The organism is Streptomyces sp. NPDC025721 (assembly GCF_055558595.1).
Map to the genome: position 1 here is coordinate 1 of NZ_JBVHMF010000028.1, position 57,354 is coordinate 57,354.

Here is a 57,354-nt window from a genome sequence, read left to right on the forward strand (position 1 = left end):
TCTGCCCCGTCTACGAACGCGCCGGCGGCCACGCCTACGGCTCCCCCTACCCCGGCCCCATCGGCGCCATCCTCACCCCCCAACTCCGCACCACCGCCACCGAACTCGACGCCTCCCTCCCCTACGCCTCCACCCTCTGCGGCGCCTGCTACGACGTCTGCCCCGTCGCCATCAACATCCCCGAAGTCCTCGTCCACCTCCGCGAACGCGTCGCCCAAGGCGCCACCACCACCCACAACGGCCAACGCGTCACCATCAAACCCGCCAAAGGCCACGCCGCCGAACGCGCCACCATGCGCGCCGCCCGCTGGACACTCGACCACCCCGCCCTCATGCGCCAGGGCCAGCGCCTCGCCACCCGCACCCGACACCTCCACCCCCAACGACTCCCCGGACCCGCCAAAGCCTGGACCGCCACCCGCGACCTCCCCACCCTCCCCCCACAGACCTTCCGCGACTGGTGGCAACACAACAAACACAACCACCCCCAGACCGAGGAGAACGGCCAGTGACCTCCCGCGACACCGTCCTCACCCGCATCCGCAACGCCCTCGCGGACGTCCCCCGCGACGACCGCCCGCACGACACCCCCCTCACCAGGGACTACCTGCACACCCACGCCGACCGCACCCCGCAGGAGACCGCGACCCTCCTCGCGGAGAACCTCACCGACTACCGGGCCCACGTCCACCACACGGACGAGACCGGACTGCCCGCGACCGTCGCCCGCCTGATCGCCGAGCACGGCAGCCGCAGCGTCGTCACCCCGCAGGGCCTGCCCGCGCACTGGCTCGACGCGATCGGCCCCGACACCGAGCGGCACACCGACCGGCCCGAGCAGACCACCTACGACCTCGACGCGATCGACACCGTGATCACCGGCTGCGCCCTGGCCATCGCCGAGACCGGCACCATCGTGCTCGACACCTCCCCCGACCAGGGCCGCCGCCGGATCACCCTCGTCCCCGACCACCACATCTGCGTCATCACCCCCGCGCAGATCGTCGCCTCGGTCCCCCAGGCCCTCCCCCGCCTGGACCCCACCCGGCCCCAGACCTGGATCTCAGGCCCCTCCGCCACCAGCGACATCGAACTCGACCGCGTCGAAGGCGTCCACGGCCCCCGCACCCTGGACGTCATCATGGTTGTGTGATCGCACAAACGAGGCGGACAGCTGGATCATGCGGCTTATGCAATGCGCCAGGAGACTTATCCCTCGCAGATGCGTCACTATGATCGTCACAATGACCTGGTGCGCGGCAGAGAGAGAGTTCCTGTGATGATCCGTACCGAACGGCGCCGCGGCATGGTGGCGGCCGTCGGCGGCGCCGCCGTACTGCTGGCGCTCACTGCCTGCTCGTCCTCGGACAAGGGTTCCGACGGCTCGTCGTCGTCCCCCTCCGCCTCGTCCTCCGCTTCCGCGTCGGCGACCACGCCGAAGGTCACCGGTTCCGTGACCGTGTTCGCGGCGGCGTCGCTGAAGGAGTCCTTCACGACGCTCGGCAAGCAGTTCGAGGCCGCGTACCCCGGCACGAAGGTGACGTTCAACTTCGGCGGCAGCGACGTGCTCGCGGCCAGCATCACCTCGGGCGCGCCCGCTGACGTCTTCGCGGCGGCCAGTACGAAGACGATGAAGATCGTCACCGACGCCAAGGACGCGGCGGGCACTCCCGCCCCCTTCGTGCGCAACCAGTTGGAGATCGCGACGCTGCCCGGCAACCCGGACAAGATCGCGTCGCTGAAGGACCTGACGAAGTCCGGCCTCAAGGTCGCGCTGTGCGCGAAGACGGTGCCGTGCGGGGCCGCCGCGCAGACGGCGCTGACCGACAGCGGGCTGAAGCTGACGCCGGTCAGTTACGAGCAGGACGTGAAGGCCGCGCTGACGAAGGTGGAGCTGAAGGAGGTCGACGCGGCGGTGGTCTACAAGACCGACGTGAAGGCCGCGGGCGGCAAGGTGCAGGGCGTGGACTTCCCCGAGTCGGCGAAGGCGATCAACACGTACCCGATCGTGGAGCTGAAGAACGCGCCCAACGGGACGGCCGCGCAGGCGTTCATCGCGCTGGTGCGGTCCGCCGAGGGCCAGAAGGTGCTCACCGGGGCGGGCTTCCTCAACCCGTGACCGGTCGGGAGCGGTGGGGCGCCGCGGCCGGTCCGGGACTTCCCGGGCACCGGCCGCGGCGCCGCTTCGTGCGCAGCCGCGGCGGTGTCCCGCTGCCGTTGCTGCTGCCCGCGCTGATCGCGCTCGTCTTTCTGCTGCTGCCGCTGCTGGCGCTGCTGATCCGGGCGCCGTGGCGGAGCCTGCCGTCGCAGCTCACCAGTTCCGAGGTGTGGACGGCGCTGCGGCTGTCGTTGGAGACCGCGACCACGGCGACCGCCGTGTCGCTGGTGTTCGGGGTCCCGCTGGCGTGGCTGCTGGCCCGTACGACGTTTCCCGGCCGCGGTCTGGTGCGCTCGCTGGTGACGCTGCCGCTGGTGCTGCCGCCGGTGGTCGGCGGTGTGGCGCTGCTGCTGGCGCTGGGGCGCAACGGTGTGGTGGGGCGCTGGCTGGACTCGGCGTTCGGCGTCACGCTGCCGTTCACGACGGCCGGTGTGGTGGTGGCGGAGACGTTCGTGGCGATGCCGTTCCTGGTGATCACCGTCGAGGGGACGCTGCGGGCGGCCGACACGCGGTTCGAGGAGGCGGCGGCGACGCTGGGCGCCTCGCGGTTCACCGCCTTCCGCCGGGTCACCCTGCCGATGATCGCACCGGGTGTCGCGGCGGGCGCGGTGCTGGCCTGGGCCAGGGCGCTGGGCGAGTTCGGCGCGACCATCACCTTCGCGGGCAGTTTCCCCGGCCGTACGCAGACGATGCCGCTGGCGGTGTATCTGGCGCTCCAGGACGATCCGGCCGCCGCCATCGCGCTCAGCCTCGTCCTGCTCGCGGTCTCCGTCGCGGTCCTCGCCGGGCTGCGCGAACGCTGGACGGCCGCGTCATGAGACTCGACAAGGGGGACGGGCCCGACGTGCGGGGTGCCGAGGACGCCGACGGCCTCGACGCGCGTCTCGTCCTGGACCGCGGCACCTTCCGGCTGGACGTACGGCTGTCGGTGCCGCCCGGCGAGGTGCTGGCGCTGCTCGGTCCGAACGGCGCGGGCAAGACCACCGCGCTGCGTACGCTGGCCGGTCTCGCCCCGCTGTCCGGCGGCCATCTGCGGCTCGACGGGCGGACGCTGGAGGAACCGGCGGTACGGCGGCGGGTGCCGGCCGAGGACCGGCCGGTCGGAGTGATCTTCCAGGACTATCTGCTCTTCCCGCATCTGACCGCGCTGGACAATGTCGCCTTCGGGCCGCGCTGCCACGGCGCGTCCAAGGCGGACGCGCGGGCGCGGGCGGCGGATCTGCTGGACCGGATGGGGCTCGCGGACCACGCGGGCGTCAAGCCGCGGCGGCTGTCCGGCGGGCAGGCCCAACGCGTGGCGCTGGCCAGGGCGTTGGCGACCGGGCCGCGGCTGCTGCTGCTCGACGAGCCGCTGGCGGCGCTGGACGCCCGCGCGCGGCTGGACGTACGGGCGGAGCTGCGCCGCCATCTGGCCGCGTTCGAGGCGGTGGCGGTGCTGGTGACGCACGACCCGCTGGACGCGATGGTGCTGGCCGACCGGCTGGTGGTGATCGAGCACGGGCGGGTGGTGCAGGAGGGCACGCCCGCGGAGATCGCCCGCCGTCCGCGTACGGACTACATCGCGCGGCTGGTCGGGCTCAATCTCTACCGGGGCGAGGCCGAGGGACATACGGTCCGGCTCGGTCCGGAGCTGACCGTGACCGCCACGGAGGAGCTGACGGGGCCCGCCTTCGTGGCCTTCCCGCCGAGCGCGGTCACGCTCTCCACCGACCGGCCGGACTCCAGCGCGCGCAACACCTGGCGGGCCAGGATCTGCGGCCTGGAGTCGCACGGCGACCAGATCCGTGTCGCTCTCACCGGGAGCGCCGACGACCTGCCGCTGACCGCCGACCTGACGGCGGTGTCCGTGGCCGAACTGGGCCTGCACGAGGGCGCGCAGGTGTGGGCGACGGTCAAGGCGGCCCAGACGCACGCCTATCCCGCGTGAGCCGGCCGGTCGGCGGGGCTCAGCGGTACCGACGCGGCGGCCCTCAGCGGGAGTTCGGCGGCGAGCCGGCCCCCGGTGTCACGGCCAGCAGATTGCGGGCGATGGTCAGCAGATAGGCGCGGACGGTGGCGCTGCCCGGCTCGATCCGGCCGAGGTGCAGCCAGGCGCGCAGCAGCGTCTCGTGGGCCACGTCCTCGGCCTGCGCGCGGTCGCGCACGTGGCCGAGGGCGAACGACACCAGCATCTCGTAGTGCTCGGTGTGCTGCCCGGTTTCGCGTTCTTCCGGTGTCACCGGTCGTCCCCTCCCCCGGGGGCGGCGCACGCCGCAACCCCTGTGGGAGTAATACGCGACCGGCGCGCGCCGCGTTCATCCGGGGTGGGTGTGGCCTCAGGTGGGCGTGGGGCGTACGAGTACGGAGCCGGGCCGTGGCCCGGCTCCGCTCGGGTGTCGGCCGGCCGCGGAGATCAGCCCGGCCGGGGGATCAACTCGGCAGCGTCCACTGCTGGTTGGCGCCCGTGCCGCAGGTCCAGATCTGGAGCCGGGTGCCGTTGGCGCTGCTGGGGCCCGTCGCGTCCAGGCACTTGCCCGACCCGGCGTTCACCAGCGTGCTCCCGCTGCGCGTCCACTTCTGGGCGGCGCTGCCGTTGCAGTCGTAGAGCTGCACCTTGGTGCCGTTGGCCGTGCCCGCCGAGGTGACGTCCATGCACTTGCCGAGGGCCTTGAGCGTGCCGTCGGAACCGACCGCCCAGGTCTGGGCGCTGGTGCCGTTGCAGTCGTAGAGCTGTACGGCCGCGCCGTTGGTGCTGCTGGCGCCCGCGATGTCCACGCACTTGCCGCCGTAGCCGTGGATGGCGCCGGTCGGGCCGCCCTGCGGCGGGGTGACCGGGCCGCTCTGGCCCGCCGCCCAGCGGATCTCCTGGATCAGCAACTGGTTCTGCTGGGCGCTGGCGAAGGTGGACGACAGCGCGGTGTTGGTGTCGTAGTTCATCGCGTTGTGCCCGAAGTTGTTGTAGACCATCTTGTAGTTCTTGTTGGTCCACACGATCGGGTAATAGCCGCTGTACCAGGTCTGGTTGGGGTCGGTCCCGATCGGGAACGTCGACTGGTCCATCGAGGCCAGGATGTCGATGTTCGGGTTCTGCCGCAGGTCGTTCTGCCAGCTATACCACTCGCTGACGGACGAGGCGATCGTGCCGGGCAGGCCCGCGGTGGCCGGGTGGTTCGGGTCCTCGATCTTCAGCGTCTCGGCGGTCGGCCCCCAGGTGTTGGACTTGAAGGTGCCGGTGCCGAGGAAGGTCTGGTGGTACCAGGACCAGCCGTTGGACGACGCGTCGTTGTAGGCCGCGACATGGAAGCCGATCCAGCCGCCGCCGTTGTTCATGTACGTCTGGAACGCGCTCTGCTGGGCCGCGGTCTGCGGGGCGTTGTCGAGGAACATGACCACCTGGTACTGGGCCAGGTTGGCGGTGTTGAGCTGGCTCCAGTCGTTGGTCGAGGTGTACGAGAAGCCGTACTGCGCCGCGTGCTGCGGGAACCACGCGTTCGCTTCGTGGACGAAGTTGATGTGGGCGGCGTCGTACGTGCCGTCGTAGAAGGCGATCACCTTGAAGTCGGCGGCCTGCGCGGTGTGCGCGGGCCCCGCCTGTACCCCGAGCACCACGGCGAACAGCGCGAACAGCCTCAACAGGGTGCGCGACCAGGGTATTTGTGTGCGGGATCTGATCATGTGGGGGACCTTCCTTGTGCGCGACGGTGGGGGACGTGCGCCTGTACCGCGATTGAAAGGTCCAGACTATGTTCATGTCAATGACTCGCGGTCGAATCCTTGACCTAGTAACAGCGTTGACCGGGGGGTGAGTTGTTTTTCGTTCACTTCCTTGACCCAGCCCTTGACGCGGCGGCCCGGTGGGGCGATCCTTCCGAACCAACGGACAAGAAGCTTTCCTTCCACGCACCACCGCATACCTCCCCCTTACCACTGGCCCGTACTCCTCCCCGTCGGGCCCCGTCCGACCCCATCGGCCTCATCCGACCCCATCGGCCTTCATCAGTCCCCATCGGCCTCATCGCATCCTTCGGACCGCGTCGCCCGCGGAGCACGGTGCGCGACCGCGGCGACGCTCACAACCCCGGTGGGGGCCGGGGGGTCGCAGGTCGGGTGCCGGGTGTCCGTTTCGTTCAAGACACCCGGCGCCCGGCCCGCCTAGCGTGAACGGCATGAACGCACCCCTCACGCCCCGTATCGATCTGATCGGCCTCGTCGTCGCGGACATGGCCGCCTCGCTCGCCTTCTACCGGCGCCTGGGCATCGAGCTGCCCGCGGCGGCGGACGCGGAGCCGCACGTCGAGGTCACGCTCCCCGGCGGTCTGCGGCTGGCCTGGGACACCGTGGAGACCGTCCGCTCCTTCGACCCCGACTGGTCGCCCGCCACCGGCTCCCGGATGTCGCTGGCCTTCGACTGCGGCGCCCCCGAGGGCGTGGACGCGGCCTACGCCGAGCTGACCGAGGCCGGGCACACGGGCCACCTCAAGCCGTGGGACGCCTTCTGGGGCCAGCGCTACGCGGCCGTGTACGACCCGGACGGCAACACCGTCGACCTCTTCGCCGCTATGCCGGAGCCGTCGGCTGGATGAGCCGCCCGAGCGGCACGCCCGCGAGCGACTTGACCTCGCGCGCGAGATGGGCCTGGTCGGCGTAGCCCGCGACCGCCGCGACCTGCGCGAACGCGGTGCCCCCGCGGGCCAGCTCCAGCGCCCTCTGCAGCCGCAGCACCCGGCCGAGCGTCTTGGGCCCGTAGCCGAACGCGGCCTCGCAGCGGCGGCGCAACTGCCGCTCCCCCAGGCCCGTCCCGGCCGCGATCGCGCCCACTGGGCGGCCCGCGGCCAGCGCCCTGGCGACGCCGCCCGGGAGGGGATCGACGGGCCCGGCCGCGCCGAGCCGCGTCACCGCCCAGGCGTCGAGGACGGCGGCGGCGTCCCGGCCGCCCAGCCGGTCCGCCAGCCGTCCAGCGCGCGCCGCGGGCCACAGCGCGTCCAGCGGCACCCTGCGGTCGCGCAGCTCGCGGGCCGGCACTCCCAGCACCAGCGGGCCGAGCCCCGGCGCGAACCGCAGCCCCGCGTACGAGCCGCCCGGCGCGTCGTCGGCGACGAACGCGCGGGTGTCGGGGCCCGCGACCAGCAGGCCGCCGTCGTACCAGATCAGGTCCATGCAGCCGTCGGGCAGCACGCGGTAGGACCCGCCGCCGTTCTCACGGGTCCACACGGTGACGCCCGGCACCGCGGCGGCACGTTCCTCGTACATGCCTCCATGGTGCACCGCGACCCGGCCGCCGGTCCCGCCGAGCCGAGCCGCGCGTCACAGCTCCGGCGGGAAGGGCGGCATCGGCGGCGGGGGCGCGGCGGGCGGCGGAGGCGCGGGCCGGGAGGCCGAGCGGTGCGGGGCCGAGTGCCGGGCGGGCGGGGTCGCCGGAGCCATCGGCGGTACGTCGGGGCGGCGGCGCAGCCGGGACCGCACATCGGCGTGCGGCAGGAATTCCGCCCACCGCTCGGGGTATTCGGCGGGCGGGTCGTCGTCGGGGTCGCCGTCCTCGTCCCCGGCGTACGCGGCCCTGCGGGCGGCGGCCTGCGCGACGACCTCGGCCGCCGCGGCCTCCCGCAGCCTGGCGTTCTCCTCGCGGGCCGCGGCGGTGGCCAGCGACGGCCACACCCGGTCCACGGCCGCGTTGACGGCCGCGCCGACCAGGACGGCGAAGGCGGACACGCCGATCCACAGCAGGACGGCGACCGGTGCGGCCAGCGAGCCGTAGATCGTCGGTCCCTCGACGGTGTGGGTGAGGTAGATGCGCAGGACGAAGCTGCCGACCACCCACATCAGCAGCGCGATCAGCGCGCCGGGCACGTCCTCGTACCAGGCGGAGCGCACCGGCACCGACACGTGGTAGAGCGTGGTGAGGAAGGCGATCGTGGCGAGCAGGACGGCGGGCCAGTACAGCACCGCGACCGCGCCCTCGCCGCCCGGCAGCACGTCGACCACCGCGTCGGGTCCCGCGACGACCAGCGGCAGGACGGCGGCGCCCAGTATCAGCGCGACGACGTACAGCACCAGCGACATCAGCCGGGTCTTGACGATGCCGCGGCGGCCCTCCAGGCCGTACATGATGGTGATGGTGTCCACGAAGACGTTGACCGCGCGGGAGCCCGACCACAGGGCGATCAGGAAGCCGAGCGAGATCAGGTCCGGGCGGCGGCCGTGGAAGACGTCGTCGACCAGGGGTTTGACGAGCTGGTTGACGCCCTTGTCGGAGAGCACGGTGGAGGACGCCGTGAGGATGTTGTGCCGGATGTGGTCGATGGTGTCGAGGCCGATGACGGTGTCGACGTAGCCGAGGGCGCCGACCAGGCCGAGCAGCAGCGGCGGCAGCGACAGCAGGACGAAGAAGGCCGCCTCGGCGGCGAGGCCGGTCACCCGGTACTCCATGCAGGAGTTGACGGTGTCCTTCAGCAGCAGCCAAGCGACCTTGCGCTTGGAGACGTTGCGGTACACCACCCGAGCCCGGCGCCACCTGCTCGGGCGACGATGGCCTCTTTCTTCGGCTGCTTGCACCCCCTTACGTTAGCTGCCATGAGCACCCTCACTCACACGGTGACCAATCAGGCTCCGCCGCTGGTCGGCCATGACGTGTACAGCACCGACAGCGCCCTCGTGGAGGCCGTGGCCCGCCACGCCGATCCGGCCGGGCTCACGGAGATCACGGACGAGTTGAGCGAGCTGGGCAAGGCCGCGGGATCCGCCCAGGCACAGCGCTGGGGCGAGGAGGCGAACACGTACTCGCCCGTGCTGCGCACCCACGACCGCTACGGCAACCGGATCGACGAGGTGGACTTCCACCCCTCGTACCACCGGCTGCTCGGGCACGCGGTCACCGCCGGTCTCACCGACGCCTGGTCGCGGCCCGACGGGCACCTCAGGCGGGCCGCCGGGTTCCTGGTCTGGTCGCAGGTCGACGCCGGGCACGGCTGTCCGGTGTCGATGACGCACGCGGCGGTGCCCGCACTGCGCACCGACCCGGCGCTGGCCGCCGAGTGGGAGCCGCGGCTCGGGTCGCGGGTCTACGATCCGCAACTGGTCGCGGCCGGCGAGAAGCCGGGCGCGCTGTTCGGAATGGGCATGACGGAGAAGCAGGGCGGCTCCGACGTACGGGCCAACACCACGCACGCCGAGCCGCTGGCGGAGGACGGCGCGTACGCGCTGACCGGGCACAAGTGGTTCTGCTCCGCGCCGATGTCGGACGGCTTCCTCGTCCTGGCGCAGGCGCCGGGAGGGCTGACCTGCTTCCTGCTGCCGCGCGTGCTGCCGGACGGCACCCGCAACGTCTTCGCGATCCAGCGGCTGAAGGACAAGCTCGGCAACCGCTCCAACGCCTCCTCGGAGGTGGAGTTCAGCGGTACGTGGGCGCGGCGGGTCGGCGACGAGGGGCGCGGGGTGGCCACCATCATCGAGATGGTCGCGGCGACCCGTCTCGACTGCGCGCTGGGCTCGGCCGCCCTCATGCGGCAGGCGGTGGCGCAGGCCGTGCACCACGCCACGTACCGCAGCGCCTTCGGCGGGCCGCTGGCCGACAAGCCGCTGATGCGCAACGTGCTGGCGGACCTCGCGCTGGAGTCGGAAGCCGCGACGACCACGGCGCTGCGGCTGGCGGCGGCCTGCGACGCGGACACCGAGCAGGAGCGGCACTTCCGGCGGCTGGCGGTGGCCGTCACCAAGTTCTGGGTCACCAAGCGCTGTCCGGTCGTCGCGGCCGAGGCGCTGGAGTGCCTGGGCGGCAACGGCTACGTGGAGGAGTCCGGCATGCCGCGGATCTTCCGCGAGTCGCCGCTGAACTCGGTGTGGGAGGGCTCGGGGAACGTCCAGGCCCTCGACGTGCTGCGCGTCCTCCAGCGGGAGCCGCTGGCCCTCAACGCCTTCCTGGCCGAGCTGGGGCTGGCCCGCGGGGCCGACCACCGCCTCGACGGCGCCGTCAAGGACCTCCTCGGCGAACTCGCCGACCTCGACGGAGTCGAGACCCGCGCCCGCCGCATCGTCGAGCGCATGGCGCTGGTCCTCCAGGGCACCCTCCTGGTCCGCTTCGCGCCCCCCGAGGTCGCCGACGCCTTCTGCGCCTCCCGCCTCGGCCACGACTGGGGCGCCACCTTCGGCACCCTCCCCCACACCCTGGACCTGTCCTCGATCGTCGACCGCGCCCGCCCGGTCCAGTCCTAGGGCGCGTCCGCGAAGTCCCGTCGCGGCGGAACGGAAAACGGCGCGGCAGCGGCTGTCCCTCCGCTCGCCCCCCGAAGGGGGAGCAGAAAGGTTTCCGCCGCCGCGCCCACGGAGGGTGGCGCCGCGCCGACTCGGCACCACCCCCGGTCTGTTGGGCCGTCAGGCCGACCGTCCCGGCAGCGCGGGCGGGGGGCTGCCGCGCGCCGGTGACGCCGCGTCACTCTCCGTCGAAGTCGCGTACGCTCGCAATGGTTGCAGCCCGTTGCACATGTCGTCAGGCCGTGCGGGGACCTCCGGCGGAGGGGAGGGAAATCGCGACGGCCGGGCCCGTACGGCGGCACCATGGGCAGTGGAAGACGGAGAGCACGCAGGGCGGGGGCGACGTGACACACTTTCCGATCCAGGTCGGCCGGAGGGACGCGATGGACGCCCGCGCGTCCGCGCACCTGCTGGCCTCGGTCCGGGAAGCCACTCTTGCGGGTGATGTGCCGCCGAAGCCGCCGCGGCCGGTGATCGGCGAGTCATGGACACGCGCCCTGAGCCGGGGCCTGGACCCGGACACCGGTCGCAACGACGGGCTGCTGGGCACCGACGAGCTGGAGTACCGGCGGCAGTCCACCCCGCTCGGCGCTCTGCTGCCGCTGCTGCGCGACGGTCTGCACGCGGTCGCGGACGTGGCCGGGCACATCATGATCGTCACCGACCCGGAGGGCCGGGTGCTGTGGCGCGACGGCAGCCTCGCGTCCCGCAAGTCCCTCGCGGACCGGCTGGGCTTCGCCGAGGGCGCGAGCTGGGCCGAGGACGCGGTCGGCACGAACGCGATCGGTACGGCGCTGGTGACCGGCACCCCCCTCCAGGTGCACTCCGCCGAGCACTACGTGCGCAATCTGCACGGCTGGACCTGCGCCGCGGCCCCGCTGCACGATCCGCGCGACGGACGGCTGCTGGGCGTGGTGAACGTGACCGGTCCCGCCTCCACCGCGCACCCGGCGAATCTGTCGCTGGTCTCCGCGGTGGCCAGGGTCGCCGAGGGCGAACTGCGGGCCAGGCACTGGGCGGCGGTCGAGCGGCTGCGGTCGGTGGCCGCGCCGCTGCTGGCCCGGATGGAGGGCCAGGCGCTGGCCGTCGACCCCAACGGCTGGGTGGCGGCGGTGGCCGGGATGGCGCCGCCGGACCGGCTGCAACTGCCCGCGGCCGTCAGCGCCGGGCAGATGTGGCTGCCCTCGCTCGGCCTGTGCTCGGTGGAGCCGCTGCCGGGCGGCTGGCTGGTACGGCTGGGCAGCCGCGAGCGGGCGTCGGGCGCGAGCCAGGTGGTGCTGGACGTGAGCCGTCCGCGCAACTGGATGGTGACGGTGAGCGGCGCGGCCGGGAGCTGGGCGCAGCAGCTCAGTCCGCGCCACGCGGAGCTGCTGTTCGTACTCGCCGTGCACCGCGGCGGCAGGACCGCGGCCGAGCTGGCCGCCGACTTGTTCGGCGATCCGAGCCGTACGGTGACGGTGCGCGCGGAGCTGTCCCGGCTGCGGCGGAATCTGGCGGGCGTGCTGGCGCACCGGCCGTACCGCTTCGCCGACGGGGTGAATGTCGAACTCATCCGTCCGCACCACCCGTTGGACCTCCTCCCGCACTCGCTCGCGCCCGCGGTGCTGGCCGCGCGCCGCTGACCGTACGGCCGCCGGGCGCGGCCGGTCACCGTACGTGTCCGGCCGCATTCGCGTGATGACCATCGAAACGAGTCGGCGGCGCGGCCGTCAAGAGGACGTGTCCGCGCGGTGGGGGCGCGCGGAGCGCGGTACGGGCGCGGGCCGGGGGCGAGATCCGGCCACCGGGTGCCCGGTCGCGGCGTCCGGGGCGGGCCCGGGGCGCTGGGCCGCACCGCCTAGGGTGGGCCGCATGAGTACGCCCGTGACCACCTGGTCCCTCGAACTGACCTCGCCCGACGAGCTGCGGGCCGCGGCCGTGCCGCCCGAGGCGTCGGGTGTCCGGATCGTGCGGTCGCAGGTCCCGTCGGCCGAATTCGGGCGCTTTCTGTATACGGCGGTCGGCGCGGACTGCGCGTGGCGGGACCGGCTGCCGTGGCCGCCGGAGCAGTGGCGGGCGCATCTGGCGCGGCCCGGCACCGAGGTGTGGGTGGCGTACGAACACGGCACCCCCGCGGGTTATGTGGAGCTGGGGGCGCAGGACGCGGGCGTGGTGGAGATCGTCTACTTCGGGCTGCTGCCGGACTCCAGGGGCCGCGGTCTCGGCGGCCATCTGCTGTCCTTCGGCACCGAGCGGGCCTGGGACCTGGGCGACCGCTGGGAGGGAAGGGAACCGACCGAGCGGGTGTGGGTGCACACCTGCTCGCTGGACGGGCCGTACGCGCTGGACAACTACCGGCGGCGCGGCTTCCGGGTGTTCGACACGACGGTCGCCGCTTCCCCGTCCACTCCGCCGGGCGCGTGACCGTGCGCGCGCCGGTCGCGTGACCGTCCGCCCGCCGGTCGCGCCGGGCGGGGCGTGACCGACGCCACAGTTTCTCACCTGGTGAGATTATCTGGTCCACATAATGGATGGCGGTGGACTCTCCGGAGACCCGCATGCCACGCTTTCGTCATGTCACGCACTGGAATCGCCTTGGTAGGTCGGCCGCACGTCGACTTCTGCCGCGTGTCCAGCGCCATCTGTCCGGCGGTCTGACCGACTTAGCTCCGCTCCCCGCCATCCCCGTCGTCGTGGATGCCCGGAAGTCCCCGGCCGCCCCGCTGTGTTTCACAGCCCTGCGTTTTCCCAGGCCATAGGGTGCTCCCGCGCGTAATCGACCGTATTCGAGCCTGCCCGAAGGACGCATCGCCATGGCTTCCACCCCTGACCTGCCCCAGACTCCGGCCGGAGACGCCGCCGCCGGGGCTGCCGCGTCGCGCCGCAAGGCCGGACGGCACCGCGGTGAGGGCCAGTGGGCCATGGGGCACTTCACGCCGCTCAACGGCAACGAGCAGACCAAGAAGGACGACGACGGTCTCAATGTGCGGACACGCATTGAGACGATCTACTCCAAGGCCGGATTCCAGTCCATCGACGGCGCCGACCTGCGCGGCCGGATGCGCTGGTACGGGCTGTACACGCAGCGCCGCCCCGGGATCGACGGCGGCAGGACCGCCATCCTGGAGCCGGAGGAGCTGGACGACGAGTTCTTCATGATGCGGGTCAGGATCGACGGCGGCCGGCTGACCGTGGCCCAGCTCCGGGTGATCGGCGAGATCTCGCAGGAGTTCGCCCGCGGCACCGCCGACCTCACCGACCGGCAGAACATCCAGTACCACTGGATCCGGATCGAGGACGTACCGGAGATCTGGCGCCGCCTGGAGGCGGTCGGCCTGTCCACCATGGAGGCGTGCGGCGACACGCCCCGCGTCATCCTCGGCTCGCCCGTCGCGGGCATCGCCGAGGACGAGATCATCGACGGCACCACCGCGATCGACGAGATCCACGACCGCTACATCGGCAGCAAGGAATTCTCCAACCTGCCGCGGAAGTTCAAGACCGCGGTCTCCGGCTCGCCGCTGCTGGACGTGGCGCACGAGATCAACGACATCGCCTTCGTCGGCGTCCGGCACCCCGAGCACGGCCCCGGCTTCGACCTGTGGGTCGGCGGCGGGCTGTCCACCAACCCCAAGCTCGGTGTGCGGCTGGGCGCCTGGGTGCCGCTGGACGAGGTGCCCGAGGTGTGGGCGGGCGTCATCGGCATCTTCCGCGACTACGGCTACCGGCGGCTGCGCGCCCGCGCCCGGCTGAAGTTCCTGGTCGCCGACTGGGGTCCGGAGAAGTTCCGCCAGGTGCTCCAGGACGACTACCTCAAGCGCGAGCTGACCGACGGTCCGGCGCCCGACCAGCCGGTGCAGCAGTGGCGCGACCACATCGGCGTGCACCGGCAGCAGGACGGCCGCTTCTACGTCGGCTTCGCCTCGCGGGTCGGCCGGATCGACGGCGCGACGCTGACGAAGATCTCCGAACTGGCCGCCGAGCACGGCTCCGACCGGCTGCGGACCACCGTCGACCAGAAGATGCTCGTCCTGGACGTCGAGGAGTCCCGGGTCGAGTCGCTGGTCGCGGGTCTGGAGTCGCTGGACCTCCAGGCCACGCCGTCGCCCTTCCGGCGCGGCACCATGGCCTGCACCGGAATCGAGTTCTGCAAGCTCGCCATCGTGGAGACCAAGGCGCGCGGCGCCTCGCTCATCGACGAACTGGAGCGGCGGCTGCCGGACTTCGACGAGCCGGTCACCATCAACATCAACGGCTGCCCCAACTCCTGCGCCCGTATCCAGGTCGCGGACATCGGTCTCAAGGGACAGCTCGTCACCGACGCCGACGGCGAGCAGGTCGAGGGCTTCCAGGTGCACCTGGGCGGCAGCCTCGGCCTGGAGGCGGGCTTCGGCCGCAAGGTCCGCGGTCTGAAGGTCACTTCGGCGGAGCTGCCGGACTACGTGGAGCGGGTGCTGACCCGCTTCCAGGCCGGTCGCACCGACGGCGAGCGCTTCGCGCAGTGGGCGGCGCGCGCCTCCGCTGAGGAGCTGTCATGAGCGAGCGGGCCGCGCCGTTCTACTGCCCCTACTGCGGGGACGAGGACCTGCGTCCGTCCGAGGAAGGCCACGGCGCGTGGGAATGCCACGCCTGCAATCGCGCATTCACGCTGAAGTTCCTCGGGCTGCTGTCCAGGGGAACGACCGCCAACTCCCCGCATGGAGGCGCCTCGTGACCACCGCACAGCACACCGCCGAGGACTTGCGCACCCTGGCCGAGCAGGCGGGCCGCGACCTGGAGGAGGCGTCCGCGCTCGACGTGCTGCGCTGGGCCGCCGACACCTTCGGGCCGCGGTTCTGCGTCACGTCCTCGATGGAGGACGCCGTGGTCGCGCACCTCGCCTCGCGGGCGCTGCCCGGCGTGGACGTGGTCTTCCTCGACACCGGCTACCACTTCCCCGAGACCATCGGCACGCGGGACGCGGTGGCGGCCGTGATGGACGTCAACGTCATCACGATCAGCCCGCGCCAGACCGTCGCCGAACAGGACGCCGAGTACGGGCCGAAGCTGCACGACCGCGACCCCGACCGGTGCTGCGCGCTGCGCAAGGTCGCTCCGCTGGAGGAGGGCCTGCGCGGCTACGAGGCGTGGGCGACGGGCCTGCGCCGCGACGAGTCGCCGACCCGGGCCAACACCCCGGTGGTGTCCTGGGACGCCAAGCGGCGGAAGGTCAAGATCGCGCCGATCGCCCGCTGGACGCAGGACGACGTGGAGGCGTACGTCGCCGAGCACGGGGTCCTCACCAACCCGCTGCTGACGGACGGTTACGCCTCGGTGGGCTGCGCGCCGTGCACCCGCCGGGTGCTGGAGGGCGAGGACGCCCGCGCCGGCCGCTGGGCGGGCCTGGGCAAGACCGAGTGCGGGATCCACCTGTGACGGCCGGTCGGACGGGGACCGGTGCCACGAAGGCCGGCCCCGCGCGGACCGGCGCGGTGACGACCGAGGCAGTGACGACCAGTCAGGAGTTGGGGATGACCACCGGCGCCACCGTCTGGCTCACCGGTCTGCCGAGCGCGGGCAAGACCACCATCGCCCACGCACTCGCCGAGCGGCTGCGCGCGCAGGGCCGCCGGGTCGAGGTGCTCGACGGCGACGAGATCCGCGAATTCCTCTCCGCGGGCCTCGGCTTCAGCCGCGAGGACCGGCACACCAATGTGCAGCGCATCGGCTTCGTCGCCGAACTCCTCGCCTCGCACGGCGTGTTGGCGCTCGTCCCGGTCATCGCGCCGTACGCCGACAGCCGCGAGGCCGTCCGCAAGCGCCACCAGCAGCAGGGCACCGGCTATGTCGAGGTGCATGTCGCGACACCGGTCGAGGTCTGCTCGGTGCGTGACGTCAAGGGCCTGTACGCCAAGCAGGCCGCGGGTGAACTGACCGGCCTGACCGGCGTGGACGACCCGTACGAGATCCCGGCCGACCCCGATCTGCGGATCGAGACCCAGGGCCGCACGGTCGAGGAGTCGGCTTCCGTACTGCACGCGCTGCTTGTCGAGAAGGGGCTCACCATATGACCGCCGCCGTCGCGCACTCCGGAAGCACGGACAGCCCGTACGCCCTCTCGCACCTGGACGCGCTGGAGTCCGAGGCCGTGCACATCTTCCGGGAGGTGGCGGGCGAGTTCGAGCGGCCGGTGATCCTCTTCTCCGGCGGCAAGGACTCGATCGTCATGCTGCACCTGGCGCTGAAGGCGTTCGCGCCCGCGGCGGTGCCGTTCTCGCTGCTGCATGTGGACACCGGGCACAACTTCCCCGAGGTGCTGGAGTTCCGGGACCGTACGGTCGCCGAGCACGGCCTTCGGCTGCATGTCGCGATGGTGCAGGAGTACATCGACGACGGGCGGCTGCGCGAGCGCCCCGACGGCACCCGCAACCCGCTCCAGACGGTGCCGCTGACCGAGGCCATCAGGGAGCACCGCTTCGACGCGGTGTTCGGCGGCGGTCGGCGCGACGAGGAGAAGGCGCGGGCCAAGGAGCGGGTGTTCTCGCTGCGCGACGAGTTCTCGCAGTGGAATCCGCGCCGCCAGCGCCCCGAGCTGTGGCAGCTCTACAACGGCAAGCACGCGCCGGGCGAGCACGTACGGGTCTTCCCGCTGTCCAACTGGACCGAGCTGGACGTGTGGCAGTACATCGCCCGCGAGAAGATCGCGCTGCCCGAGATCTACTTCGCGCACGAGCGCGAGGTGTTCAACCGGTCGGGGATGTGGCTGACCGCGGGCGAGTGGGGCGGCCCGAAGGCCGGTGAGCCGGTGGAGACCCGCCAGGTGCGCTACCGCACGGTCGGCGACATGTCCTGCACGGGCGCCGTCGACTCCGCCGCCACCACGCTCGACGCGGTGATCACCGAGATCGCCGCCTCCCGGCTGACCGAGCGGGGCGCGACCCGCGCCGACGACAAGATGTCGGAAGCCGCGATGGAAGACCGCAAGCGCGAGGGGTACTTCTAACCATGACCGCCACCACGGGTCCCACCAACCCCCTCACCGCCGAGCAGTTGTCGGCCACCACGCTGCTGCGCTTCGCCACCGCGGGCTCCGTCGACGACGGCAAGTCCACGCTGGTGGGGCGGCTGCTGCACGACTCCAAGTCGGTGCTCACCGACCAACTGGAGGCGGTCGAGCGGGCGTCGCTCGGCCGGGGCCAGGAGGCCCCGGACCTGGCGCTGCTCACCGACGGCCTGCGGGCCGAGCGCGAGCAGGGCATCACCATCGACGTCGCCTACCGCTACTTCGCCACCGCGCGGCGGCGGTTCATCCTCGCCGACACCCCGGGCCATGTGCAGTACACCCGCAACATGGTCACCGGCGCCTCGACGGCGGAGCTGGCCGTGGTGCTGGTCGACGCCCGCAACGGCGTGATCGAGCAGACCAGGCGGCACGCGGCCGTCGCGGCCCTGCTGCGCGTCCCGCACGTGGTGCTCGCGGTCAACAAGATGGACCTGGTGGACTACGCGGAGCCCGTGTTCGCCGCCATCGCCGAGGAGTTCACCTCCTACGCGGCCTCGCTGGGCGTCCCGGAGATCACCGCGATCCCGATCTCCGCGCTGGCCGGTGACAATGTCGTCGAGCCGTCCGCGCACATGGACTGGTACGGCGGCCCGACCGTCCTGGAGCACCTGGAGACGGTCCCGGTCAGCCACGACCTGACCGGCTGCCCTGCGCGGTTCCCCGTGCAGTACGTGATCAGGCCGCAGACCGCGGAGCACCCGGACTACCGCGGTTACGCGGGCCAGATCGTCTCGGGGCTGCTGCGCGTCGGCGACGCGGTGACCGTGCTGCCGTCGGGCCGTACCACCACGATCTCCGGGATCGACGCGCTCGGTGAGGCCGTCGACACCGCGTGGGCGCCGCAGTCGGTGACGGTGCTGCTCGCCGACGACCTGGACATCTCGCGCGGCGACATGATCGCGCCGACCGCGACGGCGCCCGCGATCACCCAGGACATCAGGGCCACGGTGTGCCATCTGCACGAGCGTCCGCTGCGGATCGGCGACCGCGTGCTGCTCAAGCACACCACCCGGACGGTGAAGGCGATCGTCAAGGGCCTGCCGTACCGGATCGACCTCTCGCACGGTCTCGCGCACGACAACGAGCCCGCCGAACTGGAGGTCAACGACATCGGAGCGGTGCTGCTGCGCACCGCGGAGCCGCTGCCGGTGGACGCGTACGCGGACTCCCGGCTGACCGGTTCCTTCCTGCTGATCGACCCGGCGGACGGTACGACGCTGACCGCGGGCATGGCGGGCGAGGCGTTCGCGGAGAAGACGGATCCGGCCGCGGGTGGCGCGGCCGACGACGAGGGTTGGGACTTCTGACGATGACTCAGGATGCCTTCTCGGGTTTCGCGAAGGAGGGCGGCCGCGTCGGCAGCGGCTCGCTCGGCGCGGGTACGGGCGGGGTCGCACGATGTGTGGGCTGACGCGCCCGGCCGCGGACCACGGGCACGCCGTGACCGCCGCCGTACCCCAGCGCCGCGCACAGCGGCCCCCGTTGCACCGCTTTCGAAGACCTGACGAACTTCCGGCCGCGCCCTGACCACGAGCGCGACACGCCGGGCCTTACGAGAGGACACCCACGTGTCTGCCCAGTCCCGTCCCGTATCCCGCGCCCTCCGCCGCCGCAGACTCACCGCCGCGGCCGCCGCCCTGCCGATCCTGTTCGGCGCTCTCGCCGCCTGCGGCTACGGCTCCAACGACGACAAGTCGAGTGACGCGACGACCGCGCCGGCCGCCAGTGCCGGTGCCGACGCGAAGAAGCTCTCCGCCGACCAGGTCAAGATCGGCTACTTCCCGAACCTGACGCACGCCACCCCGCTGGTCGGCCTCAAGGAAGGCATCTTCCAGAAGGAACTGGGCGCCACCACGGTCAAGGAACTGACCTTCAACGCGGGCCCCGAGGAGATCGAGGCGCTCAACGCCGGTTCCATCGACATCGGCTGGATCGGCCCCTCCCCCGCGATCAACGGCTACACCAAGTCGAACGGCGCCAGCCTGAAGATCATCTCGGGTTCGGCGTCCGGCGGTGTGAAGCTCGTCGTCAACCCCGACAAGATCAAGACGCTGGACGACGTCAAGGGCAAGAAGATCGCCACCCCGCAGCTCGGCAACACCCAGGACGTGGCGCTGCTGAACTGGATCAAGACCAAGGGCTGGAAGGTCGACGCGCAGAGCGGCAAGGGCGATGTGTCGGTGGTCCGCACCGACAACAAGATCACCCCCGACGCGTACAAGCAGGGCTCCATCGACGGCGCGTGGGTGCCGGAGCCCACCGCGTCGAAGCTGGTCGCCGAGGGCGCGAAGGTGCTGCTGGACGAGAGCACGCTGTGGCCCGACAACAAGTTTGTGATCACCAATGTGATCGTGTCGCAGAAGTTCCTCAAGGCGCACCCGGACGTGGTCGAGGCGGTGCTGCGCGGTTCGGTGAACACCAACGCGTGGATCGCGGCCAACCCCGACAAGGCCAAGGCGGACGCGAACGAGCAGCTCAAGAAGCTGACGCAGAAGGCGCTCCCGGCCAACGTCCTCGACCCGGCCTGGAAGTCCATCCAGGTGCTGGACGACCCGCTGGCGAAGACCGCGGGCGAGGAGGCGCAGCACGCCGTGGACGCCGGGCTGCTCAAGGCGCCGAAGCTCAACGGGCTGTACGACCTGACGCTGCTCAACAAGGTGCTCACGGCGGACGGCAAGCCGACGGTGGACGCCGCGGGGCTCGGCGCTCAGTAGCCCCGCCCGCGACACCCGCCCCCCCGACGACCCGTAGCGGCGTCAACCGCACCCGCCCCGTAGGACCCCAGGAGGTGACACCCATGGCCGACACCCTCACCAGTGCCGACGCGCAGACCGCGGAGCCCGAGGCGTACGCCGCGCGGCTCGACCATGTGTCGAAGGCGTTCGGCAGGCCCGGCGCCCGGCAACTCGTGCTGGACGACATCACGCTCGACGTGCGGCCCGGTGAGTTCGTCTGCCTCCTGGGGGCCTCGGGGTGCGGCAAGTCCACCCTGCTCAATCTGGTCGCCGGACTCGACAAGCCGTCCGCGGGCGCCATCGCGGCGCCCGGCGGGCGGCCCGCCCTGATGTTCCAGGAACACGCGCTGTTCCCGTGGCTGACGGCGGGCAAGAACATCGAACTGGCCCTGCGGCTGCGGGGCGTGCCCCGTGAGGAGCGCCGCCCCGAGGCCGAGCGGCTGCTGGACCTCGTACGGCTCGGCGGCGCGTACGGCAAGCGGGTGCACGAGCTGTCCGGCGGTATGCGGCAGCGCGTGGCACTGGCCCGCGCGCTCGCCCAGGACAGCCAACTGCTGCTGATGGACGAGCCGTTCGCGGCGCTGGACGCCATCACCCGCGATGTGCTGCACGACGAGCTGACCCGGATCTGGTCCGAGACCGACCTGTCGGTGCTGTTCGTGACGCACAACGTCCGGGAGGCGGTACGGCTCGCCGAGCGGGTCGTGCTGATGTCGTCGCGGCCGGGGCGGATCGCCCGTGAGTGGACCATCGACATCCCGCAGCCGCGCCGTATCGAGGACGCGGCCGTGGCGGACCTGTCCGTCGAGATCACCGAAGAACTGCGTGGGGAGATCCGCCGCCATGGCCAGCACTGAGACGTCCGCGCAAGGCGCCGTCCCGCTCGGGAAGACGGACGGGCCGGGCGCCGCGGACCGGCACGACCTGTCAGGGCTCGAAGCGGGCCTCGACGCGCTGGAGACCGTCGAGGTCCGGCGGGCGCCCTTCTGGGAGATCCTGTTCAAGAAGGTGCTGCCGCCGGTCACCGCGATCCTGCTGGTGCTGGTGGTCTGGCAGCTCGCGGTGTGGGGCGGTTTCTCCGACCCGACGAAGCTGCCCAGCCCGCACGCCGTCGGCCAGGCGCTGTCCGAGCGGTGGAACGAGGGCGACCTGCTCTCCATCATCTGGACCAGCGTGCAGCGCGGCCTGCTCGGCTTCGTCGCCGCGCTGGCCATCGGCACCCCGCTGGGCCTGCTGGTGGCCCGTGTGCCGTTCGTCCGGGCGGCGATCGGCCCGATCCTGTCCGGGCTCCAGTCGCTGCCGTCGGTGGCGTGGGTGCCCGCCGCGGTGATCTGGCTGGGCATCAACGACTCGGCGATGTACACGGTGATCCTGCTGGGCGCGGTGCCGTCGATCGCCAACGGCCTGGTGTCCGGCATCGACCAGGTGCCGCCGCTGTACCTGCGCGCGGGCCGCACCATCGGCGCGACCGGCCTGCGCGGCGCCTGGTTCATCCTGCTGCCCGCCGCGCTGCCCGGTTACGTCGCGGGCCTCAAGCAGGGCTGGGCGTTCTCCTGGCGCTCCCTGATGGCCGCCGAACTCATCGCGTCCTCACCGGACTTGGGCGTCGGCCTCGGCCGCTACCTGGAGAACATGCGCGAGGGTTCCGACATGGCCGGGGTCTTCCTCGGCATCCTGCTGATCCTGTTCGTCGGCATCGCCATCGACCAGATCATCTTCAGCCCGCTGGAGCGCTGGGTGCTGCGCAGCCGCGGCCTGACCGCCGGGGCCCAGCAGTAGTGCGCCCCGCCGCCCGGCCCCCCCTGGTCGTCATCGCGCACGGTTCCCGCGACCCGCGGCACGCCGAGACCGTGCGCGCGCTGACCCGGCGGGTCAGGGCGGCGCGGCCGGGTCTGCGGGTCGAGACCGGCTTCCTGGACTTCTGCGTCCCCTCGGTGCCCCAGGTGCTGGAACGGCTGGCGGCCGAGGGCGTACGGGAGACCGTCGCCCTTCCGCTGCTGCTGACCCGCGCCTTCCACGCCAAGGCCGACATCCCCGCCGTACTGCGGGACGCCCCCTCCCGGCTGCGGATCACGCAGGCCGACGTGCTCGGCCCGTCGCCGCTGCTGGTCGCCACCTTGGAGCGGCGGCTGACGGAGGCCGGGCTGCGGCCGGGCGACCGCGCCTCGACCGGTGTGGTGCTGGCCTCCGCGGGCTCCACCGACCCGGAGGCCAGGGCGGTGATCGCCGACATCGCGCGGGAGTGGCGGCGCACCGGATGGCGCGCCGTGCGGCCCGCGTTCGCCTCCGCCGCCCTGCCGCGCACCGAGGACGCCGTACGCGCGCTGCGCGCCGAGGGCGTCCGCCGGATCGCCGTGGCCCCGTACGTCATCGCGCCGGGCTTCCTGCCCGACCGGATCGCCCGCGGCGCGCGGGAGGCGGGCGCCGACGTGCTCGCGCCGGTGCTCGGCGCCGCGCCGGAGCTGGCCGAACTGCTGCTGCGCCGGTACGACGAGGCGCTGCTGCCCGCGCGCCGACTGGTGTCGGTGTAAGGGCCAACTTCCCGGCCATGGTGGGGTTGTCCCCACCCCTGAGGGGGAGCCCGCCCTCCCGGAAGTCACCAGCAGGCCGGATGGGTCGGCGCCCCGAGTCCCCATAGCGTCATAGGCGTACGGAGCGGCCCCGGATCACCAGGTCAGGCCGCCACCCATGACGATCCTTCAAGGGGGACACCGTGAGTCGCTCAGGCGCACACGGCAGCAGGATGGGCATCGCGGCGGCTATGGGCGGTTGGAGCGCCCGGCACCGCTGGGCGGCGGTGGGCGGGTGGCTGCTCTTCGTCATCCTGGCGATGTTCGTCGGGCAGTCGGCGGGCCGGGTCGACCTCGACCAGGACAAGTCGATGTCCGGCGAGATCAACCAGGCCGCCACGATCAAGGAGAACGCCGGGCTCAAGAGCGCGGCGGGCGAGATGGTGCTGATCCAGGCCAAGGGCTCGGGTCACGCGACCGACCCGGCCTTCCGCACCGCGGTCGCCGATGTGATGACCGCGGTCAAGGGCACGGGCAAGGTCACCGCGGTCACCTCGCCCTATGACACCAAGGCCGTCTCCGCCGACCGGCGTTCGGCGCTGGTCCGCTTCGACATGCTCGGCCTGGCGGACGACGCGCCCGACAAGGTGCAGCCGGTCATGGACGCGGTGAAGAAGGTCCAGTCGCGCCACGCGGACCTGCGGATCGAGGAATTCGGCGACGCGAGCGGCGGGAAGGTGCTCAACGACGCCTTCGGCAGCGACTTCAAGACCGCCGAGTTCTCCGCCGTGCCCGTGGCACTGGGCATCCTGCTGATCGCGTTCGGCGCGCTGGTCGCGGCGCTGCTGCCGGTGGCGCTGGCGATGACGGCGTTCATGGCCGCGGGCGGTGTGGTGGCGATGGTCAGCCACATCATCCCGATGAGCGACACCGCCAACTCCGTGATGCTGCTGGTCGGCCTGGCCGTCGGCGTCGACTACTGCCTGTTCTACCTGCGCCGCGAGCGTGAGGAGCGGGCCGCGGGGCACGACGGACAGACCGCGATCAAGATCGCGGCGGCCACCTCGGGGCGGGCCATCCTGATCTCCGGCATCACCGTGATCGTGGCCATGGCGGGCATGCTCTTCACCGGCATCGGTGACTTCAAGGCGATGGGCCTGGCCACGATGATCGTCGTCGCCATCGCGATGTTCGGTTCGGTCACCGTGCTGCCCGCGCTGCTGTCGCTGCTCGGCCACCGGGTCGAGAAGGGCCGCATCCCGTTCCTGAACCGCGGCCGGAAGAACTCCGCCCGGCGCGCCGCCAACCCCAGCAGCCGCTTCTGGAAGACCGTCCTGGGCCCGGTGCTGAGCCACCCCAAGACCGCCACGGTGATGGCGGGCGGCGCGCTGCTGGTCATCGCGCTCCCCGCGTTCGGCATGAAGACCGCGAATCTGTCGATGCCGCAGGAACTGGGCAGCAAGCTGCCGATCATCCAGACCTACGAACACATCAACGAGGCGTTCCCCGGCGGTCCCGACCAGGCCAACGTGGTCGTCAAGGCCGACGACATCAACGCCCCGGCGGTCAAGAAGGCCATCGCCGCCTTCCGCGCCGAGGCCGTGTCCTCGGGTGCCAGCAAGGGCCCGGTCACCCTGACCGTGCACGCCGCGCAGAACGTCGCCCAGATCGACGTACCGCTGGCCGGCGGCAGCGACCGCGCCAAGGCCCAGGACAACGTGCGGACGCTGCGCGACCACGTACGGCCCGACACGCTCGGCAAGGTCGACGGCCTCCAGGCGCCGGTGACCGGCGGGACGGCCGGGTCGATGGACTTCACGGCCAAGATCACCAGCAGTGTGCTGCCGGTCTTCGCCTTCGTGACCGTCTTCGCCTTCCTGCTGATGCTGCTGTCCTTCAGGTCGCTGACCATCGCGCTGACCTCGATCGTGCTGAATCTGCTCTCGGTGGGCGCGGCCTACGGCATCCTGTCCGCGGTCTTCCAGCACGGCTGGGGCGCGTCGCTGGTGGGCGCCACCGGTACGGGCGCGGTGGTGGCCTGGCTGCCGCTGTTCCTCTTCGTGATCCTGTTCGGGCTGAGCATGGACTACCACGTGTTCGTGGTCTCCCGGATCCGCGAGGCCAAGGTGCGCGGGATGAGCACCCGCGGCGCGATCGAGCACGGCATCACCACCACCGCGGGCGTCGTGACCAGCGCCGCCGTCATCATGGTCGCCGTGTTCGCGATCTTCGGGACGCTGTCCATGCAGAGCATGAAGCAGATGGGTGTCGGCCTGGCCTTCGCGGTGCTGATCGACGCGACCGTCATCCGCGGGGTGCTGCTCCCGGCCGTGATGAGCCTGCTCGGCGAGCGCAACTGGTACCTGCCGCGCTGGATGCACCGGCTGCCCGACATGACGCACGACGAGTCGACCCTGGCCCCGCCGCCGGTCGTCGCGCTGCCGGAGGAGCCGTACCGGGACCAGGTGCCCGACCGGGTCTGATCCCCGGCCGGGGCCTGATCCCCGACCAGGGGCCGGGAAGGGCCCCGGGACCTGTTCCCGGCCCGGCCCGGCCCGCCTCGGCCCGGCGCGAAAATTACCTCGGAAAATTCGGATCCCGCGTTTCTCCGCAGGTCACGGAGCCCCCGTCCCGCCCGGGACGGGGGCTCCGGCGCGTTCCGGGCGGTGTTCCGGGCCCCTTTTCCGGGCTCGTTGTCAGTGGGCGGGCCTAGTGTGGAAAGCGTGACCGTGAGAGAGAGCGAAAGCGCCGGGAGCGGTACCGCCCTGGCTGCCGACGAGGTGGAGCTCCGTCTTGAGGAGCACCGGGCAGAGCTGACCGGCTACTGCTACCGCATGCTCGGCTCGGTGTTCGAGGCCGAGGACGCCGTGCAGGAGACGCTGGTCCGCGCCTGGCGCGGGCAGCGCGGCTTCGAGGGGCGGGCCTCGTTCCGCTCCTGGCTGTACCGGATCGCGACCAATGTGTGCCTGGACAGTCTCAACGCGGGCAAGCGCCGGGCCCGCCCGATGGACCTGTCCCCCGCGTCGCACGCCGACGCGACGCTGCCCGCCGCCTCCCCGGAGAGCGTCTGGATCGAGCCGGTGCCCGACGTCCGCGCCCTGCCGTCCTCCGGCGACCCGGCCGATGTCGTGGTCTCCCGCGAGACGATCAAGCTGGCCTTCGTCGCCGCCCTCCAGCACCTGCCCGCCCGGCAGCGGGCCGTCCTGATCCTGCGCGAGGTGCTGGCCTGGAAGGCCAGCGAGACCGCGGAACTGCTCGGTACGACGGTGGCGTCGGTCAACAGCGCGTTGCAGCGCGCCCGCGCCACGCTCAGCGAGGCCGGGGTGAGCACGGCGGGGACCGACTACGCCAAGGCCGCCGCCGCGCCGATGGACGAGGCGCAGGAGAAGCTGCTCGCGCGCTATGTGGACGCCTTCGAGCGCTACGACCTCGATTCGCTGACCGCCCTGCTGCACGAGGACGTCACGCTGTCCATGCCGCCGTACGCCCTGTGGCTCCAGGGTCACCAGGACATACGCGACTGGTTCCTCGGCACCGGTATCGAGTGCAAGGACTCCCGGCTGCTGCCGGTGTGGGCGAACGGATCGCCCGGCTTCGGGCAGTACCGGTCGAACGGCCCGGAGGGCGGCCACCACCCGTGGGCGCTCCAGGTGCTGGAGATCACCGACGGCCGGATCACCGGCATCAACGCGTTCCTCGACACCGCGCACCTATTCCCGCTTTTCGGCCTCCCACTCGAACTGCCCCGCTAGCCCGGCGAGTTCGAGCAATTCGCGGAGTTCCGCGGTGGCGCCGCGCAACCGCACGGTGTGCCCGGTCCTGTGCGCGGCCAGCCCCAGCCGGGCGAGCGCGCCGATGGTGCCGGGCGCGCCGCCGGGGAGCCCGGTCACGTCCACGACCAGGGGTTCCGTCGGGCCGGGTGCCGCCGTCACAGTCTTCTCCGCCTCTCCTGGACCTGGCCCCCGGACGGGCCTTCATGGATACCGACCGGCCGGGCGGCCAGGATTCATCGCTGCGCGCCCGACGTATTCGGGCGTATTCACGGCGCATTCTCAGCCGGTGACGCGCGTTCAGGGGGCGCGCGGATGCGACACTGGCCTAGTTCCGCGCCGTTGACCGATGCTGTCGGCATATGCGGTACGGAAAGCGGCACGTCGGTGGGGCGGCGCGTGACACGGCGGGGGCGTACGGGGAGGGCGCGGGCGGGCGCGGCGGTACGGGACAGTGGACGATTCGGGACTGCGGGCGATTCGGCGAAGGGTTCGGGTTTCGGCATGGCGGACACGAGGGTGTTCACGCGGGAGCGGGCGCGGGCGGTGCTGGATGCCGCCGGGCATCACGAGGCCGAGCTGCTCGCCTTCGGCGAGAACGCGGTCTACGCCGCCGGGCGTCTGGTAATCAAGATCGGCCGCAGCGCCGATCTGCTGGAGCGGGCCCGGCGCGAGGTGCGCACCGCCGACTGGCTGGCCAAGCACGATGTGCCCGCCGTGCGCTCGGCGGAGTCCGAGGTGCGGCTGGTGGACGGCCACCCGATCACGTACTGGCAGCGGCTGCCCGAGCCGCTGCGGCCCGCGGAGCCCGCCGATGTGGCGCCGCTGCTGCTGCTCGTGCACGCGCTGCCCGAGCCGGACTTCGGGCTGCCGCCGCGTGAGCTGCTCGGCGGGGTCGAGCGCTGGCTGCGGCTGGCCGGGGACGCGATCGATCCGGCGGACGCCGCGTATCTGCGCAATCGGCGCGACGGTTTCGCGACCGCCGCGGCCGAGCTCGTACCGCACCTGGAGCGCGGGCCGATCCACGGGGACGCGCTGCCGCGCAACGTGCACATCGGGCCCGACGGGCCGGTCCTGGTCGACCTGGAGACCTTCTCCTCCGACCTGCGCGAGCACGACCTCGTCGTCCAGGCGCTCAGCCGTGACCGCTACGGGGTGCCCGCGGCGGCGTACGACGCCTTCACCGCCGCCTATGGCTGGGACGTCACCGAGTGGCCCGGCATCACCGTCCTGCGCGGTGCCCGCGAGACCGCCAGTTGCGCCTGGGTCGCCCAGCACGCCCCCGCCAGCCCGGCCGCCCTCAACGAATTCCGCCGACGTGTCGCTTCGCTGAGAGCCGCCGACCCCACCGTCCGCTGGTACTCCTTCTGACCCCGCCCCACCGCGGCGGCCTTCAAGGAAGGCACCGCTTCCCCACCCCATCACCCCCCGCACGGCCCCTAGTTGACCGCGACGCACAGGTGAGCCGAAGAGGGGGTGCCTCTTCAATCCGCCGCAGCGGCGGGCCGCGGGTTGGCGGGTGACCGGCCCCGGAGGGGTCAGGCGGCGGAGACGCGCAGCGGCCAGGCGCGGTCGATGGTGGAGGCGTCGGCGGACCCCTTGCGGCGGAGCCAGGAGGCGAAGTCCTCGGCCCAGTCGGCGTACCAGCCGCGCTGCTCGTCGTAGAGGTCCCAGAGGTCGGCGTCGGCGACCTGGGGGTAGCGGGCGGCGAGGGCGCGGGCGACGCGGACGGCGGCGAGGGCGTCGGCGCCCGCTTCGTGCGCGCCGTCGAGGACGACACCGTAGACGCCGCAGGCGGCCTCCAGGGTGCGCTTGCCGCGCCGGTACTTGTCGAGGGCGCGGTCCATCACCAGCGGGTCGAGCACGGGCCCCGGGCGGGCCCCGGGAACGGCCAGCGGCGGCAGCGCGTACCGCCGCAACTCCTCGTCCAGCAGGGTGAGATCGAAGGGCGCGTTGTAGACGACGACGGGCACCCCGGCCGCCCAGTACCCCCGCAGGGCGTCGGCGATCTCGGCGACGACCTCCGGCGCCGGGCGCCCCTCGGCCGCCGCGCGGGCGGTGCTTATGCCGTGGATGGCGGTGGTCTCCTCGGGAATGGCGACGCCGGGATTGGCCAGCCACGCCCGGTGCCGTACCGGCTCCCCGTCCTTCACCTCGGTGACCGCCGCGGTCACGATCCGCGCCTGGCGCGGATCCGTCCCCGTCGTCTCCAGGTCGAACCCGACCAACAGCTCCTCATGCCATGCCATGGCGAGCATCCTTCCCACCCATTTCCCCGTAACCCCCGTGTGCCCTGCCATCATCGCGCGGACCACTGACAGCGCCGGACGGCGGGGTTCCGTTTCCCGGGGCGTCCCCGCCCCTCCCCCGGAGGTCACGACACGGGACGGGAATCCGTCCAGATGCCCTCGAACTCCTCGCGGTAGACCTCGAAGAGCCCGTGTTCCGCGGGCCCTTCCTCGGCGACCACCTGCCGGGACCCGCCGCGCAGCAGCAGCACCGGCACCTCCATGCCGCGGGCCCGCCGCAGATAGGACTGCACGACGGCCAGGCCGTCGCCGGTGTCGCCGTCGACGAGGTAGGCGGTGAAGCGCGGGGTCTCGTCGAAGACCCGGATCTCGAAGGCGTCGGGGTCCCGCAGCCGGGCCCGCACCCGGCGCATGTGCATGATGTTCATCTCGACCGACCTGGCCAGCTCACCGCGCCCCAGGCCCAGTTCCCGCTCGCGGCGGCGGACCGTACTGCTCGCGGGGTTGAGGAAGAGCAGTCTGACCCGGCAGCCGGACTCGGCGAGCCGCACCAGGCGCCGCCCCGAGTAGTTCTGCACCAGCAGATTGAGGCCGATGCCTATCGCGTCGAGCCGGCGCGCGCCGGAGAACAAGTCCTCGACGGGGAGCTGCCGTTGCAGCCGCACGCGGTCCGGGTAGACGCCGATGACGTCGGAGTAGCGGTCGGCGACCAGGTCCTCGACGGCGTCCACCGGCAGCCGCTGCGCGGCCGTACGGGCGGGTCCCGCGCCCAGCAGCTCCAGCAGCTTGGCGGCGGCCCGCTCGGCCTGGTCCAGGACGGTCCTGGACAGCGCCCGGTTGCGCGAGACGACGTGCCGGGCCACCTCCAGCTCGTCCAGGGCGAGTTCGAGGTCGCGGCGGTCGTCGAAGTACGGCTCGAAGCACGGCCAGTGCTGGACGACCAGTTCGCGGAGCTGGGGCAGCGTCAGAAAGCTGAGCACATTGTCGTCGGCGGGGTCGAGCAGGAAGCCCTTACGGCGGCTCACTTCCCGTACGGCGACGGCCCGTTGCACCCATTCGTGCCCGGCCGGGCCCGCCGCGGCGACCACCCACTCCTCGCCGTGCACGGGCTCGTAGATCGGGCGCAGCACCGCGTTGACGACGGCGCGCAGGCGCTGTTCCACGAGGTTGAGCCATACGTAGGCCCGCCCGGCGCGCGTGGCGCGGGTGCGCACCTCCGACCAGGCTTCCGCGCCCCAGTCCAGCTCCGCTCCGATCTCCAGCGGCTGGGCGAGGGTGACCGCGCTCTGCACCGCCTCGGCGGCGGCACCGTCCGCGACCTGACGGTCCTCCTGATCTCCACCACCCGGGAGCATCAGACCTCCGGACGTCTCCACGCCACCCGCCTCCCACCCCCGTCCACGATCAAGGAAGGGTACTGCGGTGCAGGGTGCCCCGCAGCCCTGTTGACCCTACTTGACTACTACCGGACAAGCTCATCACCCTTGCGGTAGCTGGCTGTTGTGGCTTTGTCACCCTCGGGTGGACCAGGTGGGAGGATGCACTCTCGGCAACGAAGCTGGCCGGGAACGCGGAATCGGTCCGCGCTCTCCCGGTCCGGGAGTGGAAGAGTCACGAGATGCAAGTCTGGCCGGGTCAGTCGTACCCCCTGGGTGCCACCTTCGACGGCGCGGGCACCAACTTCGCCGTCTTCTCCGAGGTGGCGTCCCGTATCGAGCTGTGCCTGCTGCACGACGACGGGTCGGAGACGGCCGTCGAGCTGCGCGAGGCGGACGCCTTCGTACGGCACGCCTACCTGCCGGGGGTGATGCCGGGTCAGCGGTACGGCTTCCGGGTGCACGGGCCCTACGACCCGCCCCGCGGCCACCGCTGCAACTCCGCGAAGCTGCTCCTCGACCCGTACGCCAAGGCGATGAGCGGCAGCATCGACTGGGACGAGGCGGTCTACGGCTACCGCTTCGGACAGCCCGACTCGCGCAACGATCTGGACTCCGCCCCGCACACCATGACGTCCGTCGTGGTGAATCCGTACTTCGACTGGGCCGACGACCGCGCCCCGCGGATCGATTATCACAAGACCATCATCTACGAGGCCCACGTCAAGGGCCTGACGATGACTCACCCGGGTCTGCCGGAGGAGATCCGCGGCACCTACGCGGCGCTGGCTCACCCGGCCGTGATCGGCCATCTGGTGGAACTCGGGGTGACGACACTGGAACTGATGCCGGTGCATCAGTTCATCCAGGACCACCGTCTGGTGGACGCGGGCCTCGCGAACTACTGGGGTTACAACACCATCGGCTTTTTCGCGCCGCACCATTCGTACTGCTCGCTGGGCGACCGCGGGCAGCAGGTGCTGGAGTTCAAGACGGCGGTCCGCGCGCTGCACCGGGCCGGGATCGAGGTGATCCTGGACGTGGTCTACAACCACACGGCCGAGGGGAGCCACCTCGGGCCGACGCTGTCGCTGCGCGGCCTGGACAACGCCTCGTACTACCGGCTCGGCGGCGACAAGCGGTACTACACGGACACCACGGGCACCGGCAACAGCCTGCTGATGCGCAGCCCGCACGTCCTCCAGCTCATCATGGACAGCCTGCGCTACTGGGTCACCGAGATGCACGTGGACGGCTTCCGTTTCGACCTCGCGGCCACGCTGGCCCGGCAGTTCCACGAGGTGGACCGGCTCTCGTCCTTCTTCGACCTCGTCCAGCAGGACCCGGTGGTCTCGCAGGTGAAGCTGATCGCCGAGCCGTGGGACGTCGGCGAGGGCGGCTACCAGGTGGGCAACTTCCCGCCCCTGTGGACCGAGTGGAACGGGAAGTTCCGCGACACGGTACGGGACCTGTGGCGCGGCGAGAGCGCCACGCTGGCCGAGTTCGGCTCCCGGCTGACCGGTTCCTCCGACCTCTACCAGGACGACGGCCGCCGCCCGTTGGCCTCGGTCAACTTCGTCACCTGCCACGACGGTTTCACGCTGCGCGACCTGGTGTCGTACAACGACAAGCACAACGAAGCCAACGGCGAGAACAACCGTGACGGCGAGAGCTTCAACCGGTCCTGGAACTGCGGTACGGAGGGGCCGACGGAGGACGAGAAGGTGCGGTCGCTGCGCGGGCGGCAGATGCGCAACTTCCTCGCCACGCTGATGCTCTCGCAGGGCGTGCCGATGATCTCGCACGGCGACGAGTTCGGCCGCACCCAGAAGGGCAACAACAACGTCTACTGCCAGGACAACGAACTGGCGTGGGTGTCCTGGCCCGGCAAGCCGGACGACGGCGGGCCGAACGACGAGGCGCAGCAGTTGCACGAGTTCCTGCGCACGATGGTGTGGCTGCGGCGCGACCACGCCGTGTTCAGGCGGCGGCGCTTCTTCCACGGGCGGCCGGTCGAGGGCACGCACGACGAACTGTCGGACATCGCCTGGTTCACGCCCGAGGGGCAGGAGATGGCGCAGCGCGACTGGCAGGCGGCGCACGCCAGGTCGATGTCGGTCTTCCTCAACGGCAACGCGATCTCCGAACCGGGGCCGCGCGGCGAGCCGGTCACCGACGACTCGTTCCTGCTGATGGTCAACGCGGCGCCGAAGCCGCAGGAGTTCGTGGTCCCGGTCAACCACGGCTTGGAGTGGCAGCTCGTGGTGGACACCCAGTTGGCCGGGGGGGTCCCGCCGGGCACCGGCCAGCGCGTACAGGCCGGGGACCGGGTGGAGCTGGCCGACCGCAGCATGGTGGTGCTCCAGCGCCCGGCGCTGTAGCGGCCCGGCGGCGCGACACGTGCTCCGCGTGAGGCGGCACGGCCGGGGCTCCGCCTAAGGCGGCGCGGCCGGCCTGCCGCGGGGAAGGACGGGCCGCTTTCGGCGATACGGACGGCGTCCGGGGAGACCCGGGCGCGTTCGGCCGCTTCACGGCCGAATCCGGGGTAGAGAAGACCTCATGACCGGACTTCCCGTGACGCCCTCCGCCACCTACCGGGTGCAGGTGCAGCCCGGCTTCACCTTCGCCGACACCGCCGCGCACGTGCCGTACCTGGCCTCGCTCGGCGTCTCGCACCTGCATCTGTCGCCGATCCTCGAAGCGGTGCCCGGCTCCACCCACGGCTACGACGTGGTGGACCACTCGCGGGTACGCGAGGAGCTGGGCGGCGAGCAGGGCCTGCGGGCGCTGTCGCACACCGCCCGCGAGCACGGCCTCGGCCTGATCCTGGACATCGTCCCCAACCACATGGCGGTGCCCGCGCCCGAACACCTCAACGGCCCGCTGTGGGAGGTGCTGCGCGACGGTCCCGGCTCCGCGTACGCCGACTGGTTCGACATCGACTGGGCCGCGCTGGGCGGCAAGGTGCTGCTGCCTGTGCTGGGCGACCCCCTGCCCGACGTCCTCGGGCAGCTCTCGGTGGTCTCCGACAAGCGCGCGGGCGGCGAGGTGCTGCGCTACTACGACCACCGGTTCCCGCTGCGGCCGGGCACGGAGAATCTGCCGCTGCCGGAACTGGTGGAGGCGCAGTGGTACCGGCTGGCGTACTGGCGGCAGGCCCGCACCGAGCTGAACTACCGCCGCTTCTTCACGATCTCCGACCTGATCGCGGTCCGCGTCGAGCGGCAGGACGTCTTCGAGGCCACCCACGCGACCGTGCTGCGGCTGCTGCGCGAAGGCGTCGCCGACGGGCTGCGGATCGACCACCCGGACGGCCTCGCCGACCCGGCGGGCTATCTGCGCCGCCTGGCCGAGGCCAGCGAGGGGCGGTGGACGGTGGTGGAGAAGATCCTCCAGCGGGACGAGGCGCTGCCCGCCGACTGGGCGTGCGCGGGCACCACCGGGTACGACGCGCTCGACCGGATCGACGGGCTGTTCACGGACCCGGCGGGCGTCGCCGAAGTGACCGGCTTCTACCGGGAGTTCACCGGCGTCGAGGACAGCCGCGGCGGCCGGTGGGAGCCGACCGCGCGGCGCGCCGCCCACCGCATCGTCGGCCACGACCTCGCCGCGGAGGTCTCCCGCCTCGCGGCGAGCGCGCAGCGGGCGCAGCGCCCCGGCACGGGCGGCGGGACCGAGGGGGCGGGCGGGCCGGTAACAGCCGAGCACCAGGAGACCGACCCTTACACGGCGCCCTATGCGACGTCCGTGCTGGAGGAGGCGCTGCGCGAGCTGCTGGTCCGTATCCCGGTGTACCGCCCGTACGTACGCCCCGGCACCCCGGCGACGCCCGGCGACACCCTGATGGTGACCGAGGCCGCCTCCAGTGCGGCGGAAAGCGCCGACGGGCGGCTCGCCCCGGCGATCGGCCTGCTGCGCGACCTTGCGCTCGGCCGCCCGGCCGAGGGCGCGACGGTGCCCGGTGAGGACGCCGACGACTTCGCCGTCCGCTTCGCGCAGGTCGCCTCCGCGCTGCACGCCAAGTCCGTCGAGGACACCGCCTTCTACCGCTACTCGCCGCTGCTGTCGCTGTGCGAGGTCGGCCGCAGCCCGGCGCATCCGGCGACGGCCCCGGAGGAATTCCACGCCTATTGCGCGCGGATTCAGCGCGACCACCCCGGTACCGGCACCGTCCTGTCCACGCACGACACCAAGCGCAGCGCCGACCTGCGGTTGCGACTGGCCGTCCTGTCCGAACTCCCCGACGCCTGGCGGGAGTGGATGGGCGCCCGCGAGGCCCGCGCCGAGCGGTCAGGCGACGCGCCCGCGCCCGACCGGCACACCGCGTACACCGTCTTCCAGACCGGCGTCGGCCTCGGCTTCTGCCACCCGGACCGGCTGGTGCCCGCCGCCCTCAAGGCGGTCCGCGAGGCGGGCCTGCACACCTCGTGGACCGAGCAGGACGAGGCGTACGAGAAGGCCGTCACCGACTTCACCGAGCAGGGCCCGTGCGGCGCGGGCGTCTACGACGTCGGCGAATTCGTCAACTCCCTCGCCCCGTACGCCGACGCCAACGCGCTCGGCGCGGCGCTGGTGCACCTGACGATGCCGGGGGTGCCCGACGTCTACCAGAACACCGAATTCCCGGTGTACACCCTGGTCGACCCGGACAACCGCGGCCCCATGAACGGGCCGGTCGGCGGGACCCAGCGGTTCGGCGTCGACCGCACCCTGGACCGCCTGCTGGACGGCGCCGCGCCGGGCTCCTTCGACGAGGCCAAGCTGCGCCTGACCGCGGTGGCGCTCCGGCTGCGGCGCGACCGCCCCGAGTGGTACGGCCCCACCGCCTCGTACATCCCCCTCGTCGCGCAGGGTCCTGCCGGTGACCACTGCCTCGCCTTCCTGCGCGGCGGCTCCGCCCTCACCGTCGTCACCCGGCTGTCCGCCCGCCTCGCCGCGGCGGGCGGCTGGCGCGAGGCGTCGCTGCCGCTCCCTCCGGGCCGCTGGCACGACCGCCTGGGCGGCGGGACGTACGAGGGCGCGGCCCCGCTGGCCGAACTGCTGGGCCGCAGCCCTGTGGCCCTGCTGACCCCGGAGAGGTGAGCGCGGCGAGGTGAGCCCGGCGGGCTGAGCCGCCCACGCCCGCTCCCGCGCACCCGCGTCGACATCCCAACAGGGCCGCCGCGTAAAACCGGTGGCCTTGTCGGCCGTCGCCCGCCTAGGGTGCCGATCACGCCCATGACCGGACGAGAAGGAGGCGAGAGCGATGACGTACATCACTGTGCCGCACTCCCGCCCCTCCGCAGGGCGTCCGTAGATCCACGGGGAGATGGTCCCGGGAGCGCTCCGTCGAACTCCCGAAGGAATCGCTTCACCATGTCCGATCTGGTTTTCCGCCCGCTGGTCGCGGGCGAGTCCGCCCTGTTCAACTCCCTTGCCGAGACGGCATCCGGCACGCGTACCGGCACCGGCGACGCGTTCGTCGGCCGCGCCCTGCTCGGCCAGTCCTTCGCGACCCTCGACGCGGGCGGCGAGTACCGGCCCGAGTGGTCGTGGGTCGCGCTGCGCGGCGCGAAGGTCGTCGCGCGGGCCGCGTGGTGGGCCAAGCCCGAGGACAGCGAGCCGCTGGCCCTGGACTGGTTCGACTTCGCCGAGGGCGAAGCCGAGGCGGCCACCGAACTGCTGCGCGCCGCGCCGCTGAACACCGAGTACAGCCTGCTGCTGCCGCCCGACTGGCGCGAGCGCCCCGACGTGACGGCGGCGGCGCGGAGCCGCGCGGCGGCCGTCGAGGCCGCGGGGCTGCGCGAGTTGGTCGAGCGGTACCGCTACGAGTGGACGGCGGACTGCCCGCTGCCGCCGCGCACCGGGCGTCTTGAGTACCGGCCCGAGCCGGACGACACCGCCTTCCGGGCCGTCATGGCCCGCATCATGGAGGGCACTCTCGACGCCCACGACCGCCGGATGATCGCCGAACAGGGCCTGGAGGCCGCCCTCGACGAGACCATCGGCATCTTCGACTGGTTCCCCTCGCCCGCCGACTGGCGGCGGGTGGCGTACACCCCGGACGGCGAGGTGGCCGGGCTGCACGTGCCCGCGCGCAATCCGGCCGGCCCGTGCATCGGCTTCATCGCCGTGGTGCCCGAGCAGCGGGGCCGCGGTTACTCGTACGACCTGCTGGTCGAGTGCACTCACGACCTGGTCGACCGCGGCGCGGTCAAGGTCGCGGCGGCCACCGACCGGACGAATGTCCCGATGGCGCGGAATTTCGCGAAGGCGGGGTATCCGATCGTTCAGGAGCGGATCGACTTCGTCCCCGACGCAGTGTGATGTTCCCCCGCTGATCCGCTCGCGGTGATGCGGGAGGCCGTTCCGTGGGCATGCATGTGCCCGGGGTCCGTGGCGCGGCCACGGCCCCCGGGCACCCGCGAGGAACGGCCTCGGGGGCGCCCGTACAGAAGACCGCCGTACAGAAGACTGCCGTACAGAAGACCGCCGTACCGCCGTACAGAAAACCGCTGTACGGAGAACTTCCGCGCGGAAGACCGCCGCGCGGAAGACCGAAGACGCTGAACGAACCGGATGACGAGACGGGAGCCGTGGGTGCTGTTCGAGGTGTGGGCGCCGGATGCCCAGCAGGTGGAGATCCTGATCGACGACCGCACACGGCACGGCCTCGGCCCCGACCCGGCACGGGCCGGCTGGTGGCGCGCGGAGGTGTCCGCCGGGCCGGGCACGCGGTACGCGTATCTGCTCGACGGCGGTCCGCCGCTGCCCGATCCGCGCTCGCGCCGCCAGCCGGAGGGCCCGGACGGGCCGAGCGCCGTCGTCGACCACGACGCGTTCGCCTGGACGGTGCCGTGGCCGGGCCGCGCGCTGCCCGGCGCGGTGGTCTACGAACTGCACGTCGGCACCTTCACCCCCGAGGGCACCTTCGACGCGGCGATCGAGCGGCTGCCGCACCTGGCCCGGCTGGGCATCACGCACATCGAGCTGATGCCGGTGTGCCCGTTCCCCGGCACCAACGGCTGGGGGTACGAGGGCGTGTCGCTGTGGGCGGTGCACGAGCCGTACGGCGGCCCCGAGGGAATGAAGCGATTTGTCGACGCGGCGCACAAGCAGTGCCTGGGCGTCGTCCTCGACGTGGTCCACAACCACCTGGGCCCGTCGGGCAACCATCTGCCACCGTTCGGCCCGTACTTCACCGACCGGCACCACACCCCCTGGGGCGACGCGGTCAATCTGGACGCGCCCGGCTCCGACGAGGTGCGGGACTTCCTGATCGGCAGCGCGCTGTCGTGGCTGCGCGACTACCGGCTCGACGGGCTGCGGCTCGACGCCGTCCACGCGCTGGTGGACACGCGCGCCCTGCACTTCCTCGAGGAGCTCTCGACGGCCGTGGACGGGCTGTCGGCCGCGCTCGGCCGCCCGCTGTTCCTGATCGCCGAGTCCGATCTGAACGACCCGCGGACGACGGCCCCGCGCCAGGCGGGCGGCCTCGGACTGCACGCCCAGTGGAGCGACGACTTCCACCACGCCCTGCACGCGGCCGTCACCGGCGAGGCGCAGGGCTATTACGCGGATTTCGCCGCCGCCGGGCCCGCCGCGGTGGCCAAGACGCTCACCGGGGGCTTCTTCCACGACGGCAGTTGGTCCTCCTTCCGCGGCCGGCACCACGGCCGCCCGCTGGACCGGGCCGCCGCGCCCGCCCACCGGCTGCTGGGCTACGCGCAGACGCACGACCAGATCGGCAACCGCGCGACCGGCGACCGGCTCACCCCTGACCAGCTCACCGTGGCCGCGGCCCTCGTCCTGACCTCGCCGTTCACCCCGATGCTCTTCATGGGCGAGGAGTGGGGCGCGGGCACGCCCTGGCAGTTCTTCACCGACCACGACGACCCGGAGCTGGGCGCGGCCATCACGCGCGGGCGGCGCCGCGAATTCGCCGACCACGGCTGGGCGGAGGAGGACGTGCCCGATCCGCAGGACCACGCGACCCGGGACCGCTCGTGCCTGGACTGGGCCGAGCCGGACAAGGCGGGGCACCGCGAGCTGCTGGAGTGGTACCGCGGGCTGATCGCGCTCCGCAGGTCGGAGCCCGCACTGACCGATCCCCAGCTCGACACGGTCGCGGCGACCGCGGGCGGCCGGACGCTGCGGCTGGCCCGCGGCCCCTTCCGTACGGTCGTGAACTTCTCCGACGCGCCCGCGCGGGTGCCGCTGGACGTGCCGTGCGAGGTGGTGCTGGCCCGGCCGTCGTGCAAGGTGCTGCCGGGCCCGGACGCGGCCGTCCAGCTTCCGCCCCGGGGAGCCGCCGTGCTGCGCGCCCGCGCTACGGTGAACGGGTGACACAGACGACCCCGACGCCCGACGCGGAAGCCCTCGCGGACTGCGTACTGTGCGGCGAGCCGACCGAGTATCCGGCGAGCACGCGCGGCGCGACGTACTGCCCGGTGTGCGAGTGGCAGGAGGCGCAGCGCACCGCGTGCTCCGGCTAGGACCGGGGCACGCGGGTCAGGTCTTGAGGAGCGCGACGCGGTTCTCCTCGATGTCGAAGTCGGCCTTCGGATAGGCCGGGTCGATCAGTTCGAGGTGTTCGAGCAGCAGCTTGGCGACCGCCCAGTTCCGGTACCACTTGCGGTCGGACGGCACGACGTGCCAGGGCGCGGCGTCGGTCGAGCAGCGCTCCAGAGCCACCTCGTACGCCTTCTGGTACGCGGGCCACAGCGCGCGCTCGCTGATGTCACCGGGGTTGAACTTCCAGTGCTTGTCCGGGTTGTCGAGCCGCTTCAGCAGCCGCTCGCGCTGCTTGTCGTAGCTGATGTGCAGGAAGACCTTGACGACGGTGACGCCGTCGTCGGCGAGCGACTGCTCGAAGCGGTTGATGACGCTGTAGCGGCGGCTCCAGGTGGCGCGCGGCACGAGGTCGCGCACGCGGGCGATCAGCACGTCCTCGTAGTGCGAACGGTCGAAGACGCCCAGCTCGCCGGGGCGGGGCAGCGCGCGGCGGATGCGCCACAGGAAGGGGTGCTGGCGCTCCTCCTCGGTGGGCGCCTTGAACGCGGTGACGCGGATGCCCGACGGGTTCAGCCCGGAGGACACGTGCTTGACGGTGCCGCCCTTGCCCGAGGTGTCCATGCCCTGGAGCACCAGCAGGACGCAGTGCGGGTCGCCCGCGGTGCTCTGCGCCCACAGCCGCTCCTGGAGCTCGGCCAGCCGGGCGCGCAGTTCCTCGGTCGCGGCCAGGGCCGTCGCCTTGTCGCGCGGGCCGCCGGGGGTCGCGGAGGGGTCGTACGCCCGCAGGTTGACCGGTCCGCCGCCGGGCGGCACGCGCAGCAGGGAGCGCAGGCCCGGGTCCTTCTGCGCCTTCTTGGCGGCGGCGTCGGCGTGCTTGCCGCCCCGGCCGTCCTCGTGCGCGTGCCGGTCCACGTGCGCGTGCTCGGCGCCGTGCTTGCCCTTGTCCTTGCTCCCGCTCTTGGCCATGCACCGATCCTGCGCCGGATCAGCGGTCTCCGCCAGTGCCGGTCAGCTTCTCGGCGTCCCGCGCGAGCGCGGTGAGCCGGGAGACGGCGCGGAAGTACTTCTTGCGGTAGCCGCCCGCCAGCATGTCCTGGCCGAAGACGCGGTCGAAGGGCACGCCGGAGGCCAAGACGGGGATCTCGCGGTCGTAGAGCCGGTCGGCGAGCACCACCAGGCGCAGCGCGGTCGCCTGGTCGGTGACGGGTTCCACGCCGCGCAGGAAGACGGCGCCGACGCCGTCGCAGAGCGCGCCGTAGCGGCTGGGGTGGACGGTGGCCAGGTGCGCGGCCAGCGCGCCGAAGTCGTCGAGCGCGGCGCCGGGTGTGACGGCCGCGGCGGCGGTGACCTGCTCGTCGGTGTGCGGGGTCGGCGCCTCGGGCAGGCCGCGGTGCCGGTAGTCCTCGCCGTCGATCCGCAGGCTGGTGAAGCGGGCGGACAGGCCCTGGATCTCCCGCATGAAGTCGGCGGAGGCGAAGCGGCCCTCGCCGAGCTTGCCGGGCAGCGTGTTCGACGTCGCCGCCAGCCGTACACCCGCGTCGGCGAGCTTGCCGAGGAGCGTGGACACCAGCACCGTGTCGCCCGGGTCGTCCAGTTCGAACTCGTCGATGCAGACCAGCCGGTGGTCGCTGAGCGCCGCCACCGCGTGCTGGAAGCCGAGGGCGCCGACCAGATTGGTCAGCTCCACGAACGTGCCGAACGCCTTGCGCTCGGCGGGCGCCGGGGTGGCGTGCCACAGCGACGCCAGCAGGTGGGTCTTGCCGACGCCGTAACCGCCGTCGAGGTAGACCCCGCCGGGGCCGCCGGGCGCGGGTGCCTCCCGCCGGAACCACCGCTTGGGCGTCGGCGCGGCCGTCAGCGACGCCGCGAAACCGGCCAGGGCCCGTACGGCCGCGGCCTGGCTGGGCTGATTCGGGTCGGGCACGTAGGTCTCGAACCTGACGCCGTCGAACCGCGGCGGCGGCACCATCTCCGCCACCAATCGCTCCACCGGCACATGCGGCGTGCGCGCGCTGAGTGACACGGGCCCGCCATCGCCGCCTATCGCGGCACTCCCAGACGAAACGACAGAGGTCGACACAGCTCACCAGCGTAGTGCCTCCCGGTTCCGCCCCCGCCGGCATGTGTCCGACCCCACGCGTACGGGAGCGGCGGGCCGAGGGCGCCGACCGGCCCGTAGCGGCCCGGCGTGGGAGACTTCGGGGATGCGACGGCTCTATCCCGTAGCGGGAGCGAACGATTCGGCCGGGCTGGAGACCCCGCTCGGTCTGGCGGACGCGTACGCGTACCCCGAACGGGGAGCGGGCCCGTACCTCCGGGCCAACATGGTGTCATCGCTGGACGGCGCGGCCCGGTACGACGGCAGGTCGGCGCCGCTGTCGTCGGAGGCGGACATGCGGGTCTTCGGCGTGCTGCGCGCGCTGGCCGACGTGGTGCTGGTGGGTGCGGAAACGGTTCGCCTGGAGGGTTACCGGCCCGCGAGGGCCCGCGAGGTGTTCGCGGCGCGCAGGGCGGCCGACGGCCAGACCCCGGCCGCCGCCGTCGCGGTGATCAGCCGCGGACTCGATCTGGACTTCACGACACCGCTGTTCACCGCGCCGGTCACCCCCACCCTGGTGCTGACCGGCGCGTCGCCGCCCGCCGACCGCGTCGCCGCCGCCCGCGCGGCGGGCGCCCATGTGGTCGTCGCGGGCGACGGCGAAGGCGTCGACCCGGTCCGCGCGGTGCGCGAGTTGGCCGCGCTGGGCCACACGCGGCTGCTCCACGAGGGCGGCCCGCGGGTCCTCGCGCAGTTCGCCGCGGCCGGCACGCTGGACGAACTGTGCCTGACCGTCGCCCCGGTGCTCGGGGGCGGCGACGCGCCCCGGATCATGCACGGCCCCGACGTTCCGGGCCCGGCCCGCCTCGTCCCGCGCTCCGTCCTGGAGGAGGACGGCTTCCTGTTCACCCGTTACGTCCGGGCCTGACCGCCCGACTGTCCCACCGACACCCCTCATGCCACCCACCTGACCAGCGGCGCGCCGCACGGTGGAACCGCGACCGAAAAAAGCGGATTCCCTCGTTCCGTTTTGCTCCGCGCGGGAACACTTACCCGAGTGCCCCGCGAAGATCGGGGCAGGATTGTTCCAACGCCGGCCCGGTGGCCCCGACGAAGCACGAGAAAGAAGGACGCGTCCGTGTTCACGACCGTACTCATGATCGAGAAGCCGCTCGCACCGGCCGACGTGGAGCTCGTCACCTCTCTCCACGGCGACGAGCAGGTCTCCTTCGTCGTGCTCATGCAGCCACGCGGCGACCAGGACCGGCTGTTGCGGGCCGTGGACGACGTGGCGCTCGGCTATCTGGATGACGCCGCGCACGAGGACCGCGAGCCGGAGGGCGACGACGCCACCCCGGTCGCGGAGCGGGCCCTGGCGCACTCCCTGGAGGCGCTGCGCGCCTCCGGCGCGGAGGCGGTGGGCCGGATCGTCGACAAGCACCCGCTCGACCTGCTGCGCACGGTCGTCGAGGAGACCAACGCCGACGAGGTCATCGTGCTCACCGCGCCGCACTTCGTGGAGGAGTTCTTCCACCGCGACTGGACGTCGCGGGCTCGGCACAAGGTGGGGGTGCCGGTGCTGAAGCTCTTCGCCGAGCACGATTAGGCGCAGCGCGCGATGAGGCGCCGAGCGCGATGAGCCGCAGGGCACGATGAGGCGGCGAGCGCGATGAGGCGGCGCCGCGCCGCCCGGCGGCTCGGGCGTCGTGTGTCCCGGGCACCCCTTGCAGAAACGTCTCGCCGGGCAGGGGGTGCCACGGGCGCGCGGTCAGGGTCGGCGCGCGGTGCCACGGGTGCGCGGGCAGCGCCGGCGGAAGGTGCCACGGGCGCGCGGGCAGAGTCGTCCGCGCACCCGGAGGTGCGAGAATCAGGACCCGGTCAATAAACGAACCACGCACATCTCCGGGAGACCTCCGTATGAGCCCGTCCGTTCCCCCCGCCATGGACCGACCGCACTTCATCGGCATCGGCGGCGCCGGAATGTCGGGGATCGCGAAGATCCTCGCGCAGCGCGGGGCGCGGGTGGCGGGCAGTGACTCACGTGAGTCGGAGACGGCCGGCGCCCTGCGCGCGCTCGGCGTGACCGTGCACATCGGCCACGACGCGGCGCACCTGGCGCAGGACGCCACCTCGGTGGTCGTCTCCAGCGCGATCCGCCCGGAGAATCCGGAGCTGGCGGCGGCCCGCGAGCGCGGCGTCCCCGTCGTGCACCGCAGTGACGCGCTGGCCGCGCTGATGGAGGGCACCCGGCCGATCGCGGTCGCGGGCACCCACGGCAAGACCACCACCACCTCGATGCTGGCGGTCGCGCTGACGGCGCTCGGCAGCGAGCCGTCGTACGCGATCGGCGGCGACCTGGACGCGCCCGGCTCGAACGCGCACCACGGCGGCGGCGAAATCTTCGTCGCGGAGGCCGACGAGAGCGACCGCAGCTTCCACACGTACGCGCCCGAGGTCGCGATCATCCTCAATGTGGAGCTCGACCACCACGCCAACTACGCCTCGATGGACGAGATCTACGACTCCTTCGAGACCTTCGTCGGCAAGATCCGCCCCGGCGGCACGCTGGTGATCTCCGCCGACCAGCCGGGCGCCGTCGAGCTGACGAAGCGGGTACGGGACATCGGCGGTCTGACCATCGTGACGGTCGGCGAGGCCGAGACCGCCGACGTACGCATCACGAAGATCAACCCGCGCGGGCTGACCAGCGAGGTCACCGTCGTCATCGACGGCCGCCCGCTGACCTTCACCGTCTCCGTGCCGGGCCGCCACTACGCGCACAACGCCGTCGCCGCGCTCGCCGCGGGCACCGCGATCGGCGCCCCGACCCGGAATCTGGCCTCGGCCCTCGCGAAGTACACCGGGGTCAAGCGGCGCCTCCAGCTCAAGGGCGAGGTGGCGGGCGTCCAGGTCATCGACTCCTACGCCCACCACCCGACCGAGATGGCCGCCGACCTGGAGGCGATCCGCGGCGCCGCCGGGGACGCCCGCGTCCTGGTCGTCTTCCAGCCGCACCTCTTCAGCCGCACCCGCGAGCTGGCCACCGAGATGGGCGCCGCCCTCGCCCTCGCCGACGCCTCCGTCGTCCTTGACATCTACCCGGCCCGCGAGGACCCGATCCCCGGTGTGACCAGCGCACTCATCATCGACGCGGCCCGCGCGGCGGGCGCCGACGTGACCGCGGAGCACGACAAGCAGGCGGTACCGGACGTGGTCGCAGGAATGGCGAAGCCGGGTGATCTCGTTCTCACCATGGGTGCGGGCGACGTGACCGACCTCGGTCCCCTGATTCTCGCCCGCCTCGGCAGCTGAGGAGACCTCCATGTCCTACGAAGTCAGCAAGTCCGACGAGCAGTGGCGCGCCGAGCTGTCGCCGGAGGAGTACGCGGTCCTGCGCAAAGCCGGTACCGAGCGGCCCTTCGTCGGCGAGTACACCGACACGAAGACGACCGGCGTCTATGCCTGCCGTGCCTGCGGCGCCGAGCTCTTCCGCTCCGACACCAAATTCGAGTCCCACTGCGGCTGGCCCTCCTTCTACGACCCCGCCGACACCGACGCCGTCGAACTCATCGAGGACCGCACCCTCGGGATGACCCGCGTCGAGGTCCGCTGCGCCCGCTGCGGCTCCCACCTGGGCCACGTCTTCGAAGGCGAGGGCTACGGCACACCGACCGACCAGCGCTACTGCATCAACTCCATCTCCCTGACCTTGACCCCCACGGAGTAACCCCTCCGGGGGTGCCGTGCGCCTCCGGCGGGGGGGCAGCCTTTCAGCGCCGCGGGGACTGCGCGACCAGCCCCCGCGGCGGAACGGGCCCCGAAGGGGCGCTGGGGGCACCTCCCGGCCGAAGGCTGGGGGAGGAACTGCGCGGCCAGCCCCACCGGCCGGTGGTCCGGAGACAACCGAACCGCCCCGCCGGGGCGGGCGGTGCCCCTGCGGGAGCGTCGTGGCTGGCACGACGACATCGGCGGGCGCCACCGGCTCCGGCGTGGCCACCGCAGCCGCCGCTTCCGTACGGACCGACGCCGCACGCCACGGCGGATCGGCGTCCAGCAGCGGGTGGCAGACTGGGGCGGTGAGCAGCCCCTTCCAGCACCAGGCCGCCGACCGCGACGCGGCACCCCAGTTCGTCCTCCCGCTCGTCGTCCGGATCGAGCGCGACGCGCCCCCGACCCGTACCGACGCTCTGGAGACGGCGGCGCGCGCCGTCCTCACCCTGCTCTGCGACGAGCGCGCGACGGCCGACGACGGCGAGTGGGCGCAGGCAGTACGGGACTGGCAGGACGCCAGGATTCGTAAGGTCGTACGGCGGGCGCGCGGAGCGGAGTGGCGGCGGGCGGCGGCCCTGCCGGGCATCACGGTGACGGGATCGGGATCGGGATCGGGGTCCGCGTCGGGATCGGTGCCGCGGGCGGACACGGAAGCGGGTACGGCCGATGTGCCGCCCGCCGAAGTGCGGGTCTACCCGCCCGTGCCGCTCGACGGCTGGCCGAAGGAATTGGCCAAACTCCAGGTCTCCGGCACGGAGTTGGACGACCCGGAGCCGCCGTCACCGCTCGAACCCGGCGACCCGCGCCCCGTCCTGTGGATGAATCCCGACGTCACCATGTCGGCCGGGAAGGCCATGGCCCAGGCCGGACACGGTGCCCAACTCGCCTGGTGGGAGCTGTCGGACGCCGACCGCGACGCCTGGCGCGCCGCCGGTTTCCCCCTGGCCGTCCGCACCCCCTCCCCCGCCCTGTGGACCCGCCTGAGCGCCTCCGCGCTCCCCGTCGTCCGCGACGCGGGCTTCACCGAGGTCGCCCCGGGCTCCGCCACCGTCGTCGCCGACCACCCGTCCCTGCGCGCGCATCCCGCCCCCGGCACGCCCTGACCGGGCGCCGCCAGCCCGCACGCGGAGTTATCCACAGGCCGAGAACGCGGTGTCGGCGGAGTCCGGTAGAAATCCCTCATGTGGATTCTTCTGCTGCTCGTCGCGTGTGCCGCGGCGACCGCCGCCGGCGCGCGCCTGTGCCTGGCCGGGGTCGCCGCGGCCAGTGGAGCGCCCGGAGAGCGGCGGCCCACGGACGGCGTCGAACTCGGGCGGTACGAAACGGCGTTCCTGGCCGGAGGCCCGCGCCGGGTGACCGACACGGCGCTGGTCGCGCTGGCCGGTGAGCGGCGGGTGCTGCTCGCCCACACCGGCTGGGTCACGGTCGTCGCGCCGGAGGAAGGCAGCGGCCTCGACGGCCTGCACGAGGTGGAGCGCTCACTGCTCGCGTCGGCCGGCCCCGACGGCCAGGCTCCGCTGGCCGCGATACGCACGGCGCACGCCGGGCCGGAGGCCGTACGCGCGCTCGGCGAGCGGCTGGTGGCCGCCGGGCTCGGGGTTCCGGCGGCGGCACGCGAACGGCTCGCGGCGGGGGTGCGGCAGGTGCGCGGCGCCACCGGGCTGACGTTGGCGATGGCGGTGGCCACCGTCGCCCTGAACGGGTCGGTCCGTGCGCCGGACGGCACGCCCGCGCTGCTCTGGTACGTGCTGCCGCTGCTGCTGACGGGGGCGTGCTGGGCGGTGGCGCGCGTCGAGGTCTATCCGTACACGCGGTGGGCGGCCCCGGCCGGGCAGGAGGCGCTCCGGGGGATACCCCGGGACGCGCCGCCGCTGTCGGCCCTGGCCGCCCGTGGGCCGCGCACGCCGCGCGACCCCGCGATACGGGCGCTGCTGCGTCAGGCCAGGCCCGCGACCAGGTCGGCGATCTCGCGGCGCCGGCCGGTGTAGAAGGGGACTTCCTCGCGGACGTGCAGGCGGGCCTCGGAGGCGCGCAGGTGCCGCATGAGGTCGACGATCCGGTACAGCTCGTCGGCCTCGAAGGCCAGGATCCACTCGTAGTCGCCGAGCGAGAAGGACGCGACGGTGTTCGCCCGCACGTCGGGGTAGCCACGGGCCATCTTGCCGTGGTCGGCGAGCATCCGGCGGCGGTCCTCGTCCGGCAGCAGGTACCAGTCGTAGGAGCGCACGAAGGGATAGACGCTGACCCACTCGCGCGGCGTCTCATCGGCGAGGAAGGCCGGAACATGCGACTTGTTGAACTCCGCCGGGCGGTGCAGCGCCATGTTGGACCACACCGGCTCCACCGCGCGCCCCAGCTTGGTGCGGCGGAAGAGGTTGTACGCCTCCTGCAACTCCTCGGCCGTCTCCGCGTGCCACCAGATCATCAGATCGGCGTCGGCCCGCAGCCCCGAGACGTCATAGGTCCCGCGGATCGTGATGTCCTTGGCGGCGAGCTGCGCGAACAGCTCCTCGACCTCGTCCGCGTACCCGCCGCGGTCCTCGGGCAGGGTGTCGCGCAGTCGGAACACCGACCAGAGCGTGTAGCGAATGACCTCGTTGAGGTCCTTGGCCTTCTTCCCCGCGTTGGGGGCCTTCGCCGACGTGGCGTCGGCGGAATCGGAAGCGCGGTCGGCAGTCGAGTCGGTCATACCCCCCATTCTCCCGCGCCCCCCGACGCTCCCGGCACCAGGGTCCCCCACGACGCCCGCGGGGCCACCCGGCGCGGAGCCGTTCAGCCCCGCGGCAGCAGCTCGGCCGCGGCGCGGTGGGCTCCGGCGATGCAGGCGGGGATGCCGACGCCGTCGTACGCGGCGCCGCAGGCGGCCAGGGCGGGGAGCTTGGTGAGGTGTTCGCGGACGCGGGCGACGCGGGCGAGGTGGCCGACCGGGTACTGGGGCAGACCCGCGGTCCAGCGGGTGACGCGGGCCGCGATCGGGGCGGCGCGCAGGCCCACGGCGGCCTCCAGGTCGTCGCGGGAGAGGCGGACGAGGTCGGTGTCGTCCCAGGCGAGGTCCGCCTCGTCGCCGTGGCGGCCGATGGAGGTGCGCAGGACGACGGTGTCGCCGCCTGCCTCGCCGAGCCAGCCCCATTTGCGGCTGGAGAAGGTGGACGCCTTGATGGTGCGGCCGTCGACCGGCGGGACGAGGAAGCCGCTGCTGTTGGGCAGCCGTGTCATCTCACGGCGGCGGAAGGCCATGGTGACCAGCGCCATGCCCGCGTATTCGACGGTGTCCAGTTCGGCCGCGGCGGCGGGCGACTCGGCGGCGAGCAGCCGGGCCGCGGTCGGCGCGGGCACGGCGAGCACCACGGCGTCGGCCTCCAGCGCGCGGCCGTCGAGGCCGACCTGCCAGCCGTGCGGGGTGCGCCGCAGCTCGCGTACGGGCGCGTCCGTCTCGATGGTGACGCCCGCGGCGCGGCACGCCTCGGCGACCGCGAGCGGCAGCCGTCCGACGCCGCCGCGAATGCCGTTGAAGACCGGTCCCGCGCCGCCCGCCCTGGCCGCGGCCCGGCGCTGGATGTCGCGGGCCGCCTCGATCAGGGAGCGCCCGGTGCGCATGGCCTCGAAGAGCTGCGGCACCGCGGCGCGCAGCGAGATCTCGTAGGCGTTGCCCGCGTAGACGCCGCCGAGCAGTGGTTCGACGAGCCGGTCCACGACCTCGTGGCCGAGCCGGGCGGCGACGAAGGCGCCGACCGCGACATCGTCGCCGAGTTCGGTGCGCGGCAGTACGTGGTCCAGCGGGAGCCTGGCGAGACCGGCGGCGGACAGCACACCGGACGAGGCGAGCGGCCCGAGGTCGCCGGGCACGCCCATCACGTGTCCCTTGGGCATGGGCCGCAGCTTGCCGCGGGTCCACAGCGCGGCGCCGAGCACCGCGGGCGGCTCCAGGTCGTCGCCGAGCCCGACCTCGCGGGCCAGGGCGATCGCCTCGGGGCGGCGGGCCAGCACCGACTCGGCGCCGAGGTCGACCGGCACCCCGGCGATCTCGTCGGCGTACAGCTTGCCGCCCAGCCGCGACGACGCCTCCAGCAGCGTGACGCGGACGCCCGCGCCCGCCAGCCGGTGCGCCGCGGCGAGTCCGGAGATTCCGCCGCCGATGACGATCGCGTGTTCAGGAGCGCCCGTGCCGTTGTGCGTCTGGCTCATGCGTCCACTGTCTCAGACTCCGTTCCGAGTTCCGAACGTGATCCCATCGCTACCGCGGGACCGCAACCCGGCGCGGACCGTCCACGTCCAACTGTCATTACAGGTCACTAGGCGGGCCTCACGAGGCTCGCACCTGGGGGGAATTGACGTGAGGACACACAGACCCGGAGCGCCGCGCACCGGGCGCGCGCACCACGCCGGCCGGCGCGGACGGCGGCGGCTGGCCGCCGTCCCGGCCGCGCTGCTGCTGGCCGCCTCGCTCGCGGTCGCCGGGTGCAGCAGCGAAAGCGGCGGCGCTTCCGACAAGGCCGCCGCCCCGGCGGCCCGCGGCCAGGACGACAGCGGCAGCGACTCGATGAAGAACGGCGCCAGCGGTACGGACGCCGGGAACGCGCCTTCCGGTACGCCCGGTTCCGCGTCCGACAAGGCCGCCACCACCGGCAACAACGCCAAGCCGTCCGCGCCCAGCTACCTCGTCCGTACGGCCCACCTGACCGTCCGCACCCCGAAGGTGGGCGACGCGCTCGACAAGGCCCGCGCGATGGTCGCCGACGCGGGCGGTTACGCGGGCACCGAGGACACCTCGGTCGACGCCGGGGGCCACGAGCAGTCGACGATCCAGCTCCGGGTGCCGCCCGCGGCGTACGACGGTCTGCTGACCCGGCTGGCCGGGCTCGGCACGCTGATGGAGCGCAAGGTCGGCGTCGAGGACGTCACCGGCCAGGTGGTCGACGTACAGAGCCGGATCAAGTCGCAGCAGGCCAGTGTGGCCCGGGTGCGCAAGCTGATGGACCAGGCGGGCTCGCTCAGCGACGTGGTGTCGCTGGAGCGCGAACTGAGCACCCGCGAGGCCGACTTGGAGTCCCTCCAGGCGCAGCAGGCGGCACTGCGGGAGCGGACGGATCTGGCCACGGTGACGCTGCGGCTGGTCGAGCCGCCGGTGAAGCACGTCGCGGCGAAGCCGAAGCCGAAGCACGAGGACGGATTCTGGACGCAGGTCGGCCACGCGCTGGGCGGCGGCTGGCACGCCTTCTACGTGACGATCCGCGGTGTGCTGGTCGTCCTGTCGGCCGTGCTGCCGTTCCTGGTGGTCGCGCTGGCCGGCTTCATCGGCTACCGGCTGGTGCGCCGCCGCTGGCCCCGGCAGGAGCCGCCGACAATGGCGCCGCGCCCCTGGAGCCCGTCCTCGCACGCGCCGATCCACCCGCAGCGCACGCCCTCCACGGCTCCGGCGGGTACGGACGCGCCGGAGCGTGCGGAGGAGCCGCCGACGGACTGAGCCGTCACACCTCGGTCGAGGTGTGCACGAAGTCGACGAGACGGGTGAGAGCGTCCGGGTCGGTGCTGGGCAGGACACCGTGGCCGAGGTTGAACACATGGCCGGTGGCCGGGGCCGCGTCCAGCACCTCCCGGGCCTTCGCCTCGACGGCCGCCGTCGGGGCGAAGAGCACCGACGGGTCGAGGTTGCCCTGGAGCGCCTTGCCGGGACCGACCCGACGGCCCGCCTCGTCCAGCGGCACCCGCCAGTCGACGCCGACGACGTCCGCGCCCGCCTCGCCCATCAGACCGAGCAGTTCGCCGGTGCCGACGCCGAAGTGAATGCGCGGGACGCCGTAGTCCTCGACCGCGTCGAAGACCTTCACCGACGCGGGCATCGCGTAGCGCCGGTAGTCGACGGGCGCGAGCGCCCCCACCCACGAGTCGAAGACCTGGACGGCGCTCGCGCCCGCCTCGATCTGCACCTTCAGGAAGCCCACGGTGATGTCGGCGAGCAGGTCCAGCAGGTCACGCCACAGCTCGGGGTCGCCGTACATCAGCGCCTTGGTCCGCTCGTGGTTGCGCGACGGGCCGCCCTCCACGAGGTAGCTGGCCAGCGTGAAGGGCGCGCCAGCGAATCCGATCAGTGGCGTCTCGCCGAGTTCGGCCGTCAGCAGGCCGATCGCCTCGGTGACGTAACCGACGTCCTCGGGCTCCAGCGCCCGCAGCCGCTTCAGGTCCTCCCGCGTACGGATCGGGTCCGCCACCACCGGGCCCACGCCGGGCTTGATGTCGAGGTCGATCCCGATCGCCTTGAGCGGCACCACGATGTCGCTGAAGTAGACCGCCGCGTCGACCTTGTGCCGCCGCACCGGCTGCATCGTGATCTCGGCGATGAGGTCGGGCCGCGTGCACGAGTCCAGCATCGCGACGCCCTCGCGAATCTTCAGGTACTCGGGCAGCGAACGCCCGGCCTGCCGCATGAACCACACCGGCGTATGCGGCACGGGCTCGCGCCGACAGGCGCGGATGAACGGGGAAGCAGCGGTCTGCTGGTGCGCACTCACGCCGAGAATCCTCCCACGTCTCCCCCACCACCCCCACCAAGGGGGCTGCGCCCCTAGCACCCGTCCGCGCGCTGGGGTTCGCCCCCAGGGTGCGTCTACGCGAGGGGCTGCGCCCCTACGGCACCGCTGCGCAGGTGGGTTCGCCGGTAGCCAGCGAGCCGAAGGCGGCGCCGGTGTCGAAAGGGAGAACGCGCACAGCGACCGAGGAACGAGGGAGCGAGCACGATCGACCGTCGACACCGGATCTAAGCCGCCGGAGGCGAGAGGGCGGCAAAAAAAGGGAATCGCGGTGAGCATAGAAAAGACGGCTCCCCCGCACGGTCCGCCGTACCGCTGACCCCACTCAAGAGCGCCCCCCTTGACGTTCACCCCCCACAGCCACCCCAGCGGCGAACCCCGCCGCGCAGTCGGGAGGTTGGGGGCGCGCGGCAGGCGCAAGGGTGCTCCTCGCGGGGAGCGGGAAGGCGCCCCGAAGGGCAATAAGGGTGTTGTTCCGAGCCCGGAGGGCATCGGCGGCTTAGTCTTCCGGGCATGGCAGCGGTTCACGGGCACCTCGGCGACGGCAGTGACGACGTCCCCCTCCCCTTTCGGCGCTCGGTGGACACCCTGCGCTCGGTGCGGGTGAGGCCGGAGGTCAGGATCGAGGAGACGGCCGCGCCGAAGCGGCTGGCGTCGTACGCGTACGCGCTGGAGGCGACGGTGCTGGCGGACGGCGAGGAGCTGGCCGACGGGCGGTTGGTGCTGCTGCACGAGCCGGACGGGCACGAGGCGTGGCACGGCGCGTTCCGCCTGGTGACGTTGGTGCGGGCCGAGTTGGAGCCGGAGATGGCGGGGGATCCGCTGTTGCCCGAGGTGAGCTGGTCCTGGCTGACCGGGGCGCTGGCGGCGCGCGGGGCGGCGTACAACGACCCGAGCGGTACGGTCTCGCGGGCGTCGTCGCACTACTTCGGCGCGCTGGCGGACCGGGTGGACGACACGCAGATCGAGATCCGGGCGTCGTGGACGCCGAGGGAGCGGGCGGGGGGCGCGCCCGAGGTGGCGGCGCACCTGGCGGCCTGGTGCGATCTGCTGTGCGCGTGCGCGGGTCTGCCGCCGTCGGAGGGCCCGGAGCCGTTGGTGCGCGGGGGCAGCGGCGTGGTGCCGATGCCGAAGCGCCGTACCTGAGTCCGTCGGACCGCTTCCGTAGCCCGGCGTACCGCCCCGGCCTGCGGTGACGTCACGCGCCCCCGATGACGCGCCCCCGCGCACTCCCCGGCGTATCGCGCGGCGCACTCACTTCTCGCATGTTCGATTTCTCGTCCGAATTGCCGGAAATGATCCTCAATAAATCGTGATCTTTCCCTAAAGGCCGGAGCAATTGCTGCCGAAGGAGATTGTGACCGTTTCAGTCCCCTTTGCCACAGGAGGCCCGGTGTCCGTTCTTCTCGAGCAGCCCACGAGCCTGGTCGCCTACCGCCCCAGCAAGCCGACGGCCATGGTCGTCGTAGCCGACCCCCGCGTCCGCTCCACTGTCACCCGACACCTGTGGGCTCTCGGGGTTCGCGACGTGATCGAGGCCTCGTCCATCGCCGAGGCCCGTCCCCGGGTCGGTAACCCCCGCGACATCTGCGTCGCCGATGTCCATCTCCCCGACGGCTCCGGCCTCACCCTGCTCGCCGAGACCCGCGCGGCAGGCTGGCCCAACGGCCTCGCGCTCTCCGCCGCCGACGACATCGGCGCCGTGCGCAACGCGCTTGCCGGGGGGGTGAAGGGCTATGTCGTGACCGGCACCCGCAACAGCCCCGGCGGTCTCGCCACCCGGCCGGGACTGGCGCCGCTGGGCGCCACCGCGGCCCGTATGCAGCGCCGCCCGCCGGGCGCCCCCGGCCACCCCAGCGGTTACCGCGAGCTGTCCGGCCGCGAGGTCGAGGTCCTGCGGCTGGTCGCGGAAGGCCAGTCGAACAAGGCGATCGGCGTCTCCATGGGCCTTTCGGCGCTGACCGTCAAGAGCCACCTCGCCCGGATCGCCAGGAAGCTGGGCACCGGGGACCGCGCCGGCATGGTCGCGGTGGCCCTGCGCACCGGAATCATCCACTGAGGCCCCGGCCGTGAGCGACCCCCGGCGGAACGTTCCGCCGGGGGTCGTTTCGTATACGCGCGCCCGTGTCCGCGCGTACGCCCGCCGTATACGCGCGCGCGTCGGCCGTCGTGGCGGTGCCGCGGCCCCGGCGCTCACGGACCCGGCGGCGACGTACCGTACGCCCTGTCCGTTGGATCTCCACCTGACACGCCGTACCCGGCTACCCTTAACAAGTGACCGACGCCAGAGAGACCGCAACCCAAGCAGGCCCGGCGCCGGTCCCGCTGCTGGACCCGCGCGAGGGAATCCCGCCGGTGACCGCCAGCCCGGAGGCTCTCGCAGATGTCGTCGCGGCTTTCGCCGCGGGTTCCGGTCCGGTCGCCGTCGATGCCGAGCGCGCCTCCGGCTACCGCTACGGGCAGCGGGCCTATCTGGTCCAGTTGCGCCGCGCCGGAGCAGGGACCGCGCTGATCGACCCCACGGGATGCCCCGACCTGTCCACCCTGGGCGACGCCCTGACCGGCACCGAGTGGGTGCTGCACGCCGCCACCCAGGATCTGCCGTGCCTGTCCGAGATCGGCATGCACCCCACCTCGCTGTTCGACACAGAACTGGCCGGGCGGCTGGCCGGGTTCGCCCGGGTCGGCCTCGGCGCGATGGTGGAGAACGTGCTGGGCTTCGCGCTGGAGAAGGGCCACTCGGCGGTGGACTGGTCCACCCGCCCGCTGCCCGACCCGTGGCTGCGGTACGCCGCGCTCGACGTCGAGCTGCTGGTGGATCTGCGCGACGCGCTGGAGGAGGAGCTGCGCACCCAGGGGAAGCTGGAGTGGGCGCTCCAGGAATTCGCGGCCATCGCCGCCGCCCCGCCGGCCGCGCCGCGCGTCGACCCCTGGCGCAGGACCTCGGGCATGCACAAGGTGCGGCGGCGTCGGCAGATCGCCGTGGTGCGCGAGCTGTGGCTGGCGCGCGACCGTACCGCCCGTGAGCGGGACGTCTCCCCCGGCCGGGTGCTCAGCGACGCCGCGATCGTGACGGCGGCGCTGGAGAGCCCGCCGAACGCGCACGCGCTGGCCGCCCTGCCCGGTTTCGGGCACCGGATGGGCCGCCGCCAGCTCGACCAGTGGCAGTCCGCGATCGACCGGGCGCGCGCGCTGCCCGAGCGGGAGCTGCCGCAGCCCGCCGCCGCGTACACCGGCCCCCCGCCGCCGCGCGCCTGGGCGGACAAGGACCCGGTCGCCGCCGCCCGGCTCTCCGCGGCGCGCGCCGCGGTGAGCGCGCTGGCCGAGGAGCTGAATCTCCCCCAGGAGAATCTGATCACCCCGGACACGGTGCGTCGGCTGTGCTGGGCGCCTCCGGCGAACGCGAGCGAGGAGGTCGTGGCCGCCCAGCTCGCGGAGATGGGCGCCCGCCCGTGGCAGGTCGAGCTGACCACCCCGCTGCTGACGGTCGCGCTGACCGCCCGCCCGGCGGACCCGCCCCCGGGCGAATAGCCCGCCGGGGCCGGTGGCCCGTCCGCAGTCGGCGGTTCCCCGTCCGTGGTCCTGCGTCGGTGGTCCGCCGCCGGTGGTTCCGTGTCGAACGGCCGCCCCGCCCGCGGCGCTCCCTCAGGCTCTCCCCCACAGGGGTAACCTTCGGTAACATCCGTGCGATGTGAGCTGCGCCGCTTCCGCGAGGGAAGCTGTGCACATGAGTTACCGACGAGTAGCATGTGAGGCGAGCCGTAGGAAGCGTGCTTCAGCGCCGCGTTCCACATCGTCGAAGAGGGAGACCCACCGTGCCTCGTACCGGAAGGGACGTCGTATTCGTTGACGGCGTCCGCACCCCGTTCGGCAAAGCGGGCCCGAAGGGCATGTATCACGAGACCCGGGCCGACGACCTGGTGATCAAGTGCATCCGGGAGCTGCTGCGGCGCAACCCGGATCTGGACCCGGCGCGGATCGACGAGGTCGCGGTCGCCGCGACCACGCAGATCGGCGACCAGGGCCTCACCCTGGGCCGGACGGCGGGCATCCTCGCCGGGCTGCCGACCACCGTGCCCGGTTTCTCCGTCGACCGGATGTGCGCGGGCGCGATGACCGCCGTGACGACCACGGCCGGCGGCATCGCCTTCGGCGCGTACGACGTCGTGGTGGCCGGCGGCGTCGAGCACATGGGACGGCACCCGATGGGCGAGGGCGTCGACCCCAACCCGCGGTTCGTCTCGGAGAAGCTCGTCGACGAGTCGGCGATGTTCATGGGCATGACCGCCGAGAATCTGCACGACCGCTTCCCGCAGCTCACCAAGGCGCGCGCCGACGAATTCGCCGTCCGCAGCCAGGAGAAGGCCGCGAAGGCGTACGCCAACGGCCGGATCCAGCAGGACCTGGTGCCGATCGCGATCCGCCGCACCACCCCCGAGGCCGGGGAGACCGGCTGGGGCCTGGCGACGGCGGACGAGCCGATGCGGCCGGGCACCACGCTGGAGCAGCTCGCGGGCCTGAAGACCCCCTTCCGCCCGCACGGCCGGGTCACCGCGGGCAACGCGGCCGGTCTCAACGACGGCGCCACCGCCTCGCTGCTCGCCGCGGAGGACGTCGCCAGGGAGCTGGACCTGCCGGTACGGATGCGCCTGGTCTCGTACGCCTTCGCGGGCGTCGAGCCCGAGGTGATGGGCATCGGCCCGATCCCGGCGACCGAGAAGGCGCTGGCCAAGGCCGGTCTGTCGATCGGCGACATCGGCCTGTTCGAGATCAACGAGGCGTTCGCCGTCCAGGTGCTCTCGCTGCTCGACCACTACGGCATCGCCGACGACGACCCGCGGGTCAACCAGTACGGCGGCGCCATCGCCTACGGCCACCCGCTGGCCTCCTCCGGTGTGCGGCTGATGACGCAGCTCGCCCGGCAGTTCGAGGAGCAGCCGCACGTGCGCTACGGCATCACCACCATGTGCGTCGGCTTCGGCATGGGCGGCACGGTCATCTGGGAGAACCCCCACTTCGACGGAGGCACCAAGTGAGCAGCACCACCGAGCTGTTGAAGGGGGCGGCCGAGCGGTTCCCCGGCGAGGTCGTCACCCAGGCCCAGGTGCGGCACCTGGAGCTGCCGGGCGCGGGCCGTTTCGCGCTGATCACGCTGGACAACGGCCTGGACCACACCAAGCCGACCACCTTCGGCCCGCAGTCGCTGGCCCACCTCGACGCGGCGCTCGACCAGGTCGAGAAGGAGGCGGCGGAGGGCGCGATCACCGGCGTCGGCATCACCGGCAAGCCGTTCATCTTCGCGGTCGGCGCCGACCTCAAGGGCGTCGAGGTGCTCAGGACACGCGACGAGGCGCTGACCATCGGCAGGAGCGGCCACGAGGTCTTCAAGCGGCTCCAGTCCCTGGCCGTGCCGACCTTCGCGTACTACAACGGCGCGGCCATGGGCGGCGGTGTCGAGGTCGGTCTGCACTGCACCTACCGCACGGTGTCGGCCTCGCTGCCCGCCTTCTCGCTCCCCGAGGTCTTCCTCGGCCTGGTGCCCGGCTGGGGCGGCTGCGTACTGCTGCCGAACCTGATCGGCGCGGACCGCGCGGTCACCGTCATCATCGAGAACTCGCTCAACCAGAACCGTCAGCTCAAGGGCGCCCAGGTGTACGAACTGGGCATCGCCGACGCGCTGTTCGAGGCGGCGGACTTCCTGGAGCAGTCGCTGGCCTGGACCGCGGCCGTCCTCAAGGGCGAGCTGGAGGTGGACCGGGCCGAGGTGGACCGCGGCGAGGCGTGGGACCAGGCCGTGGCCCGCGGCCGGGCCGTCGCGGACAGCAAGGTGCACGGGGCGGCCCCTGCCGCGTACCGCGCGCTGGACATCATCGCCGCGGCGAAGAACGGCGATCTGCGGCAGGGCTTCGACGCCGAGGACGCGGCGCTCGCCGACCTCATCATGGGCGGCGAACTGCGCAGCGGCATCTACGCCTTCAACCTGGTGCAGAAGCGCGGCAAGCGCCCGGCGGGCGCGCCCGACAAGTCGCTGGCCCGCCCGGTGTCCAAGGTCGGCGTGGTCGGCGCGGGCCTGATGGCCTCGCAGCTCGCGCTGCTCTTCGCCCGCCGCCTGGAGGTGCCGGTCGTGCTGACCGACATCGACCAGGCGCGGATCGACAAGGGCGTGGGTTACGTCCACGGCGAGATCGACAAGCTGCTCGCCAAGGGCCGCGTCGGCCAGGACAAGGCCAACCGCCTCAAGGCACTGGTCTCCGGTCACCTGGACAAGGCGACCGCCTTCGGCGACGCGGACTTCGTCATCGAGGCCGTCTTCGAGGAGATGGGCGTCAAGCAGCAGGTCTTCGCGGAGCTGGAGGCGGTGGTGCGCCCGGACGCGATCCTGGCCACCAACACCTCCTCGCTGTCGGTCTCCGAGATGGCCTCGAAGCTGGAGCACCCGGAGCGGGTCGTCGGCTTCCACTTCTTCAACCCGGTCGCGGT

The 57,354-nt window shown here is 72.6% G+C and carries 52 protein-coding genes (1 of these 52 only partly in view); 40 read left to right on the forward strand and 12 right to left on the reverse strand.

Going from position 1 to position 57,354, the window contains the following annotated elements; translation table 11 throughout:
• From ACZ4EF_RS29940 to ACZ4EF_RS29960, 5 genes are all read left to right on the forward strand, one after another.
• Positions 1-512: lactate utilisation protein LutB domain-containing protein (locus tag ACZ4EF_RS29940; RefSeq protein WP_467507204.1), on the forward strand; the 512-nt coding region annotated here is incomplete at its 5' end.
• Entirely contained in the window at positions 509-1,153 is a 645-nt protein-coding gene (locus ACZ4EF_RS29945) for a LutC/YkgG family protein (RefSeq protein ID WP_355338774.1), read from the forward strand. The genes ACZ4EF_RS29940 and ACZ4EF_RS29945, both read left to right, overlap by 4 nt.
• 126 nt (positions 1,154-1,279) lie before the next feature.
• Positions 1,280-2,119 carry a molybdate ABC transporter substrate-binding protein gene (gene modA, locus ACZ4EF_RS29950; RefSeq protein ID WP_401724024.1) on the forward strand — a complete coding sequence of 280 codons (840 nt, stop codon included), beginning with the start codon at positions 1,280-1,282 and terminating at the stop codon, positions 2,117-2,119.
• The gene (locus tag ACZ4EF_RS29955) at positions 2,116-2,976 is read left to right on the forward strand and encodes an ABC transporter permease (RefSeq protein ID WP_355338768.1); all 861 of its coding nucleotides are present in this window, start codon (positions 2,116-2,118) and stop codon (positions 2,974-2,976) included. The genes modA and ACZ4EF_RS29955 overlap by 4 nt, the downstream gene beginning before the upstream one ends.
• Positions 2,973-4,085 carry an ABC transporter ATP-binding protein gene (locus tag ACZ4EF_RS29960; protein ID WP_401312224.1) on the forward strand — a complete coding sequence of 371 codons (1,113 nt, stop codon included), beginning with the start codon at positions 2,973-2,975 and terminating at the stop codon, positions 4,083-4,085. Before ACZ4EF_RS29955 ends, ACZ4EF_RS29960 begins: the two co-directional genes overlap by 4 nt.
• Positions 4,086-4,128: 43 nt before the next feature.
• On the opposite strand, the gene ACZ4EF_RS29965 is transcribed toward ACZ4EF_RS29960, so the two are convergent.
• A complete protein-coding gene (locus ACZ4EF_RS29965) occupies positions 4,129-4,377 on the reverse strand; it encodes an RNA polymerase sigma factor (protein ID WP_355338762.1) in 249 nt (82 codons plus the stop codon).
• A 190-nt stretch (positions 4,378-4,567) separates the two neighbouring features.
• Positions 4,568-5,812: a ThuA domain-containing protein gene (locus tag ACZ4EF_RS29970; protein WP_355338759.1), complete on the reverse strand. Its 1,245-nt coding sequence runs from the start codon at positions 5,810-5,812 to the stop codon at positions 4,568-4,570.
• A gap of 491 nt (positions 5,813-6,303) precedes the next feature.
• Here ACZ4EF_RS29970 and ACZ4EF_RS29975 point away from each other — a divergent pair, with 491 nt between their 5' ends.
• The gene (locus ACZ4EF_RS29975) at positions 6,304-6,720 is read left to right on the forward strand and encodes a VOC family protein (protein ID WP_391048703.1); all 417 of its coding nucleotides are present in this window, start codon (positions 6,304-6,306) and stop codon (positions 6,718-6,720) included.
• Here ACZ4EF_RS29975 and ACZ4EF_RS29980 read toward each other — a convergent pair.
• Together ACZ4EF_RS29980 and ACZ4EF_RS29985 are read right to left on the reverse strand one after the other, a co-directional pair.
• The gene (locus tag ACZ4EF_RS29980) at positions 6,695-7,387 is read right to left on the reverse strand and encodes a helix-turn-helix domain-containing protein (protein WP_401312217.1); all 693 of its coding nucleotides are present in this window, start codon (positions 7,385-7,387) and stop codon (positions 6,695-6,697) included. The two genes, ACZ4EF_RS29975 and ACZ4EF_RS29980, sit on opposite strands and share 26 nt — an antisense overlap.
• A 54-nt stretch (positions 7,388-7,441) precedes the next feature.
• A complete protein-coding gene (locus ACZ4EF_RS29985; RefSeq protein ID WP_401312214.1) occupies positions 7,442-8,689 on the reverse strand; it encodes a YihY/virulence factor BrkB family protein in 1,248 nt (415 codons plus the stop codon).
• A gap of 18 nt (positions 8,690-8,707) precedes the next feature.
• Here ACZ4EF_RS29985 and ACZ4EF_RS29990 point away from each other — a divergent pair, with 18 nt between their 5' ends.
• From ACZ4EF_RS29990 to ACZ4EF_RS30065, 16 genes are all read left to right on the forward strand, one after another.
• Positions 8,708-10,345 (forward strand): acyl-CoA dehydrogenase family protein, encoded by a 1,638-nt coding sequence (locus tag ACZ4EF_RS29990; protein WP_355338747.1) that lies wholly within the window; start codon positions 8,708-8,710, stop codon positions 10,343-10,345.
• A 383-nt stretch (positions 10,346-10,728) separates the two neighbouring features.
• Positions 10,729-12,006: a GAF domain-containing protein gene (locus tag ACZ4EF_RS29995; protein WP_391163898.1), complete on the forward strand. Its 1,278-nt coding sequence runs from the start codon at positions 10,729-10,731 to the stop codon at positions 12,004-12,006.
• A gap of 229 nt (positions 12,007-12,235) precedes the next feature.
• Complete coding sequence (locus ACZ4EF_RS30000; protein ID WP_355338744.1) at positions 12,236-12,787, forward strand: GNAT family N-acetyltransferase; 552 nt, start codon at positions 12,236-12,238, stop codon at positions 12,785-12,787.
• Between the two features lie 150 nt (positions 12,788-12,937).
• A complete protein-coding gene (locus ACZ4EF_RS30005) occupies positions 12,938-13,021 on the forward strand; it encodes a putative leader peptide (RefSeq protein ID WP_355338823.1) in 84 nt (27 codons plus the stop codon).
• Between the two features lie 155 nt (positions 13,022-13,176).
• Positions 13,177-14,901: a nitrite/sulfite reductase gene (locus ACZ4EF_RS30010; RefSeq protein ID WP_391163896.1), complete on the forward strand. Its 1,725-nt coding sequence runs from the start codon at positions 13,177-13,179 to the stop codon at positions 14,899-14,901.
• A complete protein-coding gene (locus ACZ4EF_RS30015; RefSeq protein ID WP_355338738.1) occupies positions 14,898-15,077 on the forward strand; it encodes a hypothetical protein in 180 nt (59 codons plus the stop codon). Before ACZ4EF_RS30010 ends, ACZ4EF_RS30015 begins: the two co-directional genes overlap by 4 nt.
• Positions 15,074-15,778, forward strand: a complete 705-nt coding sequence (locus ACZ4EF_RS30020) for a phosphoadenylyl-sulfate reductase (RefSeq protein ID WP_355338735.1) — start codon at positions 15,074-15,076, stop codon at positions 15,776-15,778. The genes ACZ4EF_RS30015 and ACZ4EF_RS30020 overlap by 4 nt, the downstream gene beginning before the upstream one ends.
• A 95-nt stretch (positions 15,779-15,873) precedes the next feature.
• Entirely contained in the window at positions 15,874-16,413 is a 540-nt protein-coding gene (cysC, locus tag ACZ4EF_RS30025) for an adenylyl-sulfate kinase (RefSeq protein WP_355338820.1), read from the forward strand.
• The gene (gene cysD / locus ACZ4EF_RS30030) at positions 16,410-17,345 is read left to right on the forward strand and encodes a sulfate adenylyltransferase subunit CysD (RefSeq protein WP_355338732.1); all 936 of its coding nucleotides are present in this window, start codon (positions 16,410-16,412) and stop codon (positions 17,343-17,345) included. The genes cysC and cysD overlap by 4 nt, the downstream gene beginning before the upstream one ends.
• Before the next feature lie 2 nt (positions 17,346-17,347).
• Positions 17,348-18,712 (forward strand): sulfate adenylyltransferase subunit 1, encoded by a 1,365-nt coding sequence (locus ACZ4EF_RS30035; RefSeq protein WP_401312203.1) that lies wholly within the window; start codon positions 17,348-17,350, stop codon positions 18,710-18,712.
• 261 nt (positions 18,713-18,973) lie between these two features.
• Positions 18,974-20,119: an aliphatic sulfonate ABC transporter substrate-binding protein gene (locus tag ACZ4EF_RS30040; protein WP_355338726.1), complete on the forward strand. Its 1,146-nt coding sequence runs from the start codon at positions 18,974-18,976 to the stop codon at positions 20,117-20,119.
• A gap of 74 nt (positions 20,120-20,193) precedes the next feature.
• Positions 20,194-20,997 (forward strand): ABC transporter ATP-binding protein, encoded by an 804-nt coding sequence (locus ACZ4EF_RS30045; protein ID WP_391048725.1) that lies wholly within the window; start codon positions 20,194-20,196, stop codon positions 20,995-20,997.
• Complete coding sequence (locus ACZ4EF_RS30050) at positions 20,984-21,919, forward strand: ABC transporter permease (protein WP_355338720.1); 936 nt, start codon at positions 20,984-20,986, stop codon at positions 21,917-21,919. Before ACZ4EF_RS30045 ends, ACZ4EF_RS30050 begins: the two co-directional genes overlap by 14 nt.
• The gene (locus ACZ4EF_RS30055) at positions 21,919-22,671 is read left to right on the forward strand and encodes a sirohydrochlorin chelatase (protein WP_467507213.1); all 753 of its coding nucleotides are present in this window, start codon (positions 21,919-21,921) and stop codon (positions 22,669-22,671) included. The genes ACZ4EF_RS30050 and ACZ4EF_RS30055 overlap by 1 nt, the downstream gene beginning before the upstream one ends.
• 212 nt (positions 22,672-22,883) lie before the next feature.
• Complete coding sequence (locus ACZ4EF_RS30060) at positions 22,884-25,133, forward strand: MMPL family transporter (protein ID WP_467507286.1); 2,250 nt, start codon at positions 22,884-22,886, stop codon at positions 25,131-25,133.
• 246 nt (positions 25,134-25,379) lie between these two features.
• Entirely contained in the window at positions 25,380-26,402 is a 1,023-nt protein-coding gene (locus tag ACZ4EF_RS30065) for a sigma-70 family RNA polymerase sigma factor (RefSeq protein WP_355338814.1), read from the forward strand.
• Here ACZ4EF_RS30065 and ACZ4EF_RS30070 read toward each other — a convergent pair.
• Entirely contained in the window at positions 26,361-26,582 is a 222-nt protein-coding gene (locus ACZ4EF_RS30070; protein WP_188280389.1) for an STAS domain-containing protein, read from the reverse strand. The two genes, ACZ4EF_RS30065 and ACZ4EF_RS30070, sit on opposite strands and share 42 nt — an antisense overlap.
• Before the next feature lie 342 nt (positions 26,583-26,924).
• On the opposite strand from ACZ4EF_RS30070, the gene ACZ4EF_RS30075 reads away from it, so the two are divergent.
• A complete protein-coding gene (locus ACZ4EF_RS30075; protein ID WP_355338711.1) occupies positions 26,925-27,791 on the forward strand; it encodes an aminoglycoside phosphotransferase family protein in 867 nt (288 codons plus the stop codon).
• A gap of 167 nt (positions 27,792-27,958) precedes the next feature.
• Here the strand turns inward: ACZ4EF_RS30075 and ACZ4EF_RS30080 are convergent, their stop codons facing one another.
• The gene (locus ACZ4EF_RS30080; RefSeq protein ID WP_391048729.1) at positions 27,959-28,669 is read right to left on the reverse strand and encodes a 3'-5' exonuclease; all 711 of its coding nucleotides are present in this window, start codon (positions 28,667-28,669) and stop codon (positions 27,959-27,961) included.
• A gap of 125 nt (positions 28,670-28,794) precedes the next feature.
• Positions 28,795-30,024, reverse strand: coding sequence for an SAV2148 family HEPN domain-containing protein (locus ACZ4EF_RS30085; protein WP_355338811.1), 1,230 nt, complete (start codon positions 30,022-30,024; stop codon positions 28,795-28,797).
• 263 nt (positions 30,025-30,287) lie between these two features.
• On the opposite strand from ACZ4EF_RS30085, the gene glgX reads away from it, so the two are divergent.
• The 5 genes from glgX (at position 30,288) to ACZ4EF_RS30110 (ending at position 38,519) form a co-directional block, all read left to right on the forward strand.
• Positions 30,288-32,426: a glycogen debranching protein GlgX gene (gene glgX, locus ACZ4EF_RS30090; protein ID WP_467507215.1), complete on the forward strand. Its 2,139-nt coding sequence runs from the start codon at positions 30,288-30,290 to the stop codon at positions 32,424-32,426.
• Between the two features lie 178 nt (positions 32,427-32,604).
• A complete protein-coding gene (gene treY, locus ACZ4EF_RS30095) occupies positions 32,605-35,127 on the forward strand; it encodes a malto-oligosyltrehalose synthase (protein ID WP_391163892.1) in 2,523 nt (840 codons plus the stop codon).
• A gap of 273 nt (positions 35,128-35,400) precedes the next feature.
• Positions 35,401-36,351, forward strand: a complete 951-nt coding sequence (locus ACZ4EF_RS30100) for a GNAT family N-acetyltransferase (RefSeq protein ID WP_391163891.1) — start codon at positions 35,401-35,403, stop codon at positions 36,349-36,351.
• 252 nt (positions 36,352-36,603) lie between these two features.
• Positions 36,604-38,370, forward strand: a complete 1,767-nt coding sequence (gene treZ / locus ACZ4EF_RS30105) for a malto-oligosyltrehalose trehalohydrolase (RefSeq protein ID WP_467346463.1) — start codon at positions 36,604-36,606, stop codon at positions 38,368-38,370.
• Positions 38,367-38,519: a hypothetical protein gene (locus tag ACZ4EF_RS30110; protein WP_223186409.1), complete on the forward strand. Its 153-nt coding sequence runs from the start codon at positions 38,367-38,369 to the stop codon at positions 38,517-38,519. The genes treZ and ACZ4EF_RS30110 overlap by 4 nt, the downstream gene beginning before the upstream one ends.
• A 16-nt stretch (positions 38,520-38,535) precedes the next feature.
• On the opposite strand, the gene ACZ4EF_RS30115 is transcribed toward ACZ4EF_RS30110, so the two are convergent.
• Together ACZ4EF_RS30115 and zapE are read right to left on the reverse strand one after the other, a co-directional pair.
• A complete protein-coding gene (locus ACZ4EF_RS30115) occupies positions 38,536-39,504 on the reverse strand; it encodes a polyphosphate kinase 2 family protein (protein WP_467507218.1) in 969 nt (322 codons plus the stop codon).
• A 19-nt stretch (positions 39,505-39,523) separates the two neighbouring features.
• Positions 39,524-40,561 (reverse strand): cell division protein ZapE, encoded by a 1,038-nt coding sequence (gene zapE, locus ACZ4EF_RS30120; protein WP_391163888.1) that lies wholly within the window; start codon positions 40,559-40,561, stop codon positions 39,524-39,526.
• A 181-nt stretch (positions 40,562-40,742) separates the two neighbouring features.
• Between zapE and ACZ4EF_RS30125 the strand changes: the two genes are divergently transcribed.
• The 6 genes from ACZ4EF_RS30125 (at position 40,743) to ACZ4EF_RS30150 (ending at position 46,335) form a co-directional block, all read left to right on the forward strand.
• Positions 40,743-41,504: a pyrimidine reductase family protein gene (locus ACZ4EF_RS30125; protein ID WP_401312176.1), complete on the forward strand. Its 762-nt coding sequence runs from the start codon at positions 40,743-40,745 to the stop codon at positions 41,502-41,504.
• Between the two features lie 210 nt (positions 41,505-41,714).
• Positions 41,715-42,182, forward strand: a complete 468-nt coding sequence (locus ACZ4EF_RS30130; protein WP_355338685.1) for an indole-3-glycerol phosphate synthase — start codon at positions 41,715-41,717, stop codon at positions 42,180-42,182.
• Positions 42,183-42,493: 311 nt separating this feature from the next.
• The gene (gene murC, locus ACZ4EF_RS30135) at positions 42,494-43,888 is read left to right on the forward strand and encodes a UDP-N-acetylmuramate--L-alanine ligase (RefSeq protein WP_467507221.1); all 1,395 of its coding nucleotides are present in this window, start codon (positions 42,494-42,496) and stop codon (positions 43,886-43,888) included.
• A gap of 10 nt (positions 43,889-43,898) precedes the next feature.
• The gene (msrB, locus tag ACZ4EF_RS30140) at positions 43,899-44,303 is read left to right on the forward strand and encodes a peptide-methionine (R)-S-oxide reductase MsrB (RefSeq protein ID WP_355338679.1); all 405 of its coding nucleotides are present in this window, start codon (positions 43,899-43,901) and stop codon (positions 44,301-44,303) included.
• 349 nt (positions 44,304-44,652) lie between these two features.
• Positions 44,653-45,450, forward strand: coding sequence for a peptidyl-tRNA hydrolase (locus tag ACZ4EF_RS30145; protein ID WP_467507288.1), 798 nt, complete (start codon positions 44,653-44,655; stop codon positions 45,448-45,450).
• Between the two features lie 78 nt (positions 45,451-45,528).
• Positions 45,529-46,335, forward strand: coding sequence for a TIGR04222 domain-containing membrane protein (locus ACZ4EF_RS30150; protein ID WP_467507224.1), 807 nt, complete (start codon positions 45,529-45,531; stop codon positions 46,333-46,335).
• On the opposite strand, the gene hemQ is transcribed toward ACZ4EF_RS30150, so the two are convergent.
• Positions 46,284-47,036 carry a hydrogen peroxide-dependent heme synthase gene (hemQ, locus tag ACZ4EF_RS30155; protein WP_355338673.1) on the reverse strand — a complete coding sequence of 251 codons (753 nt, stop codon included), beginning with the start codon at positions 47,034-47,036 and terminating at the stop codon, positions 46,284-46,286. The two genes, ACZ4EF_RS30150 and hemQ, sit on opposite strands and share 52 nt — an antisense overlap.
• Positions 47,037-47,119: 83 nt before the next feature.
• A complete protein-coding gene (gene hemG, locus ACZ4EF_RS30160) occupies positions 47,120-48,532 on the reverse strand; it encodes a protoporphyrinogen oxidase (RefSeq protein ID WP_467507226.1) in 1,413 nt (470 codons plus the stop codon).
• 148 nt (positions 48,533-48,680) lie between these two features.
• On the opposite strand from hemG, the gene ACZ4EF_RS30165 reads away from it, so the two are divergent.
• Positions 48,681-49,811 (forward strand): DUF4349 domain-containing protein, encoded by a 1,131-nt coding sequence (locus tag ACZ4EF_RS30165; RefSeq protein WP_467507228.1) that lies wholly within the window; start codon positions 48,681-48,683, stop codon positions 49,809-49,811.
• Between the two features lie 4 nt (positions 49,812-49,815).
• On the opposite strand, the gene hemE is transcribed toward ACZ4EF_RS30165, so the two are convergent.
• Positions 49,816-50,856: a uroporphyrinogen decarboxylase gene (gene hemE / locus ACZ4EF_RS30170; protein WP_391048758.1), complete on the reverse strand. Its 1,041-nt coding sequence runs from the start codon at positions 50,854-50,856 to the stop codon at positions 49,816-49,818.
• A 531-nt stretch (positions 50,857-51,387) separates the two neighbouring features.
• Between hemE and ACZ4EF_RS30175 the strand changes: the two genes are divergently transcribed.
• From ACZ4EF_RS30175 to ACZ4EF_RS30195, 5 genes are all read left to right on the forward strand, one after another.
• Positions 51,388-52,020: a DUF3000 domain-containing protein gene (locus ACZ4EF_RS30175; protein ID WP_188280407.1), complete on the forward strand. Its 633-nt coding sequence runs from the start codon at positions 51,388-51,390 to the stop codon at positions 52,018-52,020.
• A gap of 247 nt (positions 52,021-52,267) precedes the next feature.
• Positions 52,268-52,933 (forward strand): LuxR C-terminal-related transcriptional regulator, encoded by a 666-nt coding sequence (locus ACZ4EF_RS30180; RefSeq protein WP_188280408.1) that lies wholly within the window; start codon positions 52,268-52,270, stop codon positions 52,931-52,933.
• 215 nt (positions 52,934-53,148) lie between these two features.
• Positions 53,149-54,405, forward strand: a complete 1,257-nt coding sequence (locus ACZ4EF_RS30185; RefSeq protein ID WP_391163883.1) for an HRDC domain-containing protein — start codon at positions 53,149-53,151, stop codon at positions 54,403-54,405.
• A gap of 284 nt (positions 54,406-54,689) precedes the next feature.
• Positions 54,690-55,910, forward strand: a complete 1,221-nt coding sequence (locus ACZ4EF_RS30190) for a thiolase family protein (RefSeq protein WP_355338657.1) — start codon at positions 54,690-54,692, stop codon at positions 55,908-55,910.
• Positions 55,907-57,354: the 5' portion of a 3-hydroxyacyl-CoA dehydrogenase NAD-binding domain-containing protein gene (locus ACZ4EF_RS30195; RefSeq protein WP_355338654.1), read on the forward strand. The gene runs 679 nt beyond the window's last position; the window shows 1,448 of its 2,127 coding nt (coding positions 1-1,448); its start codon is at positions 55,907-55,909; the stop codon falls past the right edge of the window. The genes ACZ4EF_RS30190 and ACZ4EF_RS30195 overlap by 4 nt, the downstream gene beginning before the upstream one ends.

Bases quoted from the DNA above. Each gene is read 5' to 3' on its own strand.
- modA (WP_401724024.1), top strand. From the start codon at position 1,280: ATGATCCGTACCGAACGGCGCCGCGGCATGGTGGCGGCCGTCGGCGGC.
- ACZ4EF_RS29960 (WP_401312224.1), top strand. From the start codon at position 2,973: ATGAGACTCGACAAGGGGGACGGGCCCGACGTGCGGGGTGCCGAGGAC.
- ACZ4EF_RS29970 (WP_355338759.1), bottom strand. From the start codon at position 5,812: ATGATCAGATCCCGCACACAAATACCCTGGTCGCGCACCCTGTTGAGG.
- ACZ4EF_RS29975 (WP_391048703.1), top strand. From the start codon at position 6,304: ATGAACGCACCCCTCACGCCCCGTATCGATCTGATCGGCCTCGTCGTC.
- ACZ4EF_RS29980 (WP_401312217.1), bottom strand. From the start codon at position 7,387: ATGTACGAGGAACGTGCCGCCGCGGTGCCGGGCGTCACCGTGTGGACC.
- ACZ4EF_RS29990 (WP_355338747.1), top strand. From the start codon at position 8,708: ATGAGCACCCTCACTCACACGGTGACCAATCAGGCTCCGCCGCTGGTC.
- ACZ4EF_RS30000 (WP_355338744.1), top strand. From the start codon at position 12,236: ATGAGTACGCCCGTGACCACCTGGTCCCTCGAACTGACCTCGCCCGAC.
- ACZ4EF_RS30005 (WP_355338823.1), top strand. From the start codon at position 12,938: ATGTCACGCACTGGAATCGCCTTGGTAGGTCGGCCGCACGTCGACTTC.
- ACZ4EF_RS30010 (WP_391163896.1), top strand. From the start codon at position 13,177: ATGGCTTCCACCCCTGACCTGCCCCAGACTCCGGCCGGAGACGCCGCC.
- ACZ4EF_RS30015 (WP_355338738.1), top strand. From the start codon at position 14,898: ATGAGCGAGCGGGCCGCGCCGTTCTACTGCCCCTACTGCGGGGACGAG.
- cysC (WP_355338820.1), top strand. From the start codon at position 15,874: ATGACCACCGGCGCCACCGTCTGGCTCACCGGTCTGCCGAGCGCGGGC.
- cysD (WP_355338732.1), top strand. From the start codon at position 16,410: ATGACCGCCGCCGTCGCGCACTCCGGAAGCACGGACAGCCCGTACGCC.
- ACZ4EF_RS30035 (WP_401312203.1), top strand. From the start codon at position 17,348: ATGACCGCCACCACGGGTCCCACCAACCCCCTCACCGCCGAGCAGTTG.
- ACZ4EF_RS30050 (WP_355338720.1), top strand. From the start codon at position 20,984: ATGGCCAGCACTGAGACGTCCGCGCAAGGCGCCGTCCCGCTCGGGAAG.
- ACZ4EF_RS30060 (WP_467507286.1), top strand. From the start codon at position 22,884: ATGGGCATCGCGGCGGCTATGGGCGGTTGGAGCGCCCGGCACCGCTGG.
- ACZ4EF_RS30075 (WP_355338711.1), top strand. From the start codon at position 26,925: ATGGCGGACACGAGGGTGTTCACGCGGGAGCGGGCGCGGGCGGTGCTG.
- ACZ4EF_RS30080 (WP_391048729.1), bottom strand. From the start codon at position 28,669: ATGGCATGGCATGAGGAGCTGTTGGTCGGGTTCGACCTGGAGACGACG.
- ACZ4EF_RS30085 (WP_355338811.1), bottom strand. From the start codon at position 30,024: ATGCTCCCGGGTGGTGGAGATCAGGAGGACCGTCAGGTCGCGGACGGT.
- glgX (WP_467507215.1), top strand. From the start codon at position 30,288: ATGCAAGTCTGGCCGGGTCAGTCGTACCCCCTGGGTGCCACCTTCGAC.
- treY (WP_391163892.1), top strand. From the start codon at position 32,605: ATGACCGGACTTCCCGTGACGCCCTCCGCCACCTACCGGGTGCAGGTG.
- ACZ4EF_RS30100 (WP_391163891.1), top strand. From the start codon at position 35,401: ATGTCCGATCTGGTTTTCCGCCCGCTGGTCGCGGGCGAGTCCGCCCTG.
- treZ (WP_467346463.1), top strand. From the start codon at position 36,604: ATGACGAGACGGGAGCCGTGGGTGCTGTTCGAGGTGTGGGCGCCGGAT.
- ACZ4EF_RS30115 (WP_467507218.1), bottom strand. From the start codon at position 39,504: ATGGCCAAGAGCGGGAGCAAGGACAAGGGCAAGCACGGCGCCGAGCAC.
- ACZ4EF_RS30125 (WP_401312176.1), top strand. From the start codon at position 40,743: ATGCGACGGCTCTATCCCGTAGCGGGAGCGAACGATTCGGCCGGGCTG.
- murC (WP_467507221.1), top strand. From the start codon at position 42,494: ATGAGCCCGTCCGTTCCCCCCGCCATGGACCGACCGCACTTCATCGGC.
- msrB (WP_355338679.1), top strand. From the start codon at position 43,899: ATGTCCTACGAAGTCAGCAAGTCCGACGAGCAGTGGCGCGCCGAGCTG.
- ACZ4EF_RS30150 (WP_467507224.1), top strand. From the start codon at position 45,529: ATGTGGATTCTTCTGCTGCTCGTCGCGTGTGCCGCGGCGACCGCCGCC.
- hemQ (WP_355338673.1), bottom strand. From the start codon at position 47,036: ATGACCGACTCGACTGCCGACCGCGCTTCCGATTCCGCCGACGCCACG.
- hemG (WP_467507226.1), bottom strand. From the start codon at position 48,532: ATGAGCCAGACGCACAACGGCACGGGCGCTCCTGAACACGCGATCGTC.
- ACZ4EF_RS30175 (WP_188280407.1), top strand. From the start codon at position 51,388: ATGGCAGCGGTTCACGGGCACCTCGGCGACGGCAGTGACGACGTCCCC.